Below are 49179 nucleotides of genomic sequence, written 5' to 3' on the forward strand. Positions count from 1 at the left end.
CCGGGTCGCTTATGCCTCCAGTGATGGTTTTATCGCCGAATATGCCAAAGCTTCAGCTTCACTAAGCGTATCGGTGATTGCCGGCACGGGTGAACACATGCAGCGCGATTACGCCTGGCACCGTGCTTTTAGCGCTCTCGATTTACATTCCCCACAACAGATTGCAGAAGAAGCCGCCAGCAGAGCTTGTCGACGTCTGAATCCTTCCCCTATAGAAGGTGGCGAGACCACAGTCATCTTTGAACCACGCATCGCAGCCTCCCTGCTTGGCCATCTGATTGGCGCCATCAACGGACGCGCCGTATTACAACAACGCTCATTTTTGGCTGAAAGTCTGAATCAAAAGATTTTCCCTGATTTTGTACGCATTGAAGATAACCCGAATCATCCTGATGGTTTGGGTAACCGTCTGTTTGATGGCGAAGGCACACGCTGTTCACGCAACCGGATCATTTCAAATGGCTGCCTCAACACATTTTTAGCTGATCGCTATGTTGCCAAACGTCTCGGGCAACAAGCCACAGGCAACGCCTCGCGCGGTTTAACCGGTGATATCGGTATTGGTTCATCCAACCTCATCTGGCAGCCCGGCGCACAGACACAGGCAGAGATGATCAGCGCTATCGGTAACGGTGTGTTGATCACCGAACTGATTGGTTTTGGAGTCAATGGTGTAACAGGTGATTATTCGCGTGGCGCAGGTGGTTTTCTGATTGAAAACGGCATGATCTCGCATCCCGTGCAAGGCATCACCATCGCCGGCAACCTGAAAAATATGTTCGCGAACATTGAAATGATCGGCTCCGACCTCACATGGTTAGGTTCCTCTGCCGTGCCATCAATTGCCATCTCAGGCATGACCGTCGCTGGAGAATAGCTACTACAGACAAAGTATTGCGTTGAGCAGTTGAGACCGCCTCCAAACCCGGACGGTCAGTAGTTGTAAAACAATGATGTTTTGCGAGTCCATAACTGTATCAAGCCAAACGACGCATCCACATTTCATGCCCGTAAAAGGTAGCGTCGTCCCCTTTAGCTTCTTTAGCTTCCTTTAGCTTTAGCTCTCAATCAGGACTTGGAAATCGGCACTCAACCGCTTTAACTTTCTGTTTAACTAAGGACACCAAACGCACATACACACAAATGCTAAAGCCTTTCGACTAAAAAATTAGACTATCCAGGATGATGTGGCGTCTATCTGATTGTTTTCTGATGCAGTATATGAACTAATCATATTCATGACCTGAGGCATCATGATATCATAACCACTCTTCCTCACCTCAGGCAAAGTATCAGAACTCTTTACTGTATCGATTGAAACTGAAGCAGTTTGGCTATAAACCATGGCCTCTTCCGCACTGACTGTACCATCACCATTAGTATCGGCGGGATCAATACTGGTGGTAGAGACATCGCTATCAGATTCTGGTTTGGGAGGAGGTGGAGGTGGGGGACCTCCCCCATGCCCATGCATAGGCCCCATGCCGCCGGGGGCCTGATTGTTTGTGGATTGACTCTCACTCTGTGGGTCGATTGTTTGCAATAGGTTCGTGAACTCTTGCTTTGTTACAGATCCATCAGCATTACTATCCATCAAGGAGAAGATTGCATCGACACTGGCTTGAGAGATCGAAACCTTATCCGCCACTCGACTCAGTGTGTTTTTATCAAAACTCCCTGAATCTTTTGGGTCAACTTTTGAAAAGAAATTATTGGTGACCTCTGTTGCTGTTTGCCGCTGAATAGGCGGTGGTGGAGGTGGGATATGTTGTGACTGTAATGAGCTGATTCCGCTTATACTGCTCATAGCCCCTCCTTTTATTGAATTTTTAGCAAACAGGTCATATTTAATCTAATTAAATATATCGGTAATATGACTATGAACTTTAGATAATATTGAATCATCTCTGATTTATGGCATCTGAAATGTGTAACAGATGGCCGTTATTGGAGCTCCCCCGGCATGTGCCCGAAGGCAGCCGTTCAGTTTATATCTAAGAACGATTTAACTTTCAGGCTTTTCGACGATCATGGGTTGTTCATATTTAAGATCGATATTTTTGAATGATTCCAGAGAATCCTTTTTGATTTTCGACCAAAAGGCACGATCAATTTTCAACCAGCGGGTGACCAGCTCAGGTGCAACCCCCTCTTCTTCAATGGCTTCACGCAACAAGCCCTGACGCACCACCAGCAGCTCTTCGGTGATGTACATGCGCATATGGGATACATCCAGATCCTTTCCCAGGTACGGTGCTTTAGATCCCATCTTTTCAGCCATAAACTGGGTTTGACGTAACTCAATAAATTTCTGGTCAAGACCTTCAAAAAACTGCCCCAGCCAGGGGTGTGCATAAACCTTATCGTAAAATGATGTGTGAATGCGCTCCATAGCAGACAAGCCACCAATCATATCAAACAGGGATTGTTTCATCTCATCTCTCCATATGTTCCATTGCCATATGATGACAACCGCGTTTTATTACTTGAGAAAAAATAAATTATAGCGGCTCCATTTATAAAGAACCATTTAAAATAAATCATTTAACCGGAGAGATAAGAAAGTCCCTTTCTTCAAGAAATCATTAGGGTTTAAATTAAAGTTCAACCAATAACTGATCTATCATCGATTCAGCCTGTTGCGCATATGAACCGCCAAACAAGTTGGCGTGATTAAGTATATGATAGAGATGATACAATGTTTTGCGTACGCTATAACCATCATCCAAAGGCCAGGCCTCACGGTAAGCATCGTAGAATTCTGATGTGAATCCACCGAACAATTCGGTCATGGCAATATCGGCTTCCCTATCCCCATAATATACAGCCGGATCAAAAATTACCGGTTGGCCTAAACTATCAAATGCACGGTTGCCACTCCACAAATCGCCATGCAATAAGGATGGCTGCGGCTTATAGCTGCTAAAGAACAGATCAAGCCCCTGCATCAAAGACTCACCCTTGGTTTGTAGTGAACCTGTAAAACCATTTCGCGCTGCCAAGTGTAGTTGAAAGCGTAAACGCTGCTCTCTGTAGAAATCGACCCAGTCGTGTGATTGTTGATTATGCTGCTGCGTCAGCCCAATCGTATTGTCACGAAACCAACCGAATTGGTCATTTTTACAGCCATGCAGTGTGGTCAACTGTCGGCCAAGGCATTGCATATCCTCGCTTCTACCAAATTCGATATATTCGGTGACTAGCCATGATTGATCTGCAGATTGACCAAAGCAGATCACTTCAGGAATTCGAATAGCATTCGCGCTCGCCAACTCAGACAGCCCGGCAGCCTCGGCTTCAAACATAGGCAATTGACCGGCCTGATTTAATTTTACGAAATAGCTACGCTCTTGATCTGCAATACGATAAACGCGGTTGATACTGCCGCCACTGATTGCTGTTTGATGTTGTATGCGAAACGCATGACCTGTGGCCTGTGTGACAGATGTTTCAATAGATTGCCAATGCAATAAGGGCACAATTTTATTCCGTGCCGTTGTTTTCTCCGGCCCGGCCTCTGTTTTTCCAGCGTAAGGTAACCATCAAACGCCACATCACATGGATGCCAAAATATCCCACAAAAGCCGCCGAGATTCCCATAATAGCGCAGCCCAGAATGAAGGGTTCCCAAATCATAGCGAGCTGAGCAGTTAAGGCATCCACATCCAAATCAAATGAAAGTTCCCTCGATTCAAGACCGGACACCCATGCCCCTAATTTGTAACACATATAAAAGATCGGCGGCATGGTTAATGGATTGGTCAACCAGACTAGAGCAACCGATATCGGTAAATTTCCACGTACAACAATCGCCCCGGCTGCCGCTAACACCATCTGAAACGGAACCGGAATAAAGGCACACAACAGCCCCACCATAAATGCTTTTGCTACAGAATGGCGGTTCAAATGCCACAAAGCTGAGTCCATCAACCTCGGACCAAATAATTTTAAATGTTTATGCTCCCGAATCTTATCGGCATCCGGCATATACCGGGCGATTAATTCTTTAGGATTCATGCATCCATCCGGGGGAATACCGGCTGCGCTTTAGCACATTGATGACCTGCTTTAAGCAGCCCCCAACCACCATGTTCAATGAAGGTGAACGATGTGGCACTGACATCTTCCGAATAAATCTGACTTAACATCTGATTCATTTTTTCAGGCATAAACGGCGATAGCTGCACAGCTACCAGTCGCAGTGTTTCAACCAGATGATACAGTACTGAATTTAATCGTGCTGTGTCCCCTGCTTTCGCCAATGCCCATGGAGCATTATCTTCAACATAACGGTTACCATGACGCACCACCACATTGATCCGATCCAGTACAAGATGAAATGCCTGTTTCTCCATCAATTCAGCCACATCACGCTGCATGGCTTCAACATCTGCAATCAGTGCACGATCAGAATCTGACTCTTCACCAACGTCAGCCAGCACACCACCGTTATACTTGGTCAGCATGGATAATGAACGGTTCAACAAATTACCAACATCATTGGCAAGTTCCGAATTATAACGTTGTTTCAATGCGCTAAATGAGAAATCTCCATCCTGACCAAAAGGTACTTCGCGCAGCAAGAAATAGCGCAGGACATCGGCATGATATTCAGCCAACAGATCAGCAGGCCTGAGTGCATTACCCTTCGACTTGCTCATTTTCTCGCCTTCAACGGTCCACCAGCCATGCGCGTAAATGCGTTTTGGCAATGGCAATCCGGCGGCCATCAACATGCACGGCCAGTAGATGGCGTGAAAACGCAGAATATCTTTACCGATCAAATGCACATCGGCAGGCCAGTGCTCGGGCTGTTCTTGATCAGGGAAACCGAGGGCAGACAAATAATTGGTCAGCGCATCAATCCATACATAGATCACATGCTTTTCATCACCCGGTACAGGTACACCCCAGGAGAAAGTGGTGCGCGAAACGGAGAGATCGCGCAGACCAGATTCCACAAAACTTATGACTTCATTACGGCGCGAGAGCGGGGCAATAAAATCCGGGTTGGCATGAATATGTTCAAGTAATTGCTCTTGAAATGCACTCAAGCGGAAGAAATAAGATTCTTCCTGAATCTTTTCCACTTCACGTTTGCAATCAGGACAATGTTTGGAATCCCAGCATTCAGCATCTTTAAGCTGTGTCTCGGTCCAATAGGTTTCACACGGGACACAATACCAGTCTTCATAAAAGTCTTTGTAAATCGTGCCTGCATTCTCAAGCCTGCGCCACATCGCTTGCACACCGGCTTTATGCCGATCGGAACTGGTGCGAATAAAATCATCATTGCTAATGCCCAGTTCCGGCCACAGGCTTTTATAACGTGCCACCACCTGATCTGCCAATTCGATAGGCGCTATGCCACGCGCTTCTGCCGCCTGTTCCACCTTCTGACCATGCTCATCCACACCGGTTAAAAAGAACACATCCCGACTGCTCATACGTTGATAACGTGCCAGCACATCGGCTGCAATGGTGGTGTACATATGGCCTAGATGCGGCTCATCATTTACATAATAAATGGGGGTTGTGACATAATAACTTTCCATCTGCTACGTGCTCTCCCTGAGTTGTGAAGATGGGACTCTAACCGTCTTCACACGTAAAAACAGTGCTGAAATAAAACGACTGAAATCCGAACCGCTAAGCTTTCAGTGCCGTGCGCAATTGCAAGATACACGCTAACAGTGCGGGACCCGCACGCAGACTATGGCGAACCACATCGGCAGGCCATCGTGCACACAGGTGCAAGGCCTGCTGAATCGACTCATGCCGGCTAAATGCGTCTGCATCCAGGCACGGAGTCTGTAACACCGGATACGCAGCATTGGTCATCATCTGTACAATCAGACCGTGCGGCACCGTTTTTAGATGATTGCGAATCCAGTTATCTATCTTACCCACATCTGCCCGTGCCATATCAGCAACCAGGGCCTGCCACTCCAACATTGCATCAGCAATCTTGCGATCCTGCAAACAAGCGACGGCACCGGGACTGCCACCAGCCACAGAAACTGCCAAATCCAGATAACGATCTTCAACCGGGGGATTTAGTTTTTGCAACACCAGACGCACATCCTGATCACACAACGGCGAACATTGCTGCAACATGCAACGGGAACGAATCGTCGCTGGCAAACGCTCAAGGTCGGCACATACCATGAGCAGCATACTACCTTCCGTTGGCTCTTCTAAACCCTTCAACAGCGCATTTGCCGCCTGCCCGTTCATACGTTCGGCATCATCGAGGATCACCACACGACGCCCACTCTCCGCCCCACTTAATGCAAGAAATGCCAACACACCTCGCACCTGCTCAATATTCAAATCGCGTTTGCCTTCAATCAACCCTGCACGAAACACATCGGGATGTGAGCCTGCCTTGAGCATCTGACAGCCATGACATACGCCACAAGCAGATTGAGTATCACACATCAGATATGCTGCTAGCTTTTCGGCCAGCACATCTTTACCAATGCCTTTCATACCATAAAGCAACCAGGCATGATGCAAATGACCTTTCTGCAAAGCCTTGGTAAACATCTGTTCCACACCCTGATGGCCAAGCACCTTGCTATTCATGAATCTGAAAAAGAGCGCTGAACAGGCTCATGTACTCCCAAAGAGATCAAAGCGCCCATCCATATTTATTTTCGATAATAAGCCTTACCTGATCTCCGACATCATCAATCCCCTGAGCTGCATCAACATGGCATATTCGCTTTGTATCAAGCGCATATTGCTGCTCAAATGCAGCAGACACCCGCTCATGAAAGGAGATTACCTCTTCATCCAAACGTGTAGCCTTCTCACCCGCTTCTGCCCGTTTTTTCATGCGTCGCATCGCTTCTTGCACCGACACATCAAACCACAACGTCAATCCCGGTCTCACACCGCACTCAGCAAAACTCAGCATCTCACGCAACGGTGCAGCCCCCTCATCGAGTTGCCTCGCTGCCAACTGATAAGCCAGCGTAGAATCAGAATAACGGTCACACAATACCCAGCGATCAGACGCCAATGCCGGTTGAATAACTTCTTTAACATGCTGAGCCCTATCTGCCAAAAACAGTAACAGCTCAGTTTCAGGCACCGGCACATAGACCCCCGCCAGTAACAACTTTCGGATCTCTTTGCCAAGCGCTGTATCACCGGGTTCAAACGTTGTTACAACATCTTCACCCCGCCCACGCAAATATTCAGCGGCGCGTTTAAGCTGCGTACTCTTGCCACAGCCATCCACGCCTTCAAATGTAATCAATTTATTCACTGATTGCCTCGCCTTGTGCTTCATCACCTTGCACGCTTAACGCTGCTGAATCCAGATGCATTCGTAAACCCGATGATTGAATTTTTTCATTACGAAACCATGCAAGCCAACCCGGGACATACGCGAAACAAGTCCAGGCACAGCCCTCTGAGTATATTAAGGTTTAAGTAGTCTCGACTCACCCGACAATCTCTGGCGTTAACGTCTTTAATACAGTCAGGCAATTCGCCATTCAGCCAGTGATGCACATATACTACCGCCACTGATATCCGGAATAATATGCAATTCCAATGCCGTCACAGCTTGCAGATTCACATTGTAATCTTCCTGCTGACGCATCGAATCCGGCCTGCTGAAGTTATATTGCTGGCGCGCGATATCATGGTATGTCTCACCCTTATCGGAGGAGTAACGCAATACAAATTCCTGCGTACGTTCCTGATTATCTTCCTGAAAGATCAGTCGAATGGCGCTGATTTTCTGTGGGGCATCGAACAACAAACGCAGCCGCTGTTCCCCTGCTTCGGCTGCTCGCCAACCACTACCACCGGCAGCCAGTGCAGACTCAAATGGATATGCCTCATCTTCGCTTGTCAGCTCAGCCCTTGCGATTGCCTCCACATTCAGCCAATCACGTTCAGCTTCTGTATCGATCTCTTGTTGCTGATTTATGATACGTTTACGCATAGACCACCCCTGTTTTTTAGCATTGTAAGTTATTTGAAAATTCTGTTCAAAAACTGTTGTAGCTGTTGCCATGAGTCTTCATCAGCAACCCGGTTATATGCCAGTGGCATGTTGAATTGCCGGGCAAAGATATCGGCTTCCGGATTCGTAAAGCTGTGTTTCACTCCTGGATAACTAACCAAGCGATAATCTACATCGGCGGCTTGCATCTCCTGCTCAAAGGCCTGCACCTGTGCCTGCGGCACAAAGGAGTCAGCGGCGCCGGTAAATACCATGATTGCGGCTTTGATCTTACCAGCCTTTACCGGGGACTGTGTGCCAAGAGAGCCATGAAATATCGCCACGCCATCCAGATTCACACCTGCCCGAGCCATATTCAGCGCAATACCACCGCCCATACAATATCCAATTGCAGCTACTTTCTCCGGATCCACACTGGCGTGATCCAACAAGGTATTTAAGGCAGCCTCAAAGCGTGCCTTCACTACAGCCACATCACCTACAGTCTCCAACATAAAGCGTTTGGCATCTTCAGGGTGTGTGGCCAACTTGCCTGTACCATACATATCCAAAGCAAATGCGGTGTACCCGAGTGCGGCCAACATATCTGCACGTTTACGCGCATAGGCATTATGCCCCCACCACTCATGCAACACGAGAATGCCCGGGCGTTTAGCTGGTATAGCATCATCAAAGGCCAGATAACCGGTAAACTCAACGCCATCGACCTGATAGATAATTTCTCTATCTTGCACTTCGGCATAAACGGTCGCTGGCATCCATACCAGCATCAGAATAGAGAGTAATGTATATAAGGGCTGCATCGGCATCTCCTGTATAACGTGCTTGTAACACCTATTCGTTCCGCACCTTGATCACTCTGGTTAGCCCCCCATCCAGCAGTCTATCCGGGAAAGCAATAATCATACTTTAGTCGTATGGCAATCTGTCGTCGGCCTTATAGCATTCAATGCAAGCTGAATGACTGCTTCGATCACCCCCCCTCCCCAGATCGCAGTCATTCAGCTTTATGAGGAATTGAGAACGAAGGAGTCTATGACGGACTCTTTTTTAACATCATCAGCTTACTTACAGTGACCAGCACAGGATACTCACGTAGAGCCACACTAAGTCCGACATACCTGCAGGCTTAGCAAACGCTCCCCTTATTCCTTTTTGTGCTCTTTGTAATAATTGATCAAGCCATTGGTTGAGGAATCATGGTTTTTCACCTGATCATAATCATCAAGTTCAGGCAGAATCTTGCGCGCCAGCTGTTTACCCAGTTCCACACCCCATTGATCATAGGCATTCACATCCCATATAATACTTTGTACGAAGGTTTTATGTTCATACATGGCAATCAATCCACCCAGTGCATGCGGCGTAAGTTTCTGAAACAGAATGGAGTTGGTTGGTTTATTACCCGGAAACACTTTATGCGGCAACAGCGCTTCCAGTTCATCACCGGAAAGACCATCTTCAATCAATTCTGCTCGCACTTCTTCGGCAGTTTTACCCTTCATCAAGGCTTCGGTCTGGGCAAAGAAGTTAGACAATAACATCGGGTGATGACGGCCAACCGGATTCTTGGTTTCTACCGGCGCCAGAAAATCGCACGGAACCAGCTTGGTACCCTGATGAATAAGCTGATAAAAAGCATGCTGCCCATTGGTACCAGGCTCGCCCCAAATGATCGGACCAGTAGAATAATCTACCGATTTACCAGAATGGGTTACACTCTTACCACTACTCTCCATATCTCCCTGCTGAAAATAGGCAGGAAAGCGATGCATATATTGATCATACGGCAGCAGAGCATGAGAGTCCGCATCAAAGAAATTATTATACCAGATACCCATCATAGCCAATATTACAGGCACATTTTCTTCCAATGGAGCCGTCCTGAAATGCTCATCCATGTCATGGGCACCGGTCAGCAGTTCTTCAAAGTGATCCATACCCAGGTAGAGGGCAATCGATAACCCTACCGCACTCCACAAAGAGTAACGGCCACCGACCCAGTCCCAAAACTCAAACATATTGGCGGTATCAATACCAAAGGCGGAAACCGCCCGTGCATTAGTGGATACAGCCACAAAATGCTTGGCTACAGCCTGTTTAGTACCACCACGTGTCAAAAACCAATCGCGTGCAGTGCGTGCATTCGTAATGGTCTCCTGCGTGGTAAATGTTTTGGATACGATAACAAAAAGCGTGGTTTCACGGTGTAGATGACGCAGTGTTTCCACCAGATGTGTACCATCCACATTGGAGACAAAATGCATGTGTAATTTATCACGCCCATACGGCGTTAATGCCTCCGTTACCATGACCGGCCCGAGATCAGAGCCACCAATACCAATATTGACGATGTCGGTGATACGTTTACCCGTATTACCCTTCCATTCACCACTGCGCACAGCCTCGGTAAATTCACGCATCTGAGACAGCACCCGGTTTACATCCGGCATCACATCCTTGCCATCCACCGTAATCGGTCTGTTGGATCGATTACGCAACGCCGTATGCAGCACAGCGCGGTGCTCGGTATTATTGATTTTATCTCCATTAAGCAGGTGTTCGGTCCAACCCTTCACATCTCGTGCGCGCGCCAGATCAAACAACAGTTTTTTGGTATCTTCCGTAGTAATGTTTTTGGAATAATCCACCAACATATCACCGACATGAATGGAGTTCCTATCGAAGCGATTAGGATCAGCAGCAAACAGATCACGCATATGCACCTGTTTCATCTCTACCGCATGTGCTGCCAGTTTTTTCCACTCATCGAGTTGCGTTAAATCAGACACGAGCCCTCCCAGGTTCACTGTTTGTTGGCAACAGGATAACTGCACCGGACAAAAAGGCCAAGCAGTCTCTCTCTATTTATGCCATCGCCATGCATTGTTTCCTGCATTTCCTGATATGCATAAGAGTGTGCTAGCATCCACGCATTCAGGGGGGAATAATGACAACAGCACTCAATATCGTTTTCATCGCATCAGAGGCTTCACCATTGGCAAAAACAGGAGGATTGGCTGATGTCGCGGGCTCTTTACCGCATGCTCTTCAGCATCTTGGACACAAAGTCACCGTCATCATGCCATTTTATCGCCAGCATATTGAAGCATCAGGATTCGCGACAAAAGCATTAGGTACAAGTATTGAAATGTGGGCTGATGGCGTGCAACGTCACTGCCCATTGCATGAAGCCACTGTCGATAACCTCACTTTCATACTCATCGAACAGGATGATCTATATAACAGAGAAGGACTATATGGGCCTGCCGGTGGTGCTTATGATGATAATCTACTGCGTTATCTGTTATTCGACCGCGTCGCACTGGAAGCCGCTGCACAGCTAGGTACCCAAGTGGATATTATACACTGCCATGACTGGCAAACCGGCATGATCCCACTGTTGTTAAAAACACAATATCAGCATCATCCTGAAATCGCGCACGCCCAATGTGTATATACCATTCACAATCTCGCCTACCAGGGTAATTTTGGTGCTGACTGGATTCACCGTCTTGGCATTCCCAGCCACCATTTTCATCCTGAAGGATTTGAATTCCATCACCAGATCAACTGCATGAAGGCTGGCATTGCATCGGCTGAGGCTGTCACCACCGTTAGCCCTTCTTATGCTGAAGAAATTCTCACACCTGAGTACGGATGTGAACTGGAAGGTTTCCTGCGAAACCACAGTTACAAACTCTCCGGCATCGTCAACGGACTGGATATTGACGATTGGAACCCGGCTACCGACACCGCCATTGAAACCTCCTTTGGTGCCTTAAAAACGGCAGGCAAAAAGGATTGCAAATTAGCATTACAAAAAGCATGTGGACTGGATGTTTCAGATGATACGCCATTGTTGGTGTTAATTTCTCGTCTGGCTGATCAGAAAGGTATTGATTTATTACTGGCCAATGCAGGACGCTGGATAGAACGTGGTTATCAACTGGTTGTGCTTGGCTCCGGTGACCCGCATAGCGAACATGCACTGCATCACCTGGCAGACAGCACCCCCAAGCAAATGTATTTTTATCGTGGCTTTAACGAAACGCTGGCACGCCAAATTTATGCCGGTGGCGATATGTTCCTGATGCCGTCGCGTTTCGAACCATGCGGACTGGGACAATTGATGGCCATGCGTTATGGAACCGTACCTGTCGTACGTGCTACTGGTGGTCTGAAAGACACCGTGATTGATTATGCCGCAAACAAAAGCCACGCAACTGGTGTACACTTTTTAGATGCAACACCGGAGGCCTTTGATGTCGCTGTTGAACAAGCCGTTGAGCTATATCGTAAACCGGCCGTCTGGGCGCGCATCCGTTGCAATGGTCTCAAACGCGACTCTTCATGGGAAGCTTCAGCCGGTGATTATGTAGGCCTGTACCAACAATTGTTAGCAGATCCAAAATAGATGCAGCACATTCTGGCTGCTGATATTGGCGGCACCAACCTACGCTTAGCCATCACCGACCAGACCGGTAAGATTCTGGATGAATCGCGCGTGCAGGCTGAATTAAGCCTGCACAATGCTGCATCTAAACGCGCAGCAGAAGCGCACATTATCACGACAATCAGCCATGGAATTCATACGTTTCTGAAGCAAAGTAGCTACAGAGCAAACAGCATCGGCATCGGTTTCCCTGGTTTTTTTCATGGCCAAACCGGCGTACTCGCATCCTCACCTAACCTACCCCTACTGCACGACTTCCGATTGGCTGAGCTATTAAGCAACAGCATAGATAAACCCGTAGCCGTACAAAATGATGCACTCTGTGCCGCCATTGGCGAACATCGCTTTGGAGCCGGTCAAGGGCAAAATAATCTACTGCATATCACGCTTGGTACAGGCGTTGGCGGTGGACTCATACTCAACCATAAGCCGTATGGCGGCGAACACGGCATGGCGATGGAATTTGGTCATCTCTGTGTTGAACGCGCTGTTGGAAATAGTCGTCCATGCGGTTGCGGCAACACGGGTTGTTTGGAAAGCTACGCATCAGCCAGCGCTGTGATTCAGATCTATCAAGAAAAAACCGGACTGCGTTGCAGTGCCAAAGATATTTATCACAAAGCCCGTAGTGGTGATGACGTTGCACAGCGCATTCTCACGCAGGCAGGTACTTATCTCGGCATGGCAATCGCAGAAACCATAAAGTTACTGGATATCTCCACCATCACAGTAAGTGGCGGCCTAAGTGGAGCCTGGCCCATTATTCACCCCGCGCTGATAGAATCACTCGATGCCAACCTCATTCCACCGCTAAAAGGAAAAACCACCGTGCTACAATCCACGTTGGCCGACAATGCAGGATTGCTTGGAGCTGCCGCTATCGCACCAATACGTTAATCCTTTCTGTGGCTTCATCGTATCAAATACCTGCTCACAACATCTGTGTTGAACAGGAGATTAAACGCAGTCGTTTTATTGCGGATATTGGCCATGCCGAGAGTAAAGCCGATGCCATGGCATTTATCGAACAGATCAAGAAACGCGAGCCCGATGCCCGCCACCACTGCTGGGCCTATATTGCCGGTCACCCGACCGAATCGATTGAACGGGCCTGCTCTGATGCAGGAGAACCACAGGGTACAGCCGGAAAACCTATGCTGAATGTACTACAACATAAGCATATCGGCGAAATCATCGTTGTTATATCCCGTTATTTCGGAGGCATCAAACTTGGTGCAGGCGGTCTGGTACGGGCTTATTCAAGTACAGTGCAACAAGCTATTGATACTCTGCCGCTTAGCCAGCGTATCCTCACCACTACAGCCGTCGTACACACACCTTTTGCACTGGAGAGCAATATGCGTCATCTGCTTGCAAGCGCTGGCATCACGATCAAAGAGAGCCTATATCGCGAAAACGTACAGCTGCATATCGATGTCGAAATTGGCAGTGAGGCAGAGCTGGCCAATAATATTCGTGAAAAAAGCGCCGGCAAAGCCGAACTCAAGCTCAATACGGTTAAATAAAATCAATTGCAAAAACAGCACGCATTACGCCACAAAAAAGGGGTGAACAGACTAAGTCTGTTCACCCCTCATATAACGCACTTAAGCTGTCTTATTTCAGCTTGATTGGTTCCAGCTTCCAGATATCACGATTATAGTCTTCCATCGTTCTATCGGTAGAGAACTTACCACTGTAGGTAGTATTAAAGATGCTCATGCGTAGCCATGACTTTTGATCCTGATACGCTTCAGCAGCACGCTGCTGAGCATCAACATAGGTACGGAAATCAGCCGCAACCAGCCACGGATCATCACTGCCACGAATAGCATGTGTGATAGATGAGAACAGACCGGGTTCAAACTGACTAAAGTGACCACACTCCAACAGCTCCATTACACGTTTGAAATCTTCATCAGCGGCAATAATAGCACTTGGATCGTAGTGTCCACGTGTAGCTTCCACCTCTTCAGCAGTCAGGCCAAACAGGAAGAAGTTCTCTTCACCAACCTCTTCACGGATTTCAATATTGGCACCGTCCAACGTACCGATAGTCATGGCACCATTCATCATGAACTTCATGTTGCCGGTACCGGATGCTTCTTTACCTGCTGTAGAAATCTGTTCAGAAAGATCAGTAGCCGGAGCGATGATCTCCATGGCGGATACACGGTAGTTCGGGAAGAACACCACTTTAAGTTTATCACCCACTTCAGGATCATTATTGACCACTTCCGCCACATTACTTACCAGCTTGATGATCTGTTTGGCCATATAGTAACCAGGCGCGGCTTTACCACCGATCAATACACAGCGGTTGGTCCAGTTAGCGGTGTCACCACGTTTGATACGGTCATACAAATGAATCACATGCAAGACATTCAGCAACTGACGTTTGTATTCATGAATACGTTTCACCTGTACATCAAACATCGCATCAGGACTAAAACGCACACCACATACCTGCTCAACAACCTCTGCCAAACGCTCTTTATTCTGACGTTTACAAGCAGCCCATTTTTTACGGAAAGCAGCCTTTTCCGCATATGGTGCTAACTGACCCAACTCACTCAATTTGGTAACCCAACCTTCGCCAATCGTTTCATTGATCAATGCAGACATCGGTTTATTGCACATCGCCATCCAGCGGCGCTGCGTCACACCATTGGTCTTGTTGTTGAATTTTTCCGGCCACATGGCGTAAAAATCAGCAAACAGACCTTCGACCAACAGGTCAGAATGCAATTGAGCCACACCATTGACCGAGTAACTGCCCGCTATGGCCAAATAAGCCATACGCACCTGCTGTACATCACCCTCTTCGATAATGGACATACGACGCTGACGTTCTACATCGCCCGGCCACTGTTTGGCTACTTCAGTGAGGAACCGCGCATTAATTTCATAGATAATATCCAGCACACGCGGCAACAAACGACCGAACAGATATACAGGCCAGCGTTCTAAGGCTTCCGGCAACAGGGTATGGTTGGTATAAGCCATGGTCTTGCTGGTAATTTCCCAAGCATCGTCCCACTCCAGATGATATTCATCCATCAGAATACGCATCAATTCCGCCACAGATACAGTCGGGTGTGTATCATTAAGCTGGAAACAGTTCTTGGCCGCAAACTGACTGAAATCATTACCGTTCTTTTCCACCCAGCGGCGGATCACATCTTTAATACTGGCACTGGCCAGGAAATACTGCTGTCTTAAACGCAGCTCCTTACCATTTTCGCTGGAATCATTCGGATACAACACCATCGAGATATGCTCAGCTTCATTCTTGGATGCAACAGATTCAGGATAACTACCAGCATTGAATTCGCCCAGGTCAAATTCATCGGTTGCAGCCGATTTCCACAAACGCAGCGTATTTACCGTACCATTTTGATAACCTGGAATCGGAGTGTCATAAGGGATAGCCAGCACATCATTGGCATCAACCCAACGGCAACGCAGAACGCCTGCATCATCACGATACTGTTCGGTACGGCCACCGAAATGGATGCGCTGTTCATATTCAGGACGTGCAATTTCCCAAATGTTACCATTTCTCAGCCAGTGATCAGGCTCTTCCGCTTGCGCACCATCTTTGATCAGCTGACGAAACATGCCGTATTCATAACGGATACCGTACCCGGTAACTGGCAGTTGCAAGGTAGCACAACTATCGACAAAACAGGCTGCCAAACGACCCAAACCACCGTTACCAAGACCAGCATCATGTTCTTCATCAATCATCTCTTCGAGATCAATACCAAGATCGTGCATCGCCTGTTCAGCCTGTTCATCCAGACCAAGATTCAGCATCGCATTACCCATCGCACGGCCCATCAAAAATTCCAACGACAGATAATATGCCCTGCGACCATCTGCTTCACAGCTCGCTTCACGACTATCTTTCCAGCACTCCATCAAACGATCGCGAATGGTGAACGCCAAAGCCTGATAGTTGTAATGGCTTGAATGGGAACGGTTATCCTGCCCCAAAGTACGCACGAAATGGCGTTGAATACCATTGACCAGATCATAGCTGGTCGCGCCGACTGGCGGCACATTGGTGATATCATATTTGGGCGTAGCATTTTTTGTTGATTTTGTAGTCATTATTTCACCTTTTGTAAAACACATCTTGAAGCATAATTTTGGGGCGCGCACACTGTCTATTGTATCTGACCAAGTCAATGTAAGGCAACGCTATGAGCAGTGTAATCGCATTAAATCTTCTATGTTTAACTTTCATGATTCAGCATATTTCACCGCAGAGTACGCAGAGTTACGCAGAGAAAGTCAAATGCGTTGTATTACTGGACTCCATTGAATGTAATACAGCAAAAAGAACAATCATTGAAACATGTAAAACCATCATACCAATGAGAGAGTAGCAAACTCACATGTATTGTTTGGTTTTACTTTGCGTAACTCTGCGTACTCTGCGGTGAAGGCTTTTGAATATTTTATTATGAGCAGCCTCTTTAATATGCTGTCGCAATACTACCCTAGAACAATCTGCCAATTTTAGGCAAATCACCCACCAGAGGAGCAACATAATCCAACCAAGCCTGCGTCACATCATTACCGGCTTCGTTGATATATTCACCTTTCATTTCTGTAGCTTCACGCGCCACTGTAGATAACGGTGTCACAAAACACTCACTGGCATACGGCACACTGGAGATGCGACGAATCGCCACAGAACCCGGCTCAGCAGTTTTCACAGCATGATTTACCCCGTACGCTCCAACCATACGCGCCTCTTCTGCATCAACAGGTGAGACAATAGAGGCAAAGCTGCGCTGCAAATAACCAAATGTATCAGCGCGTACACGCACGGTTTCTCCGGCATACGCTTCTTTCACTTTGGCTGAAAGAAAATCGCCTAACGCACCCGACCCTGAAAGCTGTAAATTACCATGAGAATCGCGTTCGCCGCTGGTCATGACTGGATTGCCATCCGCATCGGTAATACCTTCAGAAACTGCCACCACACAGCGACCAAATTTCACTACAGCCGCTTTCACATCGGCCTGAAACTGAGCTACATCAAAGGTACGCTCAGGCAGATAAATCAAATGCGGACCATCACTATCAGACTGGCGAGCCAGTGCTGAAGCAGCCGTTAAGAAACCGGCATCACGGCCCATCACAACATTGATTTTAATACCCGGTAAAGCGTTGTTGTCACGATCATCACCCATGAATGCCAGGGCTACAAATCGTGCTGCGGAAGCAAAACCCGGACAGTGATCTGTTACTCTCAAATCATTATCAATGGTTTTGGGAATATGAATGGTGCAAAAGTCATAATTCGCTTCTTTGGCCATTTCAGCAATAATATGCGCTGTTTCGGCCGAATCATTGCCGCCGATATAAAAGAAATAGCGCACATCATTTTTCCTGAACACTTCAAACACACGTTCGCACTCAGCTTTACCAGGCTTCAACCGTACAGAACCCAGACCAGCAGCGGGCGTATTTGCCAATAGTTCAAGCTCATCATCACTCTGCGTAGTCAAATCGATAAAATCTTCCTTCATAATGCCGGCAAGACCATGTTTCGCACCCAGAATACCAGTGATATTCGCCTGCTTTCGTGCTGCCAGTATCGCGCCGACCAGAGACTGATTAATCACTGACGTAGGACCACCGGACTGTCCGATTACCATTTTACCTGTTAAAGCCATTACAATTCTCCTGTGAAAAAGTGGCGGCATCATAGCGTTTAATGCATAGTGATGACATCATCAATATGCACACACATGCCGGTTCGATATGATTAGACCAATATTCAACCTACATTCATAGAAGGCACTTATGACCCAAAAAAAATCTAACATTACACTACAATCACTTATTCATATACTTCAACAGGCAGGCAGAGAGATTGTCCTGCCCGGATTTCACACATCGATTCAAACCACCCAAAAAACCGACGGCTCCGTTGTCACTGAAATCGATCTGGCCTGCCAGCAGTTCATTGAAAAAAAGCTAACAGAACTCGATAGCAGCATTGCTTTTTTGGGTGAAGAGATGTCCGAATCTGAACAGCTACAATGCCTCAAAGAGAGCCATGGTCGTTATTGGTGCCTGGATCCACTCGATGGCACTACAAATTTTGTCGCCAACGTTCCGGGCTTTGCGATTTCACTGGCCTTGATAGAATCTGGCGTACCACAGATGGCCTGTATTTATGACCCTGTGCGACAAGAAACGTTTAGCGCTGCTCGCCATGCAGGCGCGCACCTCAACAATCAAGCTATCAGGTGTGCACCAGTTGCTAACCTTGATGAATCTGTTGGTTATATAGATTTCAAACGCCTGCAACGCGATACCGCCATATCCATGGCCTGCGACCGCATCTACCGTAGCCAGCGAAATATTGGCAGTTGCGCACTCGAATGGGCCTGGTTGGCAGCTGGGCGCGGTCACTTTATTGTACATGGTGGAGAAAAAATCTGGGATTTTGCAGCTGGAAGTCTGCTTGTTCAGGAAGCCGGCGGAAGGATTGGTGATTTTTCCGGCCAGTCATTATTTCCCTGCCATGCACTTTCATCACCCATCCTGGCGACCTGCAACCCCACGCTTCAGGCCAAGCTTCAAGCCAAGCTTAACCCTGGATGACATATAATCATAAATAGCGTGAAGAGACTTGCATTTATTGAATGTCGCATTCTCTCTCCAAATCCGCTAGTATGCGGCTGCTTAAAAAACAAGCTTGCTCACAATCCGGAGGGGAAAACAGCATGAATACAGTAGCTGATCTTAAGATTGACTTGGTTGAAGTCTGCGAAGCAGCAGCCCGCGCCTGCGCACCATACGTTGGTTCTGGCCAAAAAGATGAAGGTGATGGTCTGGCTGTTGATGCCATGCGCACCCGCATCAATGAAGTAAAAATGAAAGGCGTGATTGTCATCGGTGAAGGCGCTAAAGATGAAGCTCCTGCCCTGTATGACGATGAAGAAGTAGGCGATGGTCGCGGTATCGGCGTTGACATTGCAGTTGACCCCATCGAAGGCACCAACCTTTTTGCCAGAGATGCAGCAGGCTCTATCGTAACCCTGGCAGCAGCACCGGCAGGCACTATGTATCGTCCGGGTTCATGCTTTTACATGGAAAAGCAGGTTTATCCTAAAGCTGCCCGTGGTAAAATTGATCCGGAAGCACCTGTAGCAGATCGTCTGGCCCAGCTGGCTTTGGCTCTGGGTAAAAGTGTTGCTGAAGTAACCGTGTTTGTTTTGGACAAACCCCGCCATCAGAATCTGATGAAAGAAATTTATGCCTGCGGTGCAAAAGTTCGTCTAGCCACCGATGGCGATGTTAACGGTGCCATTCAAGCCGTGTTAAATAAAGGCTCTGATGCATTGTTCGGCATTGGTGGCACTCCTGAAGGAATTGTCACAGCTTGTGCCGCACGTGCTATGGGCGCTGAAATGTTTGGCCGCATGGCTCCTCAGAAAGACTTTGAGGTCAAGCTTTGTGAAGAAGAAAACATCGACACCAAACGCATCATCACCCGTGATGAGCTTGTAACATCAGATGACTGCATGTTTATCGCTACAGGCTTAACCTCCGGTGAATATGTTGACCATGTCAAAGTCGGCATTGACGCTGATGGTAAGTACATGACTACCGATACTGTCGTGTTATCCGGTTCCGTAGGCAATATTCGCCGCGTTCAGACCACCTTACACGTCTAAACACTGAAACGAACCAGAAACCAAGCGTCACCCATAAGAGCTCTTTATGGGTGACGCGATAAGTATTGATTTGGCATACATGGCTTTATATATATAATGTTCCGCCATATCGTTAAAAAAAGATCTTATTAATATATGAAAAGGGGATTGAAATCACATGAGTAATAGCAGCCGTAGACACCTGGCCAACGCCGTTCGCGCACTTGCGATGGACAGCGTGCAGAAAGCAAATTCCGGACATCCGGGCGCCCCAATGGGCATGGCAGATATCGCCGAAGTTCTTTGGAACGACTACATGAAACACAACCCGACCAACCCAAGCTGGGCTGATCGCGACCGTTTCATCCTGTCTAATGGTCATGGCTCTATGTTGATCTACTCCCTGCTTCACCTTACTGGTTATGATCTTGCTATTGATGATCTGAAACAGTTCCGTCAGCTACATTCTCGCACTCCAGGTCACCCGGAGTACGGTTATGCACCAGGCGTTGAAACTACGACTGGCCCTCTGGGTCAGGGCATCACCAATGGTGTCGGCATGGCGTTGGCTGAAAAAACTTTGGCCGCTCAATTTAACAAGCCAGGCCACGACATTGTAGATCACAACACCTATGTATTCTTAGGTGATGGTTGTTTGATGGAAGGAATCTCACATGAAGCTTGCTCTCTGGCCGGCACATTGGGCTTGGGCAAACTGATCGCATTCTGGGATGACAACGGCATCTCAATTGATGGTGAAGTTGAAGGCTGGTTCACAGATGATACCCCGGGCCGCTTTGAAGCATACGGCTGGCAGGTTATCCGCAATGTTGATGGTCATGATGCTGAAGAGATCAAAGCAGCTATCGAAACTGCTAAAGCTGAAACAGGCAAACCAACCATGGTTTGCTGCAAAACCATCATTGGTTTTGGCTCTCCAAACAAAGCCGGCTCGCACGATTGTCATGGTGCAGCTCTTGGTGATGAAGAGATTGCACTGGTTCGTAAAGAACTTGGTTGGGAATCTGCTCCGTTTGAAATCCCTGCTGATGTATATGCTGGCTGGGATAACAAAGACGCTGGTGCTGCTGCAGAATCAGAATGGGACGCTCGTTTTGAAGCATATGCAACTGCATTCCCAACAGAAGCTGCAGAACTTAAACGCCGCCTGAACAACGAACTTGCTGCTGACTGGGATGCTGGTGTAGATGCATTTATTGCTGAAGTTGATGCTAAAGGTGAAAACATCGCTTCCCGTAAAGCTTCTCAGAATGCCATTGCTGCACTAGCTAAGCTAACACCTGAATTCTTGGGCGGCTCTGCTGACTTGGCAGGTTCAAACCTAACACTTTGGCCTGATGCCAAACCAGTCACTAATCATGACGATGGTAACTACGTCAACTACGGCGTGCGTGAATTCGGCATGGCTGCAATGATCAATGGTATCTCTCTGCACGGCGGTTTCGTACCTTACGGCGCTACATTCCTGATGTTCTCTGAATATGCCCGTAACGCACTACGCATGGCTGCATTGATGAAAGTACGTCACATTGAAGTATTCACCCATGACTCTATCGGTCTTGGTGAAGATGGCCCTACGCATCAGCCTGTTGAACAGACAGCTACTTTGCGCATGATTCCTAATATGGACGTATGGCGCCCATGTGATGCAGTTGAATCAGCTGTATCATGGAAAGTCGCGGTTAAAAACCAGACTGGCCCATCATCATTAATATTCTCTCGTCAGAACTTGCCACACCAGGCACGTAGTGCCGATCAGATTAAATTAATCGAACGCGGTGGCTATATCCTGAAAGATTGTGAAGGCACACCTGATGCCATCATCATTGGTACAGGTTCAGAAGTATCTTTGGCAATGGAAGCTGCAGCTGCCATTACCGATAAGAAGATTCGTGTTGTTTCTATGCCATCCACCAACGCATTCGACAATCAGGATGCAGCATATAAAGAATCAGTACTGCCAGCATCTGTCACTGCACGCGTTGCAGTAGAAGCCGGTGTCACTGGTTTCTGGGCAAAATATGTTGGTCTGAATGGTAAAGTTGTCGGTATCGACACATTTGGTGAATCAGCACCTGCTGGTGAATTGTACAAACTGTTCGGTATCACCACTGAAGCGGTAGTCGCTGCAGTAAACGAAGTCGCTTAATTAATTAAACTATAACTAGAGAGAGGAGAGAATAACAATGACAATCAAAGTTGGTATTAATGGTTTTGGCCGCATTGGCCGCATGGCGTTCCGCGCTATTGCAAAAGACTTCCCGGAAATGGAAGTTGTAGGCATCAATGATCTACTCGATGCAGATTATCAGGCATATATGCTTAAATATGACTCAGTACATGGACGTTTTGATGGCGATGTTGCTGTTGCTGATGGCAACCTTGTTGTTAATGGTAAAACCATCCGCATCACTGCTGAACGCAATCCTGCTGATCTTAAATGGGATGAAGTTGGCGCTGATGTCATCTTGGAATGTACGGGTTTCTTCCTGACTGAAGAATCTTGCCAGGCACATATTGAAGCTGGCGCTAAAAAAGTATTGCAGTCTGCACCTTCCAAAGATGCGACTCCAATGTTCGTTTATGGTGTAAACCACGAAGATTACGCTGGTCAGGCCATCGTTTCTGCAGCTTCTTGTACGACCAATGGTCTGGCACCTGTTGCAAAAGTATTGAATGACAACTTCGGCATCAAACGTGGTCTGATGACTACGGTTCATGCTGCTACTGCTACTCAGAAAACTGTTGATGGCCCTTCAAACAAAGATTGGCGCGGCGGTCGTGGTATCCTGGAAAACATCATCCCATCATCTACCGGTGCTGCAAAAGCCGTAGGTAAAGTGATTCCATCTCTGAATGGTAAACTGACTGGTATGGCGTTCCGTGTACCAACATCTGACGTATCTGTTGTTGATTTGACCGTTGAACTGGAAAAAGAAACCTCTTATGACGGTATCGTAGCCGCCATGAAAGAAGCTTCTGAAGGTTCCATGAAAGGTGTTTTGGGCTTCACTGACGAAAAAGTGGTTTCCACTGACTTCCGTGGTGACTCTCATCCATCTATCTTCGACGCAACTGCTGGTATCGCTATCGATAGCACATTTGTGAAGATCGTTGCCTTCTATGACAACGAATATGGTTATACCTGCAACATGTTGCGCGTATTGAGCCACATCGCTTAAATCAAGCTTGAGCGTGGGAGCCCTTTCTTCTGGAGAGGTGCTCCCACGTTTGTCATTGCCCGTTTATGCATGTTCATTCATACATAAGCAGGCAGCGACAAACGTTCACACGTTGTTGATTAAACCAATGTCATCATCTTGCCATCTATATAGCTAAGATCATGACCTACCACTATAGGAGTATGAGAATGTCTGTAATCAAAATGACCGACCTCGATCTGGCTGGTAAACGCGTACTAATACGCGAAGATCTGAATGTGCCAATCAAAGATGGCAAAGTAACATCCGATGCCCGTATCCGCGCATCCATGCCAACCATTACACATGCAGCTAATGCTGGCGGCAAAGTAATGTTGATGTCTCATGTTGGTCGCCCTACTGAAGGTGAGTACAGCGAAGAAAATTCTCTACAACCTGTTGCTGACCATATCGCTGGCTTGCTTGGTAAACCTGTTCGTTTGATCCGTGACTACCTGGATGGTGGGTTCGATGTAGCTGACGGCGAAGTTGTACTACTTGAAAACGTGCGCTTTAACGCCGGCGAAAAGAAAAATGATGAGACATTATCTAAAAAGTATGCTGCTCTTTGCGACATCTATGTAATGGACGCATTTGGTACAGCGCATCGCGCACAAGCCTCTACACACGGCGCTGGTACATACGCACCGGTTGCATGCGCTGGCCCTCTTTTAGCTGGTGAGTTGGAAGCACTGGGTAAAGCACTGGATAATCCAGCCCGCCCAATGGTTGCAATCGTTGGTGGCTCTAAAGTATCGACCAAACTGACCGTACTGGAATCTCTTGCCACTAAAGTAGATCAGCTGGTTGTAGGCGGCGGTATCGCCAACACCTTTATTGCCGCTGCTGGCCTGCCTGTTGGTAAGTCTCTATACGAAGCAGACCTCATTGACACTTGCAAACGACTCACTGCTGATGCCATTGCCAATGGTGGTAGCATCCCTGTACCAACTGATATTGTTTGTGCTAAAGAGTTCTCACCTACTGCGGAAGCAACCCTGAAAGCGGCTGATGCCTGCCTTGATGATGACATGATCTTCGATATCGGTCCTGATTCAGCAGCAGAACTGGCTGAAATCATTAAAAATGCCGGCACCATCGTATGGAATGGTCCTGTTGGCGTATTTGAATTCGATCAATTTGGCGAAGGTACTAAAGCAATCTCTTTAGCTATTGCTGAATCCGAAGCATTCTCTATTGCAGGCGGCGGCGACACACTCGCTGCTGTTGATAAATATGGCATTGCAGACAAAGTATCTTACATCTCCACTGGCGGCGGTGCTTTCCTTGAGTTCTTGGAAGGTAAAGATTTACCAGCCGTTACCATGTTAGAAGGACGTGCCGCTTAAGTGATTAATTTTCGTAGAACTAAAATTGTAGCAACGCTTGGTCCAGCCTCCGAATCCCCGGAGATGCTGGATAAGTTAATTAAAGCAGGCGTCAATGTTGTACGTCTTAACTTTTCACACGGTAGTGCTGATGAGCATAGAACGCGTGCGGAAAATGTACGCGCAGCAGCCAAAGCAAACGGTGTATGTGTTGGTATTCTTGCAGATATGCAGGGACCAAAAATACGCTGTGGTAAATTTAAAACCGGCAAAACCATGCTTACACCGGGTCAACATTTCATTCTTGATGGTGATATGAGTCTGGATGATGGTGATGACGAACGTGTTGGCCTCACCTATAAAGAGTTGGTCGGAGATGTAGTACCGGGCGCACGCCTGCTGCTTAACGATGGCCTGCTTGTTATGGATGTAGATAAGGTCATTGGTCAGGAGATTCACTGCACCGTAGTGATTGGTGGCGTACTCTCCAACAACAAAGGCATCAATCGTGCTGGTGGCGGCCTATCTGCTGCTGCATTGACTGACAAAGACAAAGAAGACATCAAAACTGCATGTGCCATTGGTGTTGATTATGTCGCTATATCATTCCCGCGTCATGGAGCTGATATGGAGTACGCCCGCTCTCTGGTGCGTGCTGAAGGCAGTAATGCCGGTTTGGTTGCCAAAGTTGAACGTGCTGAAGCTGTTCTCCCGGAAAACCTCACATCCATCTTGGAAGCATCCGACGTTGTCATGGTAGCCCGTGGTGATCTTGGTGTTGAAATTGGCGATGCATCTGTGCCACCGGTTCAGAAACGCATTCTACGTGAAGCACCAAAGCACAACACACCCGTCATCGTTGCTACTCAGATGATGGAGTCCATGTGTGAAAATCCAATCCCGACACGAGCTGAAGTGAATGACTGTGCAAATGCAGTACTTGATGGTACCGATGCCATCATGCTTTCCGGTGAAACGGCTGCCGGAAAATACCCTCTGCAAGCTGTTGAAGCCATGCATCGCACCTGTATTGAAACAGAAAAACAGAGAGTACTACCATCCGCTGCAACCCGTGACCCGCATTTCCCACCGAATTCCATCGATGAGTGTATTGCGCGCCAGGCTATGGAGTCGTCTCATATGATGCCAATTTCTGCGATTGCGTCATTCACACAGAGTGGTAACACCGTTCTGTACATGTCCCGTCATCTGACCAAGTCACCGATTTATGCGTTGACGCCATCAGCTGAAACAGCCGGACGCGTTACGCTGTTCAGGAACGTTATCCCTAAACCTGTATCAGATGACTATGGCCCTAAGGATGCTCAGAAAGCTACCCGCGATGTTATGGCCATGATGCTCTATGATAAACTGGTGACCGAGGAAGATCTGGTCATCATGACACTAGGCACCCCTATGGGCGCTGCCGGTGGCACCAACACCATGAAGATCGTACGTGTGGGCGAAGTATTCACTAAAGAAATATAAAATAATGGTTCATACGAACCGGATAATTGGGCATACTATGCCCGCTAAAACACAAGGAGAAAGAAATGGCTTTAATTTCATTACGTCAATTACTGGATCACGCAGCTGAAAACAGCTACGGCATGCCTGCATTCAATGTAAACAACATGGAGCAGGTTCATGCAATCATGGAAGCTGCTAACGAAGTAAACTCACCGGTCATCATGCAGGGTTCTGCTGGTGCACGTGGTTATGCTGGCGAACCATTCTTGCGTCACATGATTGATGCCGCAATTGAGCAGTACCCGCATATTCCGGTTGTAATGCATCAGGATCACGGTTCTGAGCCAGCAGTTTGTCTGCGTTCAATCCAGTCTGGTTTCTCATCTGTCATGATGGATGGTTCTCTGGAAGCTGATTGCAAAACACCTTCCTCTTTTGAATACAATGTTGCAGTAACTAAAAACGTTGTTGACATGGCACATGCTGGCGGCGTTTCTGTTGAAGGCGAGCTGGGTTGCCTGGGTTCATTGGAAACTGGCGAAATGGGTGAAGAAGATGGCCACGGCGCTGAAGGCAAGCTTGATCTGGACATGCTGCTAACGGGTGTTGATGAAGCTGTTAATTTCGTTAACCAGACCAACGTTGATGCTCTGGCTATCGCAATCGGCACCTCACATGGCGCATACAAATTCACTAAACCACCTACAGGTGAAGTACTTCGTATTGACCGCATTGAAGAAATTCACGCGGCTCTGCCAAACACCCATCTGGTGATGCATGGCTCTTCTTCAGTTCCTCAGGACTGGTTGGCTATCATCAATGAATTTGGTGGCGAAATGGGCGAAACATACGGCGTTCCTGTTGAAGAGATCGTTAAAGGCATCAAATCCGGTGTTCGCAAAGTAAACATCGATACAGACCTTCGTATGGCTTCTACTGGTGCGGTTCGTCGTCACCTGCAGGAAAACCCATCCAACTTCGATCCACGTAAATTCTACAAAGCTGCTAAAGATGCTATGAAAGATATCTGTACAGCACGTTTTGAAGCATTTGGTTCTGCTGGACAGGCATCATCTATCAAAGCCAACTCTTTGGAAAAGATGATCAGCTTTTACAGCTAAGTTCAACAACTGACAAATCTTGACTAAAAAGGCGGGCCGCATGGTCCGCCTTTTTTTATTTACGACCCGTAATGATTAAGCTCTCAACGAATTTTTGACTTCACCCGACAACCACAACAGCTTAATAGTGATGAAAATGAATCATGGCGTTTGACATCACCCTTACCCCTCTTATAATGCACCGCCTTTGCAAGGCAGACCCAAAGTTTAAAAACTTTAGATGGATGCCTAGATCCATTGCAAATACGGAGAGATTTATGTCTACCTGGACTGTTCGCCCCGGCGATATTGAACGTAAATGGCTTGTTGTTGATGCCACTGATCTAGTACTTGGTCGTTTAGCTACACAGCTTGCTACTGTACTACGTGGAAAACATCGCCCGGAATATACCCCGCACGCAGATTGTGGTGATAACATTATTGTTATCAACGCTGAAAAGATCCGCGTAACCGGTAACAAAGAAAGCGACAAGGTATATTACCATCACACGCGCTTTGCTGGTGGCCTAAAAAGCATCACACTAGAGAAGCAACGTGAGAAACATCCAGAGCGCATCATTGAAGCAGCTGTAAAAGGCATGATGCCAAAAGGCCCATTGGGTCGCTCTATGCTTAAAAAGCTTAAGGTTTATGCTGGCAGTGATCATCCTCACGCAGCACAGCAACCTGAAGCAATGAAATTGAATTAAGGAAGTAATTAAAATGGCAGAAACAGTGTACCGCGGCACAGGTCGTCGCAAACGTAGTGTAGCTCGAGTTATGATTAATGCTGGTGCTGGTCGCATTTCAGTCAATGGTCGCGAACTGGATAACTATTTCCCAGTTGAGATCATTCGTCAGCAAGCAATCTTGCCTTTGAGTGAAGTACAGCTATCAGGTCGCATTGATGTACGTGTGACTGTTGCTGGTGGCGGCATCTCTGGTCAGGCCGGCGCTATTCGTCATGGTTTGGCTCGTGCCCTATTGGAATATGATGCTGGTCTTCGCCCTGCTCTAAAAGCAGCTGGCTTTCTGACTCGTGACTCTCGTAAAGTTGAACGTAAAAAGGCTGGTCTTAAAAAGGCACGTCGCGCTCCACAGTTCTCCAAGCGTTAAATCAAAACATCGGGTTTCAATACCCAAACAAAAAAGGGAAGGCATTATGCCTTCCCTTTTTTGTTTATCTTCCACATTCACATATCTTTTCCAATATTGCTTGTTAAGAAAATGCTGATGTATTGCATCCGGCAAGACATAAACACTTCCTTAGATACCCCAATCGTTCTCAATATTGGATACACAGAGTCCTGAAGATCCAGAGCATTAGAAACAAAATACATTTTTGTATCTGATCACCACGGACCCAAACAAAAAAGGGAAGGCATAATGCCCTCCCCTCTCATGCTATATCATTAGCAATAGTCTATTTAACGTGAAGCTTAATCGTCTGGCTCATCGCTTTGCCATATGATTGATGATGACCATCTGCAAATTGCAGTGTTAAAGTATGATCACCCGGCGTTAAATTCAGTACCGTTTCACTTTGACCTTTGCCATAATGTTTATGTGTTTCATCTTTGGGTACTACTTCACCCTTTGGAATAAATGCTCCATCAACAATCAAGTGATGATGCCCTGTGCCTTCAATCAGTTCACCGGCTTTATGCACTTTCATGCCATGTGCGGCCATTACAACATTAACAGCCCGACTTACCTCAGCCCCATCTTTTGGAAGCACCAGCTCTACACTCGATGTAGTGTCGGCTGATGAACAAGCTTGCATCAGTGGCAAAACAGTCAGTGCGGCCAAAATAATCCACGTACGTTTTAATTTCATTTAGAACCTCCTAAAAAAACAGAGACTCGACAAAGTCGCCAAGGTTGGCAAGTCGGCAGTAAGCGATAGGCTAGCGACTCGACTTCCTTAGAAATACTGGAGAATCCCATTGAGCGCAACTAGTACCCCATTGTATGAACCTGAACGCTTCCGTAGCCCTGAATACCTTGCTGTCATTGATCAGCAAGCAACTGACGCACTGTTTCAGATTCCATCCCATTGTTTGAGCATCATGCGCGAAGCTGGCGAGGCCGGTTACCCGCACGAAATATGTGGCCTGTTAGTTGGCACAATCAACAACCACGGCTGGCAAGTTCATGACATCAAACCCGTTGCCAACCTCAATGAAGAACGGGCCGCCGACCGCTTTCAACTCGACCCGGCTGGATATCAACAGATAGACCGTGAACTACGTGGCACGGGGCTTGAAATTATCGGCGTTTACCACTCTCATCCCGATTGCCCAGCCAAACCCTCCCCAACCGACCTAGGCAGTGCCTGGGAAGGTTTTGCATACCCCATTATCAGCATTTGTGATGGACTAATGACAGATATTCAGTGCTGGGCAGTCAACACGTCAGCCAGCGCCTTCCAAAACATTGAAATCAAGGAACAGACAATATGAATATTCGGGTAACTGCCCTGCTCTTGTTTGTAACGATCATCTTATCCGCATGCCAAGCCCACAAACCTATTCCTCACACCAATGAAATAAAAACAACAAGCCAACACAAACATATCAATATGCTTGAAATGGAACCCCGGTTTCTCTATCTGGCAGCTCAGGATGCCATTAAAGATGGTCAATACCAGCTAGCCAGCGAACTGCTTTCTGCTCTTGTTGAAAAAGACGCAAACGCGACAATACCACACCTACAACTCATTGAACTGTTATTACAATCAAGAAAATATGATCTCGTAAAACAACATATTGCGTCGCTATTACAACAAAAAACACTCCCTAGAGAAAAGCGTATTCACCTTGAACTCGCACAGGTTCGACTACTTGCAGGCCAAAACCAGGCGGATGCAGCACTCAAGCAACTTGAATCGTTTCTTACTATTCATCCGAAGAACCTTGATGCACGCGAGCTCCAAATCGAATTACTAACAAATGCAAACCGATACGATGAAGCACTGGCTGGACTTGATACGTCTATTCAAATCAATGAATTACCCGAATTTCGCCTTCTACAAGCACAATTATTCATCAAGAAAAATGATTTCAATGCTGCGAAATCATCTCTCATGCGCGCGCATACACTTGCTCCCCATCATGATACACCAGTACTACTTCTCAGCTCGATAGCCTTACAGAACAATCAAATTGATGAGGCAGAATCACTACTGCGCAGCTTTCTTATAGCACACCCCGAGGCCTTCCGCATATCCCAGGCACTTGGACAATTATTAGTACGAGACAAACGTCCTGTAGAAGCCATCGTGGTTTATCGCCAGGCAGTACAACACTCCGGCAATAACCCTGATATCATGCGAGCTTTAGGCTTACTCTATTTTCGCATTCAAAATTACAGTGAAGCAGAAAAAACATTCCGTAAAGTAATAGCGATTAAGTCGGATGACCTATCTCTTTTTTATCTCGGTGCCAGCCTGGAAGCACTGGATCGCAATAAGGAAGCACAAACCATCTACCAAAATATTGATACTGACTCCACGCTCGCTGCTGATGCCCAAATACGCCTTGCTGCTATAGCAGTCATGAACAATGACATTAAACAGGGTGAAAAACGTTTAAAGGCTATTTTAAGAAAACATACCATGCATTTAGATGCACTGCTCATGCTATCCACGATCCGTCTGAGCCAACACAAATATCAGCAATTGATTGATGAAACAGATATCACCATAGGCATCCCTAAAACGCCATCACAACTACTGTTTAATCGTGCCGTCGCGTTTGAAAGCCTTAAACAATATGAGCAGGTTGAGAGCACGATCAATCAGCTTCTTAAAACAACACCAACCCACGCTGAAGCGATGAACTTCTTGGCATATACCTATGCCATACAAGGCATCAAACTCGGTAAGGCAGAAGCACTGCTTCATCGTGCACTACTACTAAAACCGGACAATGGGTACTACCTCGACTCACTTGCCTGGGTCTATTACATGAGTGGTAAATTTCCTAAAGCTATCGAAACACAAGTTCAGGCTCTGAAAAAAATATCTGATGATGCTGTAATGTTTGAACATTATGGCGATATGCTATGGCAACATGGTGATATGCAAGGCGCACGCAATGCCTGGCAACAGGCCATCACATTCAAAAGCCAGAATGTACAAGTCATTAAACGCAAAATAAGTAAAGGAATCCCTCCCTTACAATGAACAACTTCTCACATAGACCAGTCATGCATGGCCTATGCGTTGCCCTGCTGGTATTACTTGGTGCCTGTTCAGTGAGTATCCCGGCAGACCAAACTAATACTATGCACAAACCTACACCTCAAAAAATTGGCCCCTTCCCAGCTTTTTCCGGTCGCCTGATTGTCATCAACCCATCCAGGCGCTGGCAGGTAGAGATCGACTGGCAAGCCTACCAACCCAACGCTGGTAAATTGCGCCTGAATCATGCATTCAGCAGCACTATTGTAGATTTTCGTTGGAATAATAGTCATATGGAAATCAGAGATAATAAATTTCCTTATTGGCGTGATATTCAGCAGAAGGAGCTAACGGAACACGGCATCATGCTTCCACCCAATCAATTGGCTAGTATTTTACTTGGTAACATACCCTCTTCTTTTCACCAGAAAAAAACCGATACATGGGAAAGCAAACAATCAGGCAGCCTGATCCGTTTGCTTTGGCAGCCAGAGTTGAAAAAACTCACCATCAGTGACATCCAACATGGTCGTGTCGCTAAACTGATCATTCATTAAGATGCTTACGCTTCCGGCACCAGCCAAAATCAATCTATATTTGCATATTACAACTGTGCATAGCAATGGCATGCATGAACTCAATACTGCTTTCGCCTACACCGAAGCCCATGATCTATTACATTTTGAGAAATCGAATGAAATAGTAGTTACTTGTTCGCAACAGCACTTAAGTGGCAAGGCAAACCTTGTGCATCAGGTGCTAGAAGCCTTGCAAACCCGATACGGCATCAAGCATGGGTTACGTGTACATATCGACAAACAGATACCGGAACAGGCTGGCCTTGGCGGAGGATCATCCGATGCCGCCACAGCCATCATGGCCGCCAATACGCTCTGGGATATCCATGCCAGCAGTAGTACATTGATTGACTTCGCCACACCATTTGGGGCCGATATTCCCTGTTTCCTATATGGCAAAGCGAGTTTAGCCACCGGTATAGGGGCAAGCCTGATAGATTATCCTTACCCCCTCCCCGGCCAAACATTGTTGCTTGCAAGGCCGGAGACAGGCCTTTCAACAGCTCAAGTGTTCCGCCACTTTGATAGCACGTTGACCGACCTTTCAGGGCTGGCTACTATGCGCCGCGATTCACCTTGCATCGGGGATAATGATCTTGAAGCAAGCGCCTGTCTGTTGAATCCGGATGTTGCGCAACTACTAACCGAGCTGCGCACTCAAACGGAAGAAGCATGGATGAGTGGCAGTGGTTCTACTTGCGTAGCCCTGTTTGACAATCATCATCAGGCACTGAAGGTGTCAGATTTTTTGCAGCAAAAAAGTCTGGCGAACTGGACACATGTAGGTAAGATCTGCGATCTTCATCCTATCATGTTGAATAGATAGTTAACGAATTGGGACGTGGCCAAGCGGTAAGGCAACGGGTTTTGATCTCGTCATGCGCAGGTTCGAATCCTGCCGTCCCAGCCAATTAAAATAACTGGTGCAATGCATTATGCAGGCACAGGAGCGGTATATGTTCCATGAAAAACTTCGACTTTTTTCAGGCACCTCAAATCCGCCGCTTTCTCAAGCGATCTGCGACCATATTGGTCAGCCATTAGGCGACCTCTACTTTCAACGTTTTTCCGATGGCGAAATTTTTATTCAGGTAAAAGAGACGATTCGTGGGCATGATGCATTCTTTATCCAGAGCACCAGCAGACCGGCCAACGCTAATCTCATGGAACTGCTTATTTTTATTGATGCAGCCAAACGTGCATCAGCCCGCAATATCTGTGTTGTCATTCCCTATTTCGGTTATGCTCGACAGGATCGAAAAAGCGCAGGACGCACCCCTATTTCGGCCAAGCTGGTAGCAGATCTTATCTCTCGGGCCGGAGCCACACGTGTACTGACATTGGATTTGCACGCCACACAGATTCAAGGTTTCTTTGATATTCCTGTAGATAATATTTTTGCGATCCCTTTATTCGGAAAAGATATTGAAGAGCGTAGTGATCTTGATGACATCATGATTGTATCACCGGATGTTGGTGGCGTAGTACGCGCACGCGCTCTGGCCAACCGTCTGCATGTCGACATGGCGATCGTTGATAAGCGCCGGCCTGCTCCAAATGTTGCGAAAGTGATGAATATTATTGGTGATGTCAGTGGTAAGCACTGCATCCTGATAGATGATATGGTGGACACTGCCGGCACGCTCTGTGGTGCCGCTGAAGCATTGCTTGAACAGGGTGCAACTAAAGTCAGCGCCTATGCCTCTCACGGCGTATTATCCGGCCCTGCAGCAGAGCGCCTGGCCGCCTCCAATCTTCATGAACTGGTTATTACAGATAGTATTTTGCAACCGGAAGCAGTATTAAACACTGGTAAGGTACGCATCATCTCTATTGCCAGCTTAATGGGTGAAGCTATTACCCGCATCTATGATGCACGATCCATCTCCAGCCTGTACGAATAACCCTTCCCTTCTTCAACCTGGCCGCGCTTTGGCTGAATATTTTCTAAGATTAGAATAAACAAAACCTAGGCCTAAACCAGCGTTTTTAAACAAAGCGATGGTGTCCTATTTTTTCAAACATTGGTGATCACCGAAAAAACACCATAAAAAAGGCGACCCGAGGGCCGCCTTTTAAATTCATCCACTTCAATCAATTCATTTACAAGAAATGAATTATAGAGATTTCAACTTCGCAAGTACTTCGTCTTGTTTAGCTGCATCACAAATTTTCTGTGGAGGCATTTTGGTTTTAGCATGGTCATCACCACTAAACTCTTTGATCGCTTTCTTGGAGTTACACATCCAAGCGCGAAGATGATCTTCATCCCAGTTCCAGCCGCCTTTTGCTAGGGCTGGTTTATATTTAAACCCTTCCATACTACCTGCTGCACGGCCTACAACACCTTTCAGACCAGGACCAACTTTATTCTTTTCAGTGAAGTTATGACATCCCTTACATTTACCCCATGCAGCAGCCTGTGCTGACATTGGAGCTAGAGACATTGTACCCATAACAAATGCTGCAGACGCAGCAACCATCAATAATTTTTTCATTTTCTTCCTCCTCTCTGATATCTGAAGATGACTTGCTACGCATGCCTTCTCACGGTGTCAACACTATTCACATTCCATTCATAAACACAGTGTAATTACCCCCCCCGTGCGGGGAAGACATCCCCCCACCAGTGTTATGCCTCAATAAAAGTTACTTATCACCATGCACAGACAATCCATTGTCCACCACGTCAACAACCACATTTGTCCCTGCTTCATCAGCAATCAACAGACGTGCCAGCGGCGTCTCCAGATGCTCCTGAATAAACCGCTTCAGTGGTCTGGCCCCAAAAGCAGGATCATAAGCCTGCACAGCGATCCACTGTACAGCCTCATCAGTTACCGTCAGCGATACCTGCTGCTCAGACAAACGCTGCTTCAGCTCCATGAGAAAAACTTCAACAATGCGTGCCACAACGTTTTGTGTCAGCGGCCTGAACAGCACCGTTTCATCCACACGATTAAGAAACTCAGGCCTGAAATGTTGGGTCAGTGCAGCCATAATTTGAGCCGATGCCGTTTCATTCAACGCGCCATCAGCATCAATCCCATCCAACATATATTCTGAACCGATATTGCTGGTCATGATAACGATCGTATGCTGAAAATTCACCGTTCGACCATGACTATCCGTCAATCGACCATCATCAAGCAATTGCAATAATACATTGAATACATCCGGATGAGCTTTTTCAACCTCATCCAATAGCAACACACAATATGGCTTGCGCCGTACTGCTTCTGTCAGCTGACCACCCTGCTCAAAGCCTATATAGCCCGGAGGGGCACCCAACAAACGCGAAACAGCATGTTTTTCCATATATTCCGACATGTCGATACGCACCATATTTTCTTCCGCATCAAACAGGGTACGCGCCAACGTACGCGCCAACTCAGTTTTACCCACCCCGGTTGGACCCAGAAAAAGAAACGAACCAATCGGCTTGTGTTGATCGCGAATACCGGCCCGTGCGCGCAACACAGCATTGGAGACAGCCAACACGGCTTCATCCTGACCAATCACCCGCTCATGCAGCACGGACTCCAGACTCAATAACTTTTCACGCTCCCCTTGTAGCAAGCGTGTCATCTGAATGCCAGTCCAGCGCGCCACTACCGCTGCGATCTCAGCTTCATTCACCACTTCACTGATTAAACCTTCCCGTGCCTGTACAGAAGCCTCCTGCTCAGCCAATTGCTTCTCTAAAGCGGGTAAGGTGCCATAACGCAAACTGGCAGTTATCTCCAGATCATAGCGCCGTTCAGCGCTCTCAATATCGAGCTTCACCTGCTCAATCTGCTCACGCAAAGACTGAACGTTCCCCATAGCGCCTTTTTCCTGCTCCCAGCGCGCCCGCATCACATCACGCTGCTCCTGCAATTCAACCAGCTCTTTACGTAAAATATTGAGCCGTTTACGGCTAGCTTCATCTTTCTCTTTCTTTAAGGCGGTCTCTTCAATTTCAAGACGCATAGCACGCCTGGAGATAGCATCGAGTTCAGCAGGCATTGAATCCATTTCTGTGCGAATGGATGCACAAGCCTCATCGACCAGGTCAATGGCTTTATCCGGCAAAAAACGATCAGAAATGTAGCGGTCAGACAAGGTCGCAGCCGCCACCAGAGCAGCATCGGAGATCCGCACACCATGATGCAATTCAAACCGCTCCCGAATACCCCTTAAGATTGAAATCGTATCGGCCACATCAGGCGCATCAACCATCACAGGTTGAAAACGACGCTCTAAGGCAGCATCCTTTTCTATATACAGTCTGTATTCGTTGAGGGTTGTCGCACCAATGCAATGTAATTCACCACGCGCCAGCATCGGCTTGAGCATGTTGCCCGCATCACTGCTACCCTCAGTTTTACCAGCTCCTACAATGGTGTGTAATTCATCAATAAAGAGCAAGGTATGCCCTTCCGACGCCTTGATTTCCTCTAGCACTGCTTTCAAACGCTCTTCAAATTCACCGCGATATTTTGCACCCGCCATCAACGATGTCATATCGAGCGAAAACAGGCTGCGATTCTTTAAGCCCTCCGGTACATCTCCGGATACGATGCGCTGTGCAAGCCCTTCAGCAATGGCTGTTTTACCCACACCCGGCTCTCCGATCAATACAGGGTTGTTTTTGGTTTTGCGCGACAGGATACGGATCACCGAGCGAATTTCAGCATCCCGGCCGATGACAGGATCGAGCTTACCTGAACGGGCCAGTTCAACCAGATCCACACCATATTTTTTCAGCGCTTCATATTGCGATTCAGGTGCATCTGTAGTCACCCGTTGATTCCCACGCACACTGCCCAGCACTTCCAGAAAAGATTCCCGTGTAATGCCTTGCGCTTTGAATATTTTACCGGCTTCGCTGCTATCTTTCTCATCAATAAAGGTCAGCAACACATGCTCAACAGAGATATAATCATCCTGCATGCGCTCGGCTTCTGCTGCAGCTTTGGCTAATAGGCCCTGCAAGCGCTGGGTAATGTATATTTTATCTATCTCAACACGTTGCCCACTTACCTTTGGATGCCTGGATAGGGCGCTCTGAATATCAGATTTAAATACATTGATATCTCTACCAGCCCGCTCAATCAATCGCGGTGCCAGACCATCATCTTGAGCCAGAAGCTCTGCCAACAGATGCTCACCATCGACTTGTTGATGTGACAACCGTGCTGCCAGACTCTGGCTGGCGGCCATGGCTTCATTTAATTTTTGGGTCATTCTGCTCAAGTCCATATCAGTACTCCATACTGGTGTATATGGGGATCAGCGTTCAGGAATCCAAGCTCAAGTTACATCAATATTAGAAACACCCAGTCGTGTCACTTCAGATAATAGCGCATTTCTTGTGTATGGCTTCTTCATAAAGCCAGCCAAACCATTATGTTTAAGACGATCAATCGCATCATTATCCAAAAACCCACTACTCAACACAATGCTGGCATCAGGGTTCATTGCCCGAATGGCATGAAAAGCTTCCTCCCCATCCATGATTGGCATGGTCAAATCCATCAACACCATTGAAATCTCATGGGCATGTTCACGAAACATATGCACAGCATGCTCTCCATCGTTTGCAGTGAATACGCGAATACCTTCTCTCTCCAGTAAGCGCCTGGCAACATCTCTGACGGCCTCTTCATCATCCACCAACAGCACGCCCCCATACACATCTGGCTGCAAATTCATTTCCATAGTTTGCAGTTCCGGCTTGGGTTTCTCTGACTCCAATAAAGGAAGAAACACGGTAAATCTGGATCCCTTACCCAACTCACTATGCAGTGCCAATGTACCACCATGACTACGCACAATCCCCAGTAGTGCCGATAAACCCAATCCGCTCCCGGTCTCTTTGGTTGTAAAAAAAGGATCAAAAATGCGTAATTTCGTATCCTCATCCATACCGCATCCAGAATCCTTCACTTCTACAAAAACATACATACCCGGTTGCAGATCACTAGCCATATACATATTAGAAAAATCCAGTGCTGCGAGATGACGTAAGCCAGTGCGCAAATGAATTTCGCCGGGGTTAGCTTCCATAGACTCTGAAGCATTGGTCATTAAATTCATCACCAATTGTGTCAACTGATTTCTATCACCATACACATCGGGCAAAGCATCCATCAAGGTTTGATTCAACACTATTTTCTTGCCAATCACAGTACTTAGCAATTCAGAGACTTCACAAATCAAATCATTAAAATTCTGATGCCCCATAGTTAAACGACCCTGACCGGAATAGGCAAGCATCTGCTTCACCAGATCAGCACCGCGACGCGCCGATTTAAAAATTTTCTCCAAATACTCGCGCATCTCCCCTTGGGCTGCCTTATCCAGCATGGCCAACTCTGCATTGCCCATCACCCCGACCAGCATATTGTTGAAATCGTGGGCGATACCTCCAGCCAGTACACCGATACTCTCCATCTTTTGAGCCTGTTGCAGTTGACCTGTCAGCTCCTGGCTTTCCTGTTCTGCCTTTTTACGCTCGGCAATATTACGTATATTACCTTCAACACCTGCAATCTTACCTTCTTTATCAAAAAAACATTGAGAGTTCACTTCAACCCAGACACGTGAACCATCCTTATGTTTCAAGCACACCTCAAAATGCTGCAAATGCCCGCCACTCAGCTTTAGGGCATCAAGAAACTGGGTACGGCCGCCTTCATCATAATATAATTTACTCATCGGTTGCCCAATGACTTCTTCCCGCTGGTAACCCAGTTGCCGTTCACAGGCAAGAGAGACCCATATAACAGTACCATTATTATCGGCCCGATAATAAGCATCCTGCATATGATCAAGAATATCTTTATATTCATGGGTGATTTGTTCCAATGCTGCAGTACGTTTGTGAATACCTTGTCGCAATTGCACATTAAACAGATATAAAAACAGCACCAACAAAAACAATGATGCAAAGGCAAACCAATATCGATATTGCCAAACCAGACTACCAACACTTGTGTCCGGTTGATAAATAAAGGCATCCCAATCAATCTTCATCAGAGGGTGGCCCAATGATTCAAACACCAGAGGTACATTCTGCCAGCGTTCCAAATTCGAGAACCCCACCGGCACAAGCTCTGTAAACATCAAAGCAGAAACTGCGTTGGCTTCATATGTTAAATGATCAATGGATTTATGTTGACTGTCATACTTCTGTTTAATCAAACGAATGATTTCTTGTTGATGCTCGAGCGCATACGCCCAGCCCTTGATTGAGGCACGACGAAAAGCCGCCGCGCGTTCAGGGTGAGATGCTAATTCCGCCTCTGTTGTTAACAGCGAATCACCATAAAATTCAATACCATAATCATGTGGTCGAAACGTCTCAAATGCGACACCTCGCTGCTTCAGCAAAAAACCTTCATTGCTACTATAGCCCGTAAAAGCATCCGAACGACCCTCAATAAAATCATCAATACTACCAATAGGAAGAGCCATATAATCCGTCTCAGCAAGACCTGCACGCTGCAACATCGCGTGCACTTCCACCGTCAGAAATTTCGACTGCATCATCACACGTTTTCCACGCAGAGCATCCAGGGAACTTACCCCTGAGCGCGTGTAGATCACCAGTGGTGATTGCTGGAAAATAGAAGCCAGCACAACAACCGGTTTACCTTGAGCTCGCGACAACAAAGCTCCCCCATCACCGACAGCATATTGCACTTCACCAGCAAGCATCATTTCCAATGGATTATGGCTTGGGCCTCCTTCAAGCAATTCCACATGCAAACCTTCATCTGCATAAAAACCCTTTTCCAGGGCAGCGTAATAACCTGCAAACTGAAACTGATGATTCCATTTTAATTGAAGCCGGACAACATCATCATGATCGGTATTTGCTGCCTGACAGAGCTGCGCTGTGAACAAGCATAAAAAAGAGAACAGACAAGCATAACGCAAATAATTCATCGCTACACTTTAACTTATCGGTCTGGAAGTTCCACCACGAAGACAGATACTTTGGCTAAAATAGCAGGATTTGAGTTCGACACTTCAACAATCAGATCATCTTGCCCGGACGCATTGTCAAAGCGGGTCTGAAACATATGGCTACCAACACTATAACTGCGCCGCTGCACCTGAATATTTTCCACTTCACCCCTCACCCGGACAATACGGAAAGTCAACGGCCCCACTGAATCGGAGACCATTGTCACCTCAAAAAAGCCTTTCCTGTCAGGCATGTCAAAAAATTCACGTGATTTTTGAAACGGTGGCACATTGGCATCCCGATTATAAAGATATTCCTCATCAAACTGGATAGCCTGAAGCAGGCCTGCATTGCCACCAATCAACACGATCAAGCAGACCGATAGAAATACTGAGCGAATAAATATATTCATGGGTTTTCATGCACCTCAATATCATATTTATCACACAGGTAACGCATTTTATCCTTGGCCCGATCACCAAAACCCAACCAGCGGCCAGCACGCGCCTTAATATGCTGATTACGCTCCAATGCCACTTCCACTAATTTCATTTCAAAGGCTGCCACAGCTTTTTCAGCCCGTATGCCTGAATCAGGTAACTGTTGTAGCCATTGTTCCAACGGGTCGGCATCGTCACTGACCAGCTGCGGCCCCATCAACGACGGAATAGCTTCCACTTTTTCTCCCACCGCCAACACCACTGCACGTTCAATAACATTCTCCAGTTCACGCACATTGCCCGGCCAGCTATATCGCTCCAATTGCCCCAATACGTCATCGGATAACGCATCCATTCGTTTACCACACATCGCAGCCTTGCGCATAAGAATCGCATCTGAAAGCAATGGTAAATCTTCAACATGATCACGCAGCGGAGGAACCAGAATTTCGACTACATGAATACGATAATACAAATCATCGCGAAAACTACCCTCTTGTACTCTTTGCTCCAGATCTTCCCTGCTTGAACAAATCAAACGTACGTCTGAACGAATAATTGCTTCTCCACCCAAACGTGAAAACTCACCCGACTCCAAAGCTCTCAATAATTTTCCCTGCACTGACAATGGCAACCCTGCCACTTCATCAAGAAATAGAGTGCCTCCGCTAGCGCGTTCAAACCAGCCAAGTTTTCGTTTCATCGCACCTGCAAAAGCTCCTTTTTCATAACCAAACAACTCCGACTCCAACAACTCGGCCGACATAGCAGCGCAATTGATTGCAATAAAAGGCTGTTTGCTTCGGGAACTTGTAATATGCAGTTGTCGCGCCACCAACTCTTTACCCGTGCCCGTCTCTCCACGTATCAATACAGTGGATGGGGCAGAAGCCACTTGTGAAATCATGGTGCGCAGTGCCTGCATATCCGCTGATTCTCCCAACAAGTCACTGTTTACCTGAGTATCCAGAGCCCGCTGCATCTCTTGTTCTCGTATAGCCTGCCAGTGCGCCTGCATACTTCGATCAATCGTTCCCTTCACTTCATCGGGATCAAATGGTTTACCAAAAAAGTCCAGCGCACCTAAAGCCTGTGCCCGCTTAGCCAAGGCCCTTTCATCATGGCCCGTAATCACTACTACCGGTGTATCAGGGCTTTCTGCTCTTATTTTTTTCAGGTAGGCCATGCCTATTTCAGGGTTATCCGGTTCTGGTGGCAAAGCCAAATCCAGTACGACCAGATCCACGCGATGGCTAGACAAGGCATCATCGGCCCCATCCAGATCCCCCGCTTCCAGAATTTGATACGACTCTTTCAATAGCAGTTTTAAATTCAATCGATTGATATCATTATCATCCACAACCAATACCGTTTGTTTCATCGCTATCACTCCTATACCCGTGCGCGGCACGTATGCTTACCCTAAGACTAGGGTAATCGCATTAAAACACCCTATATATACTAGCATTATTCAGCATTTTCACCACAGCCCCCCAGGGGAGTCTCTCTTGCACAAGTGTTGTCACCTTCAGGACGCAGAGTTTCGCAAAGTAAAGACAAAAACAGATGCAAGCTTCAACTGTTGCTCTCAGGTTAGCATTGTTTTTTGATCATTGTGTCGGTTTCTCTGCGTAACTCTGCGTCCTTTGCGGTAAAAGTTTTTAAATGTTTCTATGTAATTGCCCTGATCCTAAGACTGCCACAAAGGTAAACGCACAATGAAGGTGGAACCTTTGCCCTCCCCTTCACTTTCTGCAGTAATGGTTCCACCATGCGCTTCCACAATCCTGCGACTCAAATAGAGACCAACACCAAGGCCATTACTTTTACTGGTCGCAAACAGATGAAACAAGCGCTGGCGGATAAATACTTTACTCATGCCACAGCCCTGATCGCGCACACGAATCTCAGCCATCGTTTCAATTGTTTCATCACCATCGCTTTGACTTTTACGCAGATCAACCAAACTGGTTTCAATATGAATAACACCCTGCCGCTGCATGGCCTGAACAGCATTATCATAGAGGTTTTCAAACACCCCCTGTAACATATCACTATCGCCAGCAACAGCTTTCACAAGCCTATGCTTCTGTTCAAGTTTTAAAGATTCCGGCCACAAACGATCACGCACACTGGCTTGCAATAAAGCCACCACATCAAGCGGTGCAATCACCGGATCCATAGGGGCATTCGGGTCAGAAACACGTTGCATTAAGGTCTGCATGCGACCGGTTACTTTACGAATAGCAACGAGCATGCGCTGCACATCATCTTCATCCAGTTTGCCTGATCCTAAGTGATGTGCCAAAAAGGAGAGATCATGCAAACGGTTTTTCAAGTCATGCGAATGCAATTGCTTGGTTACGCGCGACAGCGAATCCAGACGGGCTGCTTCAGATTGCAAATAGGTTAACCGGGCATGTTCAAGACTCATGGCTGAAAATTTTGCCAGAGACTCCAGGCTGTCTCGCTCTTCAGCATCCATCACTCGACCATCCTGTCTTGGCCCCAGCCATAACCATGCTTCACCATTGGCCGCCGGCAACTTCAAACAGAGGGCATAATCATCAGATGGATGATCGGCATGTCCGGCCTCAATAAAAGGAGCACTGGCTGGATAAGCATACCAGTTACCATCTCCCAGCTTACGTTCATCGAGTGCCGCAAAGCGGCGATAACTGACCTTGCAGATACGCTCTAAAAGCGCGGTTTCAACGTCTTCAATCGGCAATTGCGCCAGATCTCCTGCGCCCAATTGCCTGATCGCAGCCAGCGTATCAAGTTGATGACGAAAGAAGAGACGATCCAGCGCTCGCAACATCGACTGCACCAAGGGCGCATAACCAAAGGCCGCCGAAATAGCAGCAATCACCATCGCCCAAACAGAAACCGGTTGACCACTCAGGGCATAAACAGCCGACTCAGCCAGCATCAGCACCAGTACAAATACTGCAATCGCAATCAGCGTGGCAGACAAGTAGGCAAAAGAATGCACTAAGCGCCTGACATTAAACATCAAACGCAAGTAGTTTAGCACCTGATCAGTGATCAGTGATCTCCAAATCGTCAAGTGCTGCTCCAGACTCGACGCCAAAGCGTTGCATAGAACGGCTCAGCTCTTGCAGTGAGTGATTTCCAAGCGGCAACAGAGGCAAGCGCAATTCATTTTCACACCATCCCAACAGATGACAGGCTGCTTTCACCGGAATCGGATTGGCTTCCACGAACAGCATCTGATTTAGCTCCCGCATCGCAAACTGCGCTCGCCTGGCCGCATCCCAATCGCCTGCACGCATTGCTTCGGTTAACGATTTCATCGTTTTGGGTGCGATGTTGGACACAACAGAAATCACACCCTGTCCACCAAGCGCCATGAAAGGCATTACGGTCGCATCATCGCCTGAATAAAACTCCATACGCCCGTCACATGCAGCCAATGAATGCATTAACTGTTCCATATCGGCAGTGGCATCTTTTATCGCGATAATATTCGACACATGAGACAGACGCCCCACCGTTTCCGGTAAAATATTTGAGTTGGTCCGCCCCGGTACGTTATACACAATCTGTGGCAAATGTACTGCATCAGCAACAGCTTTATAATGCTGAAATACACCTTCCTGCGTGGGCTTATTGTAGTACGGAGAGATCAGCAGTGCGGCATCCGCCCCCAATATTTTGGCTGCTCCGGTTAGTTCAATTGATTCAGCCGTATTATTGCTGCCAGTACCGGCGATGACTGGTACACGCCCTGCAACCTGATCTACAGCAATGCCAATGACCTGTTTGTGCTCCTCAAATGAGAGCGTTGCAGCTTCACCCGTCGTACCAGCCGGTACCACACCATCAACACCTGCTTCAATCTGTCTTTCCAAATGTGCGCGAAACGCTTCTTCATCAATAGTTCCATTCAAGAATGGTGTTACCAATGCCGTCATTGTACCGTGAAACATACATGCCTCCGTGGGCTGTTGAACCTTTAAATAATGATAGCGCTGAACTATAACCGCTGAACATCATCGAGAAAGGATAATGTATTCATCCATACTCCAATAGGGAAGCGCTGATTTATTCAGCCTTTTCGTGCAGACCATGGATGGCACCCGCCACAACAACTCAGGATGGAGATACTGGACGGCCAAAGCCGCCACCAGGTGAGTAGCAGGAGCTGCGAATCAATTCAGGCACGCAATGCTTGATTGATAAGCAGCGGAAAAACCCGCGCTTTTGTCTTTGCGAACTGATTTTTGCCAGGGCGGCAATAAATCATCATCTCAATAGACAAGCTGAGAACAATCACCAGATTTCAATTTCACATCAACAACAGTCAATGTATTACTCCTGCACGAGGCGAAACCCCAGCGTATCGTATCGGGAACTGCGGGAGAACCAACTGCGGTATGCCGAACCTAAATAATTCACATCATTGTCCCAGGAGCCACCACGTATTACGCGCTTACTGCACTCGCCTGTTGTCCATGCACTACCATCAGCCGGCGCACCAGCATAACTGTTATTCCAACAATCCTGCACCCACTCCCACACATTGCCATGCATATCATGCAAGCCAAAGTCATTGGCCAGCTTCTGTCCGACAGGATGCGTTCTTTCCTTACTGCCATCTCCGAACCAGGCTGACAACGATGCTTGTTCTACCCCACCGTCCCAGCCATAACGATCGGCATGACCAGCCCGTGCTGCATATTCCCACTCGGCTTCCGATGGCAAGCGAAACGACTTGCCTGTTTTCATATTCAACTGCTTGATAAAGGCCTGCACATCAAGCCAACTCACACGCTCCACTGGCAAGTCAGCAGCCTTGAAATAACTTGGATTATCGCCCGTCACAGAGCGGTACAACGCTTGCGTAACTTCATATTTCATCATCTTGAAAGCAGCGATGTGCACTGTATGAGGCGGTTTATTATCACGGTCCACGGAAGCCTCACTACCCATCAAAAAGCTACCAGCAGGAATGGATACCAATTCCAGCCTCACTTCTTCAGCCTGCAGCGGCAAACAGGTCGAAAATAGCGCCATCACACACGTTAAAAAAAATAGTGCCATTGTTTTCACCATACATATCTCCTCTTCAGCTGCTCTAGCCTGAACTGTTGTGACCACCCATCCGTAAACTGTAAGATAATACTGATTGATTCAGCATCAACTATTTATCAATCAACGCCCGCCAATTTTGCGGCCAGTCAGCCTTGAATTCGAGAGGCTGTTTTGTAATGGGATGATCAAAGCGTAAGCGCCAGGCGTGCAACATCAAACCTTTACCACCAATCGATTTATACGCCGATAAATCTGGCTTTTCTCCATATTTCCCATCACCCAGAATCGCATGCCCTTCTCCCTGCAATTGCACTCTCAGCTGATGTGTACGCCCACTATGGGGAGCCAGAGACAGCATGGCATAATCAAAACCGTCACGCTCAAACTGTATCATTACCTGATAATCGGTGACCGACTCCTTACCTTCATCAACATCGACAACCATGCGCTCCCCGCCGCGCACCAGGCCTTTAGCCAGATGCGATATCATGCGGCCTGCTGATGCAAACGGGTGTCCCACAACCAGTGCAAAGTAATGTTTTTGCATGTCCCGCAAACGAAATGATTCAGTAAGATGCCTTAATGCCTCTAAGTTTTTAGCCAGTAGCAGGACGCCTGATGTATCACGGTCAAGCCGATGCGCCAAACGTAAATCAGGCAAACCACGCACCTGCTTCAAGGCTTCAATCAAACCGGCATCGTGGCCTGAACCGCCATGTACAACGAGCCCGGCTGGTTTATTCACCACCAGTATCCACTGATCTTCAAACAGCACCGTCAAGGCACGCACCTTGTTTATCAAAGAAGCAGGAATATGGTCAGCGCTACGGCCATCATGCACATCTTCGGGCTCTCTAAGGCTGGCTGGCAGGTAAATCTCATCACCAACGCTGACGCGTGACTCTGGTTTGCAGCGTTTCTTATTAACCCGCACATTGCCTTTTCGAATCAAACGCACAATAAGCCCGCGCCTGGATGCACCCAAATGGCGCACCAACACCCGGTCAAGGCGGCTACAATCTTCATTATTATCTATTGTTAAAACACTATTTTCCTGCATTTTTCTTGCCAATCCGCCTTCAACCGATAGAGTCACCTGCATATGTAGATAGCTCCGTGTTTTCCTGCATCGTATAAACTTTAACGCAGTTGCAATGGTAATGATTTGTATCCGGGAATCCCAGCCTCCAGTATTTTGAACATATACCGAGAGATAGCAGGGAACATTTTAGTCCCGCGCCATTGATCCGAAATCGGGTCAGTGAGACCATCAATGTGTAGATTTATGTCGATGACCCTAACGTTGAGCCTGCATAAATACACTGCGTTTGAAGACTTATACTGATGCCTCACCAAAGCGCCGACAGCGCAGGGGTAACAGCTAACTAGTGCGATGTAACATCAGGATGATGCGGCCATATCCCTGGATATTCGAGCTTGCCACTCCTGAGAACGCATCTGCTTACGTACTATTCTCAAGAATAGTTCCATCTTCGGCATTTATGTCGATGAGTCCCTCAAGCGCCAAAAGGAAACGTGCGTGACTGTAAAAAAACTCATGCTTATCAGTGCTATACACGAAGAAGAAAGTCGTGTTGCTATTATTGAAGATGGTTATCTTCATGAACTAGACATTGAATCAGCCCATAAAGCATTAACCAAAAGCAACATATATCGCGGTAAAATAACCAAAGTCGAAGGCAGTCTTCAAGCTGCTTTCGTTGAGTACGGATCAGCCCGGCAGGGCTTCTTACCGGTCGGTGAAATACACCCTGACTACTGGAAAGAAGGGGTGGATAAATCATTAAATCCCCGCAATCTTTCTATTCAGGATATTCTACAGGCCAAGCAAGAAATACTTGTACAGGTTGTCAAAGAAGAGCGCGGCAACAAAGGCGCGGCTCTAACTACAAATATTTCTTTAGCCGGGCGTTACCTGGTTCTAAGTCCTAATACCGTACGTGGCGGCATCTCTCGCAAACTTTCCGATGAAGATCGCCGCTCAATGAAAGAGATCCTTAAACAGCTCGACGTGCCCGATGACATGGGCTTGATTATTCGTACTGCCGGCAAGGATCAAACACTAGAAGCACTACAGCGCGACTACCAATATTTACGCCGCCTATGGGATGAAATCCGCATCACTAGTGAAACTACACCATCACCTGCCCTCATCTATCTCGATGGCGATCTGGCCACACGCGCAATTCGTGATCATTTCTCTGATGATATTCAGGAAATATGGGTAGATAACCATGAAGTATATACCCGCACCAAAGCCTTTGTTCATGCCGTTATTCCAGGCAAAGAGAAACTGGTAAAACTATACCGTGGTAAAAAACCATTGTTTCGCCTGCACAACATTGAACAACAGTGTGAAGAGACACACCAGCGCGAAATCCGTCTGCCTACAGGCGGCTCTATTGTACTTGACCCTACAGAAGCCTTAACAGCTATCGATATCAATTCTGCCAGCGCCACCAAGGGTAAGCATATTGATGACACTGCCCTGGCCATTAATCTGGAAGCAGCAGAAGAAATTGCCCGTCAGTTACGCATTCGCGATATTGGTGGTTTGATCGTCATTGACTTCATTGATATGGCCAACAGAAAGCATGGTCAACAGGTTGAAGACCTGCTTCGCAAAGCATGCAAAGGAGACAAAGCGCGCATTCAGTTCGCCCGTATATCTCGCTTTGGTCTGTTAGAAATGTCGCGTCAGCGCCTACACCCATCGGTACGTGAATCTACAACTGAGGGCTGTCCACGCTGTCAGGGACGTGGCTCTATCCGCACGGTCGACTCCATGGCTCTACAAATGCTCACACGCATGGAAGACTGGTCTGAAAGAGGCAAACAACCTACATTAATTGTACAGGTTCCGTCCGAAACCGGTGAATATCTGATGAACAACAAACGCGCCAATATTGCGCGCATTGAAGAAGCATACGATATTCAAATCACCCTGCAAATTCGCCCTGATCTTGATATCCCTCACTATCGCATTGAACGACAGTGGAATGAAAACAATCAGCAACGCGTGGAAGTACTTGAAGATACAGGAAAACGCATCAAACCACCGCGCCCCAACCGTAAACTTAAACCTGTAAAACCAGTGGTTGGTATTCCTACCCCTGTTCCGGAACAGGCACCTGCTGTAGAGCCTAAAAAAGAAGGGCCGCTGCAATCGTTGATCAATCTTTTTATCGGCGCCAGAAAAAAAACACCACCTAAAGCACCTGAAACAGAAGAAACAAAAAAAACCGAACAGCCAAGCAACCAACGTCCACGTAGGCGCAATCGAAACCGTGGCAATACACAGAACAAAAAAGCAAGCAGTGCCACTGAAGACAACAAACAACAGACCAATACAAAAGCGCAAAAACAGCCAAAGAAAGCTACACACAAGAAAAGTGAGAAGCCTAAAAGCAACCCTGCCGAAGATAACAAAGCGAAGGAGCAGGAACTTTCCAGTAGCAACAATGAAACAGACACAACAGCCAGCAAACCGCGTCGTCGCAGACGCAGGCGCAGGCGTTCAGCAGGCAATAGCGATGCTGCTAATGCAGCTCAGAACAGCGCTTCTGTAGATAGCAACAACAAACCACAGGCTCCATCAACAGCTACTGCTTCTGAAAAGCGTGATAACGCTCCAGCTGCCAAATCTGCTCCTGCAAAAGCGGACAACGCTCCAGCAGCTAAATCTACACCTGCAAAAG

General features: G+C 47.2%; 41 protein-coding genes and 1 tRNA gene (1 of these 42 cut by a window edge). 20 read left to right on the forward strand and 22 right to left on the reverse strand.

Translation table 11 applies throughout. The features are described from left to right. On the forward strand, positions 1–877 hold the 3' portion of the coding sequence (locus tag D8Y20_RS04525; protein ID WP_121541854.1) for a TldD/PmbA family protein. The gene continues 518 nt to the left of window position 1, outside the view; 877 of the gene's 1395 nt are visible here — the last part of the coding sequence; its start codon lies off the left edge, out of view; it ends in the stop codon at positions 875–877. A 291-nt stretch (positions 878–1168) separates the two neighbouring features. Here the strand turns inward: D8Y20_RS04525 and D8Y20_RS04530 are convergent, their stop codons facing one another. The 10 genes from D8Y20_RS04530 to pgi form a co-directional block, all read right to left on the reverse strand. Next, entirely contained in the window at positions 1169–1807 is a 639-nt protein-coding gene (locus D8Y20_RS04530) for an EF-hand domain-containing protein (RefSeq protein WP_121541855.1), read from the reverse strand. A gap of 198 nt (positions 1808–2005) precedes the next feature. Then, the gene (locus D8Y20_RS04535) at positions 2006–2434 is read right to left on the reverse strand and encodes a group 1 truncated hemoglobin (RefSeq protein ID WP_121541856.1); all 429 of its coding nucleotides are present in this window, start codon (positions 2432–2434) and stop codon (positions 2006–2008) included. 163 nt (positions 2435–2597) lie between these two features. Then, positions 2598–3479, reverse strand: coding sequence for a fructosamine kinase family protein (locus tag D8Y20_RS04540; RefSeq protein ID WP_236075249.1), 882 nt, complete (start codon positions 3477–3479; stop codon positions 2598–2600). A 4-nt stretch (positions 3480–3483) separates the two neighbouring features. Further along, positions 3484–4017 (reverse strand): DUF2062 domain-containing protein, encoded by a 534-nt coding sequence (locus D8Y20_RS04545; protein ID WP_121541857.1) that lies wholly within the window; start codon positions 4015–4017, stop codon positions 3484–3486. Beyond that, positions 4014–5555 carry a methionine--tRNA ligase gene (gene metG / locus D8Y20_RS04550; RefSeq protein ID WP_121541858.1) on the reverse strand — a complete coding sequence of 514 codons (1542 nt, stop codon included), beginning with the start codon at positions 5553–5555 and terminating at the stop codon, positions 4014–4016. Before metG ends, D8Y20_RS04545 begins: the two co-directional genes overlap by 4 nt. Before the next feature lie 94 nt (positions 5556–5649). Continuing rightward, positions 5650–6588 carry a DNA polymerase III subunit gene (locus tag D8Y20_RS04555; RefSeq protein ID WP_121541859.1) on the reverse strand — a complete coding sequence of 313 codons (939 nt, stop codon included), beginning with the start codon at positions 6586–6588 and terminating at the stop codon, positions 5650–5652. Positions 6589–6634: 46 nt separating this feature from the next. Then, the gene (tmk, locus tag D8Y20_RS04560) at positions 6635–7276 is read right to left on the reverse strand and encodes a dTMP kinase (protein ID WP_121541892.1); all 642 of its coding nucleotides are present in this window, start codon (positions 7274–7276) and stop codon (positions 6635–6637) included. 216 nt (positions 7277–7492) lie between these two features. Further along, on the reverse strand, positions 7493–7963 hold the full coding sequence (locus D8Y20_RS04565) for a discoidin domain-containing protein (protein WP_121541860.1): 471 nt from the start codon (positions 7961–7963) through the stop codon (positions 7493–7495). 29 nt (positions 7964–7992) lie between these two features. Beyond that, positions 7993–8787, reverse strand: a complete 795-nt coding sequence (locus D8Y20_RS04570) for a dienelactone hydrolase family protein (protein WP_201265526.1) — start codon at positions 8785–8787, stop codon at positions 7993–7995. A gap of 342 nt (positions 8788–9129) precedes the next feature. Beyond that, on the reverse strand, positions 9130–10776 hold the full coding sequence (pgi, locus tag D8Y20_RS04575) for a glucose-6-phosphate isomerase (RefSeq protein WP_121541862.1): 1647 nt from the start codon (positions 10774–10776) through the stop codon (positions 9130–9132). Between the two features lie 158 nt (positions 10777–10934). Between pgi and glgA the strand changes: the two genes are divergently transcribed. The 3 genes from glgA to D8Y20_RS04590 are packed head-to-tail and all read left to right on the forward strand — an operon-like array spanning position 10935 to position 13966. Further along, entirely contained in the window at positions 10935–12401 is a 1467-nt protein-coding gene (gene glgA / locus D8Y20_RS04580; RefSeq protein WP_121541863.1) for a glycogen synthase GlgA, read from the forward strand. Then, positions 12402–13337 (forward strand): ROK family protein, encoded by a 936-nt coding sequence (locus D8Y20_RS04585; protein ID WP_121541864.1) that lies wholly within the window; start codon positions 12402–12404, stop codon positions 13335–13337. Between the two features lie 8 nt (positions 13338–13345). Then, positions 13346–13966: a YigZ family protein gene (locus D8Y20_RS04590; RefSeq protein ID WP_121541865.1), complete on the forward strand. Its 621-nt coding sequence runs from the start codon at positions 13346–13348 to the stop codon at positions 13964–13966. Between the two features lie 91 nt (positions 13967–14057). On the opposite strand, the gene D8Y20_RS04595 is transcribed toward D8Y20_RS04590, so the two are convergent. Next, positions 14058–16556, reverse strand: a complete 2499-nt coding sequence (locus D8Y20_RS04595) for a glycogen/starch/alpha-glucan phosphorylase (protein WP_121541866.1) — start codon at positions 16554–16556, stop codon at positions 14058–14060. A gap of 392 nt (positions 16557–16948) precedes the next feature. Beyond that, on the reverse strand, positions 16949–18133 hold the full coding sequence (locus tag D8Y20_RS04600; protein WP_121541867.1) for a 6-phosphofructokinase: 1185 nt from the start codon (positions 18131–18133) through the stop codon (positions 16949–16951). A 130-nt stretch (positions 18134–18263) separates the two neighbouring features. Between D8Y20_RS04600 and D8Y20_RS04605 the strand changes: the two genes are divergently transcribed. The 9 genes from D8Y20_RS04605 (at position 18264) to rpsI (ending at position 28360) form a co-directional block, all read left to right on the forward strand. Next, positions 18264–19070 (forward strand): inositol monophosphatase family protein, encoded by an 807-nt coding sequence (locus tag D8Y20_RS04605; RefSeq protein WP_121541868.1) that lies wholly within the window; start codon positions 18264–18266, stop codon positions 19068–19070. Positions 19071–19192: 122 nt separating this feature from the next. Beyond that, on the forward strand, positions 19193–20146 hold the full coding sequence (gene glpX, locus D8Y20_RS04610) for a class II fructose-bisphosphatase (protein WP_121541869.1): 954 nt from the start codon (positions 19193–19195) through the stop codon (positions 20144–20146). A gap of 157 nt (positions 20147–20303) precedes the next feature. Further along, positions 20304–22295 (forward strand): transketolase, encoded by a 1992-nt coding sequence (gene tkt / locus D8Y20_RS04615; RefSeq protein WP_121541870.1) that lies wholly within the window; start codon positions 20304–20306, stop codon positions 22293–22295. A gap of 37 nt (positions 22296–22332) precedes the next feature. Beyond that, positions 22333–23328, forward strand: a complete 996-nt coding sequence (gene gap, locus D8Y20_RS04620) for a type I glyceraldehyde-3-phosphate dehydrogenase (protein WP_121541871.1) — start codon at positions 22333–22335, stop codon at positions 23326–23328. Between the two features lie 188 nt (positions 23329–23516). Next, positions 23517–24695, forward strand: coding sequence for a phosphoglycerate kinase (locus tag D8Y20_RS04625; protein ID WP_121541872.1), 1179 nt, complete (start codon positions 23517–23519; stop codon positions 24693–24695). Further along, the gene (gene pyk / locus D8Y20_RS04630; RefSeq protein ID WP_121541873.1) at positions 24696–26162 is read left to right on the forward strand and encodes a pyruvate kinase; all 1467 of its coding nucleotides are present in this window, start codon (positions 24696–24698) and stop codon (positions 26160–26162) included. 65 nt (positions 26163–26227) lie between these two features. Continuing rightward, positions 26228–27265, forward strand: coding sequence for a class II fructose-bisphosphate aldolase (gene fba / locus D8Y20_RS04635; RefSeq protein ID WP_121541874.1), 1038 nt, complete (start codon positions 26228–26230; stop codon positions 27263–27265). 257 nt (positions 27266–27522) lie between these two features. Continuing rightward, entirely contained in the window at positions 27523–27954 is a 432-nt protein-coding gene (gene rplM, locus D8Y20_RS04640; RefSeq protein WP_121541875.1) for a 50S ribosomal protein L13, read from the forward strand. 13 nt (positions 27955–27967) lie between these two features. Next, entirely contained in the window at positions 27968–28360 is a 393-nt protein-coding gene (gene rpsI, locus D8Y20_RS04645) for a 30S ribosomal protein S9 (protein ID WP_121541876.1), read from the forward strand. Positions 28361–28667: 307 nt separating this feature from the next. Here rpsI and D8Y20_RS04650 read toward each other — a convergent pair whose 3' ends face one another. Continuing rightward, the gene (locus D8Y20_RS04650; RefSeq protein ID WP_121541877.1) at positions 28668–29081 is read right to left on the reverse strand and encodes a DUF4399 domain-containing protein; all 414 of its coding nucleotides are present in this window, start codon (positions 29079–29081) and stop codon (positions 28668–28670) included. Positions 29082–29190: 109 nt separating this feature from the next. Here D8Y20_RS04650 and D8Y20_RS04655 point away from each other — a divergent pair, with 109 nt between their 5' ends. From D8Y20_RS04655 to D8Y20_RS04680, 6 genes are all read left to right on the forward strand, one after another. Further along, positions 29191–29706, forward strand: coding sequence for a M67 family metallopeptidase (locus D8Y20_RS04655; RefSeq protein ID WP_236075250.1), 516 nt, complete (start codon positions 29191–29193; stop codon positions 29704–29706). Beyond that, positions 29703–31430 (forward strand): tetratricopeptide repeat protein, encoded by a 1728-nt coding sequence (locus D8Y20_RS04660; protein ID WP_121541879.1) that lies wholly within the window; start codon positions 29703–29705, stop codon positions 31428–31430. The genes D8Y20_RS04655 and D8Y20_RS04660 overlap by 4 nt, the downstream gene beginning before the upstream one ends. Next, positions 31427–31984 carry a lipoprotein insertase outer membrane protein LolB gene (locus D8Y20_RS04665; protein ID WP_121541880.1) on the forward strand — a complete coding sequence of 186 codons (558 nt, stop codon included), beginning with the start codon at positions 31427–31429 and terminating at the stop codon, positions 31982–31984. Before D8Y20_RS04660 ends, D8Y20_RS04665 begins: the two co-directional genes overlap by 4 nt. Before the next feature lies 1 nt (position 31985). Beyond that, positions 31986–32831, forward strand: coding sequence for a 4-(cytidine 5'-diphospho)-2-C-methyl-D-erythritol kinase (gene ispE / locus D8Y20_RS04670; protein WP_255418405.1), 846 nt, complete (start codon positions 31986–31988; stop codon positions 32829–32831). A 9-nt stretch (positions 32832–32840) separates the two neighbouring features. Continuing rightward, positions 32841–32915, forward strand: a tRNA-Gln gene (locus tag D8Y20_RS04675). Between the two features lie 46 nt (positions 32916–32961). Continuing rightward, positions 32962–33909 (forward strand): ribose-phosphate pyrophosphokinase, encoded by a 948-nt coding sequence (locus D8Y20_RS04680; RefSeq protein WP_121541882.1) that lies wholly within the window; start codon positions 32962–32964, stop codon positions 33907–33909. 213 nt (positions 33910–34122) lie between these two features. Here the strand turns inward: D8Y20_RS04680 and D8Y20_RS04685 are convergent, their stop codons facing one another. The 9 genes from D8Y20_RS04685 to D8Y20_RS04725 all read right to left on the reverse strand — a co-directional run bounded on the left by D8Y20_RS04685 (position 34123) and on the right by D8Y20_RS04725 (position 46562). Continuing rightward, positions 34123–34503, reverse strand: a complete 381-nt coding sequence (locus tag D8Y20_RS04685) for a cytochrome c family protein (protein WP_121541883.1) — start codon at positions 34501–34503, stop codon at positions 34123–34125. A gap of 151 nt (positions 34504–34654) precedes the next feature. Continuing rightward, positions 34655–37249 carry an ATP-dependent chaperone ClpB gene (clpB, locus tag D8Y20_RS04690; RefSeq protein ID WP_121541884.1) on the reverse strand — a complete coding sequence of 865 codons (2595 nt, stop codon included), beginning with the start codon at positions 37247–37249 and terminating at the stop codon, positions 34655–34657. Positions 37250–37300: 51 nt separating this feature from the next. Further along, complete coding sequence (locus tag D8Y20_RS04695; RefSeq protein WP_121541885.1) at positions 37301–39940, reverse strand: ABC transporter substrate-binding protein; 2640 nt, start codon at positions 39938–39940, stop codon at positions 37301–37303. A gap of 14 nt (positions 39941–39954) precedes the next feature. Further along, entirely contained in the window at positions 39955–40374 is a 420-nt protein-coding gene (locus D8Y20_RS04700) for a hypothetical protein (protein ID WP_236075252.1), read from the reverse strand. Continuing rightward, on the reverse strand, positions 40371–41783 hold the full coding sequence (locus D8Y20_RS04705) for a sigma-54 dependent transcriptional regulator (protein WP_121541886.1): 1413 nt from the start codon (positions 41781–41783) through the stop codon (positions 40371–40373). The genes D8Y20_RS04700 and D8Y20_RS04705 overlap by 4 nt, the downstream gene beginning before the upstream one ends. A gap of 309 nt (positions 41784–42092) precedes the next feature. Further along, on the reverse strand, positions 42093–43472 hold the full coding sequence (locus D8Y20_RS04710; protein WP_236075253.1) for a sensor histidine kinase KdpD: 1380 nt from the start codon (positions 43470–43472) through the stop codon (positions 42093–42095). Next, positions 43444–44355, reverse strand: coding sequence for a 4-hydroxy-tetrahydrodipicolinate synthase (gene dapA, locus D8Y20_RS04715; protein ID WP_121541887.1), 912 nt, complete (start codon positions 44353–44355; stop codon positions 43444–43446). The genes D8Y20_RS04710 and dapA overlap by 29 nt, the downstream gene beginning before the upstream one ends. A 382-nt stretch (positions 44356–44737) precedes the next feature. Further along, positions 44738–45481: a formylglycine-generating enzyme family protein gene (locus tag D8Y20_RS04720; RefSeq protein ID WP_201265527.1), complete on the reverse strand. Its 744-nt coding sequence runs from the start codon at positions 45479–45481 to the stop codon at positions 44738–44740. An 88-nt stretch (positions 45482–45569) separates the two neighbouring features. Further along, the gene (locus D8Y20_RS04725; protein WP_236075254.1) at positions 45570–46562 is read right to left on the reverse strand and encodes an RluA family pseudouridine synthase; all 993 of its coding nucleotides are present in this window, start codon (positions 46560–46562) and stop codon (positions 45570–45572) included. 438 nt (positions 46563–47000) lie between these two features. Between D8Y20_RS04725 and D8Y20_RS04730 the strand changes: the two genes are divergently transcribed. Next, the coding region (locus D8Y20_RS04730; protein WP_236075255.1) for an Rne/Rng family ribonuclease at positions 47001–49179 on the forward strand (2179 nt) is incomplete at its 3' end.

Source organism: Mariprofundus sp. EBB-1, assembly GCF_003665155.1.
Lineage (GTDB): Bacteria > Pseudomonadota > Zetaproteobacteria > Mariprofundales > Mariprofundaceae > Mariprofundus.

Bases quoted from the DNA above. Each gene is read 5' to 3' on its own strand.
- D8Y20_RS04605 (WP_121541868.1), top strand. From the start codon at position 18,264: ATGACCCAAAAAAAATCTAACATTACACTACAATCACTTATTCATATA.
- D8Y20_RS04555 (WP_121541859.1), bottom strand. From the start codon at position 6,588: ATGAATAGCAAGGTGCTTGGCCATCAGGGTGTGGAACAGATGTTTACC.
- glpX (WP_121541869.1), top strand. From the start codon at position 19,193: ATGAATACAGTAGCTGATCTTAAGATTGACTTGGTTGAAGTCTGCGAA.
- D8Y20_RS04705 (WP_121541886.1), bottom strand. From the start codon at position 41,783: ATGAAACAAACGGTATTGGTTGTGGATGATAATGATATCAATCGATTG.
- glgA (WP_121541863.1), top strand. From the start codon at position 10,935: ATGACAACAGCACTCAATATCGTTTTCATCGCATCAGAGGCTTCACCA.
- D8Y20_RS04625 (WP_121541872.1), top strand. From the start codon at position 23,517: ATGTCTGTAATCAAAATGACCGACCTCGATCTGGCTGGTAAACGCGTA.
- tkt (WP_121541870.1), top strand. From the start codon at position 20,304: ATGAGTAATAGCAGCCGTAGACACCTGGCCAACGCCGTTCGCGCACTT.
- gap (WP_121541871.1), top strand. From the start codon at position 22,333: ATGACAATCAAAGTTGGTATTAATGGTTTTGGCCGCATTGGCCGCATG.
- D8Y20_RS04700 (WP_236075252.1), bottom strand. From the start codon at position 40,374: ATGAATATATTTATTCGCTCAGTATTTCTATCGGTCTGCTTGATCGTG.
- D8Y20_RS04595 (WP_121541866.1), bottom strand. From the start codon at position 16,556: ATGACTACAAAATCAACAAAAAATGCTACGCCCAAATATGATATCACC.
- D8Y20_RS04585 (WP_121541864.1), top strand. From the start codon at position 12,402: ATGCAGCACATTCTGGCTGCTGATATTGGCGGCACCAACCTACGCTTA.
- D8Y20_RS04720 (WP_201265527.1), bottom strand. From the start codon at position 45,481: ATGGTGAAAACAATGGCACTATTTTTTTTAACGTGTGTGATGGCGCTA.
- rplM (WP_121541875.1), top strand. From the start codon at position 27,523: ATGTCTACCTGGACTGTTCGCCCCGGCGATATTGAACGTAAATGGCTT.
- D8Y20_RS04650 (WP_121541877.1), bottom strand. From the start codon at position 29,081: ATGAAATTAAAACGTACGTGGATTATTTTGGCCGCACTGACTGTTTTG.
- D8Y20_RS04685 (WP_121541883.1), bottom strand. From the start codon at position 34,503: ATGAAAAAATTATTGATGGTTGCTGCGTCTGCAGCATTTGTTATGGGT.
- D8Y20_RS04660 (WP_121541879.1), top strand. From the start codon at position 29,703: ATGAATATTCGGGTAACTGCCCTGCTCTTGTTTGTAACGATCATCTTA.
- D8Y20_RS04680 (WP_121541882.1), top strand. From the start codon at position 32,962: ATGTTCCATGAAAAACTTCGACTTTTTTCAGGCACCTCAAATCCGCCG.
- D8Y20_RS04725 (WP_236075254.1), bottom strand. From the start codon at position 46,562: ATGCAGGTGACTCTATCGGTTGAAGGCGGATTGGCAAGAAAAATGCAG.
- rpsI (WP_121541876.1), top strand. From the start codon at position 27,968: ATGGCAGAAACAGTGTACCGCGGCACAGGTCGTCGCAAACGTAGTGTA.
- clpB (WP_121541884.1), bottom strand. From the start codon at position 37,249: ATGGACTTGAGCAGAATGACCCAAAAATTAAATGAAGCCATGGCCGCC.
- ispE (WP_255418405.1), top strand. From the start codon at position 31,986: ATGCTTACGCTTCCGGCACCAGCCAAAATCAATCTATATTTGCATATT.
- dapA (WP_121541887.1), bottom strand. From the start codon at position 44,355: ATGTTTCACGGTACAATGACGGCATTGGTAACACCATTCTTGAATGGA.
- D8Y20_RS04570 (WP_201265526.1), bottom strand. From the start codon at position 8,787: ATGCAGCCCTTATATACATTACTCTCTATTCTGATGCTGGTATGGATG.
- D8Y20_RS04565 (WP_121541860.1), bottom strand. From the start codon at position 7,963: ATGCGTAAACGTATCATAAATCAGCAACAAGAGATCGATACAGAAGCT.
- D8Y20_RS04535 (WP_121541856.1), bottom strand. From the start codon at position 2,434: ATGAAACAATCCCTGTTTGATATGATTGGTGGCTTGTCTGCTATGGAG.
- D8Y20_RS04695 (WP_121541885.1), bottom strand. From the start codon at position 39,940: ATGAATTATTTGCGTTATGCTTGTCTGTTCTCTTTTTTATGCTTGTTC.
- fba (WP_121541874.1), top strand. From the start codon at position 26,228: ATGGCTTTAATTTCATTACGTCAATTACTGGATCACGCAGCTGAAAAC.
- D8Y20_RS04530 (WP_121541855.1), bottom strand. From the start codon at position 1,807: ATGAGCAGTATAAGCGGAATCAGCTCATTACAGTCACAACATATCCCA.
- metG (WP_121541858.1), bottom strand. From the start codon at position 5,555: ATGGAAAGTTATTATGTCACAACCCCCATTTATTATGTAAATGATGAG.
- D8Y20_RS04545 (WP_121541857.1), bottom strand. From the start codon at position 4,017: ATGAATCCTAAAGAATTAATCGCCCGGTATATGCCGGATGCCGATAAG.
- D8Y20_RS04665 (WP_121541880.1), top strand. From the start codon at position 31,427: ATGAACAACTTCTCACATAGACCAGTCATGCATGGCCTATGCGTTGCC.
- D8Y20_RS04600 (WP_121541867.1), bottom strand. From the start codon at position 18,133: ATGGCTTTAACAGGTAAAATGGTAATCGGACAGTCCGGTGGTCCTACG.